This window comes from Mycobacterium sp. MS1601, assembly GCF_001984215.1.
GTDB lineage: Bacteria > Actinomycetota > Actinomycetes > Mycobacteriales > Mycobacteriaceae > Mycobacterium.
In genome coordinates, this window is sequence record NZ_CP019420.1 from 2,499,716 (window position 1) to 2,557,119 (window position 57,404).

53 protein-coding genes, 4 pseudogenes and 1 riboswitch (2 of these 58 running past the window's edge) are annotated in these 57,404 nt (G+C 64.8%); of the genes and pseudogenes, 23 read left to right on the top strand and 34 right to left on the bottom strand.

Features of this window, described 5'->3' with window-relative positions; all coding sequences use genetic code 11:
* The 12 genes from BVC93_RS12215 to BVC93_RS12270 form a co-directional block, all read right to left on the bottom strand.
* Positions 1-1,327: the 5' portion of an ABC transporter substrate-binding protein/permease gene (locus BVC93_RS12215; RefSeq protein WP_442929081.1), read on the bottom strand. The gene continues 428 nt to the left of window position 1, outside the view; the window shows 1,327 of its 1,755 coding nt (coding positions 1-1,327); its start codon is at positions 1,325-1,327; its stop codon lies beyond the left edge, outside the window.
* A 73-nt stretch (positions 1,328-1,400) separates the two neighbouring features.
* Entirely contained in the window at positions 1,401-2,072 is a 672-nt protein-coding gene (locus BVC93_RS12220) for a GntR family transcriptional regulator (protein ID WP_083740986.1), read from the bottom strand.
* A gap of 212 nt (positions 2,073-2,284) precedes the next feature.
* Positions 2,285-3,076 (bottom strand): LLM class F420-dependent oxidoreductase, encoded by a 792-nt coding sequence (locus BVC93_RS12225; protein ID WP_083737504.1) that lies wholly within the window; start codon positions 3,074-3,076, stop codon positions 2,285-2,287.
* A gap of 68 nt (positions 3,077-3,144) precedes the next feature.
* Positions 3,145-5,226, bottom strand: coding sequence for a PhoX family protein (locus BVC93_RS12230; protein ID WP_083737506.1), 2,082 nt, complete (start codon positions 5,224-5,226; stop codon positions 3,145-3,147).
* 109 nt (positions 5,227-5,335) lie between these two features.
* A complete protein-coding gene (locus tag BVC93_RS12235; protein WP_083737508.1) occupies positions 5,336-6,190 on the bottom strand; it encodes a M28 family metallopeptidase in 855 nt (284 codons plus the stop codon).
* A 60-nt stretch (positions 6,191-6,250) separates the two neighbouring features.
* On the bottom strand, positions 6,251-6,562 hold the full coding sequence (locus BVC93_RS12240; protein ID WP_083737510.1) for a hypothetical protein: 312 nt from the start codon (positions 6,560-6,562) through the stop codon (positions 6,251-6,253).
* A 2-nt stretch (positions 6,563-6,564) separates the two neighbouring features.
* Complete coding sequence (locus BVC93_RS12245) at positions 6,565-7,662, bottom strand: zinc metalloprotease (protein ID WP_083737511.1); 1,098 nt, start codon at positions 7,660-7,662, stop codon at positions 6,565-6,567.
* A gap of 24 nt (positions 7,663-7,686) precedes the next feature.
* Complete coding sequence (locus BVC93_RS12250) at positions 7,687-9,630, bottom strand: DNA/RNA non-specific endonuclease (RefSeq protein WP_083737513.1); 1,944 nt, start codon at positions 9,628-9,630, stop codon at positions 7,687-7,689.
* Between the two features lie 81 nt (positions 9,631-9,711).
* Positions 9,712-10,599: an alpha/beta fold hydrolase gene (locus tag BVC93_RS12255; protein ID WP_442929045.1), complete on the bottom strand. Its 888-nt coding sequence runs from the start codon at positions 10,597-10,599 to the stop codon at positions 9,712-9,714.
* 77 nt (positions 10,600-10,676) lie between these two features.
* Positions 10,677-11,750, bottom strand: coding sequence for an inositol-3-phosphate synthase (locus BVC93_RS12260; protein ID WP_083737517.1), 1,074 nt, complete (start codon positions 11,748-11,750; stop codon positions 10,677-10,679).
* A gap of 39 nt (positions 11,751-11,789) precedes the next feature.
* A complete protein-coding gene (locus BVC93_RS12265; protein ID WP_083737519.1) occupies positions 11,790-12,335 on the bottom strand; it encodes a PadR family transcriptional regulator in 546 nt (181 codons plus the stop codon).
* A 75-nt stretch (positions 12,336-12,410) separates the two neighbouring features.
* Complete coding sequence (locus tag BVC93_RS12270) at positions 12,411-13,364, bottom strand: DUF1707 SHOCT-like domain-containing protein (protein WP_192860282.1); 954 nt, start codon at positions 13,362-13,364, stop codon at positions 12,411-12,413.
* A 141-nt stretch (positions 13,365-13,505) separates the two neighbouring features.
* Between BVC93_RS12270 and BVC93_RS12275 the strand changes: the two genes are divergently transcribed.
* From BVC93_RS12275 to BVC93_RS12305, 7 genes and pseudogenes are all read left to right on the top strand, one after another.
* Positions 13,506-13,928, top strand: coding sequence for a DUF5318 domain-containing protein (locus BVC93_RS12275; protein WP_083740987.1), 423 nt, complete (start codon positions 13,506-13,508; stop codon positions 13,926-13,928).
* Positions 13,921-16,364 (top strand): annotated as a pseudogene (locus BVC93_RS12280) (transglycosylase domain-containing protein). The gene BVC93_RS12275 and the pseudogene BVC93_RS12280 overlap by 8 nt, the downstream one beginning before the upstream one ends.
* Positions 16,361-17,962 (top strand): annotated as a pseudogene (locus BVC93_RS12285) (glycosyltransferase family 87 protein); the annotation flags it as partial. The pseudogenes BVC93_RS12280 and BVC93_RS12285, both read left to right, overlap by 4 nt.
* A riboswitch (cobalamin riboswitch) is annotated at positions 17,936-18,075 on the top strand. It overlaps the preceding pseudogene by 27 nt.
* 27 nt (positions 18,076-18,102) lie before the next feature.
* On the top strand, positions 18,103-19,053 hold the full coding sequence (locus BVC93_RS12290; protein ID WP_236950335.1) for an ABC transporter substrate-binding protein: 951 nt from the start codon (positions 18,103-18,105) through the stop codon (positions 19,051-19,053).
* The gene (locus BVC93_RS12295; RefSeq protein WP_083737521.1) at positions 19,053-19,691 is read left to right on the top strand and encodes a (2Fe-2S)-binding protein; all 639 of its coding nucleotides are present in this window, start codon (positions 19,053-19,055) and stop codon (positions 19,689-19,691) included. Before BVC93_RS12290 ends, BVC93_RS12295 begins: the two co-directional genes overlap by 1 nt.
* Positions 19,688-20,704 carry a FecCD family ABC transporter permease gene (locus BVC93_RS12300; protein ID WP_442929047.1) on the top strand — a complete coding sequence of 339 codons (1,017 nt, stop codon included), beginning with the start codon at positions 19,688-19,690 and terminating at the stop codon, positions 20,702-20,704. Before BVC93_RS12295 ends, BVC93_RS12300 begins: the two co-directional genes overlap by 4 nt.
* Complete coding sequence (locus BVC93_RS12305; RefSeq protein ID WP_083737522.1) at positions 20,701-21,477, top strand: ABC transporter ATP-binding protein; 777 nt, start codon at positions 20,701-20,703, stop codon at positions 21,475-21,477. The genes BVC93_RS12300 and BVC93_RS12305 overlap by 4 nt, the downstream gene beginning before the upstream one ends.
* A 13-nt stretch (positions 21,478-21,490) precedes the next feature.
* On the opposite strand, the gene BVC93_RS12310 is transcribed toward BVC93_RS12305, so the two are convergent.
* Positions 21,491-22,537, bottom strand: coding sequence for a LacI family DNA-binding transcriptional regulator (locus BVC93_RS12310; protein WP_197687539.1), 1,047 nt, complete (start codon positions 22,535-22,537; stop codon positions 21,491-21,493).
* Positions 22,538-22,883: 346 nt separating this feature from the next.
* Between BVC93_RS12310 and BVC93_RS12315 the strand changes: the two genes are divergently transcribed.
* From BVC93_RS12315 to dnaB, 6 genes are all read left to right on the top strand, one after another.
* On the top strand, positions 22,884-24,272 hold the full coding sequence (locus tag BVC93_RS12315) for an aldehyde dehydrogenase family protein (protein WP_236950336.1): 1,389 nt from the start codon (positions 22,884-22,886) through the stop codon (positions 24,270-24,272).
* 124 nt (positions 24,273-24,396) lie between these two features.
* The gene (rpsF, locus tag BVC93_RS12320) at positions 24,397-24,687 is read left to right on the top strand and encodes a 30S ribosomal protein S6 (protein WP_083737526.1); all 291 of its coding nucleotides are present in this window, start codon (positions 24,397-24,399) and stop codon (positions 24,685-24,687) included.
* A 101-nt stretch (positions 24,688-24,788) separates the two neighbouring features.
* Positions 24,789-25,298 (top strand): single-stranded DNA-binding protein, encoded by a 510-nt coding sequence (locus tag BVC93_RS12325; RefSeq protein ID WP_083737528.1) that lies wholly within the window; start codon positions 24,789-24,791, stop codon positions 25,296-25,298.
* A 40-nt stretch (positions 25,299-25,338) separates the two neighbouring features.
* Positions 25,339-25,599: a 30S ribosomal protein S18 gene (rpsR, locus tag BVC93_RS12330; RefSeq protein WP_068919364.1), complete on the top strand. Its 261-nt coding sequence runs from the start codon at positions 25,339-25,341 to the stop codon at positions 25,597-25,599.
* A 12-nt stretch (positions 25,600-25,611) separates the two neighbouring features.
* Positions 25,612-26,070, top strand: coding sequence for a 50S ribosomal protein L9 (gene rplI, locus BVC93_RS12335; protein WP_083737530.1), 459 nt, complete (start codon positions 25,612-25,614; stop codon positions 26,068-26,070).
* A 485-nt stretch (positions 26,071-26,555) separates the two neighbouring features.
* On the top strand, positions 26,556-27,941 hold the full coding sequence (gene dnaB, locus BVC93_RS12340; RefSeq protein ID WP_083737532.1) for a replicative DNA helicase: 1,386 nt from the start codon (positions 26,556-26,558) through the stop codon (positions 27,939-27,941).
* A gap of 307 nt (positions 27,942-28,248) precedes the next feature.
* Here the strand turns inward: dnaB and BVC93_RS12345 are convergent, their stop codons facing one another.
* Entirely contained in the window at positions 28,249-28,821 is a 573-nt protein-coding gene (locus tag BVC93_RS12345; RefSeq protein WP_083740990.1) for a TetR/AcrR family transcriptional regulator, read from the bottom strand.
* Between the two features lie 47 nt (positions 28,822-28,868).
* Between BVC93_RS12345 and BVC93_RS12350 the strand changes: the two genes are divergently transcribed.
* From BVC93_RS12350 to BVC93_RS12365, 4 genes and pseudogenes are all read left to right on the top strand, one after another.
* Positions 28,869-29,855 (top strand): NADP-dependent oxidoreductase, encoded by a 987-nt coding sequence (locus tag BVC93_RS12350; protein ID WP_236950337.1) that lies wholly within the window; start codon positions 28,869-28,871, stop codon positions 29,853-29,855.
* 413 nt (positions 29,856-30,268) lie between these two features.
* On the top strand, positions 30,269-30,910 hold the full coding sequence (locus BVC93_RS12355) for an ABC transporter ATP-binding protein (protein WP_083737533.1): 642 nt from the start codon (positions 30,269-30,271) through the stop codon (positions 30,908-30,910).
* Positions 30,801-31,634: pseudogene (locus BVC93_RS33955) on the top strand (oligopeptide/dipeptide ABC transporter ATP-binding protein). The gene BVC93_RS12355 and the pseudogene BVC93_RS33955 overlap by 110 nt, the downstream one beginning before the upstream one ends.
* A 233-nt stretch (positions 31,635-31,867) precedes the next feature.
* The gene (locus BVC93_RS12365; protein WP_192860284.1) at positions 31,868-32,362 is read left to right on the top strand and encodes an RraA family protein; all 495 of its coding nucleotides are present in this window, start codon (positions 31,868-31,870) and stop codon (positions 32,360-32,362) included.
* A gap of 93 nt (positions 32,363-32,455) precedes the next feature.
* Here the strand turns inward: BVC93_RS12365 and BVC93_RS12370 are convergent, their stop codons facing one another.
* The 12 genes and pseudogenes from BVC93_RS12370 to BVC93_RS12420 form a co-directional block, all read right to left on the bottom strand.
* The gene (locus tag BVC93_RS12370; protein ID WP_083737537.1) at positions 32,456-32,887 is read right to left on the bottom strand and encodes a hypothetical protein; all 432 of its coding nucleotides are present in this window, start codon (positions 32,885-32,887) and stop codon (positions 32,456-32,458) included.
* On the bottom strand, positions 32,884-33,228 hold the full coding sequence (locus BVC93_RS34615) for a GMC family oxidoreductase (RefSeq protein WP_335583133.1): 345 nt from the start codon (positions 33,226-33,228) through the stop codon (positions 32,884-32,886). Before BVC93_RS34615 ends, BVC93_RS12370 begins: the two co-directional genes overlap by 4 nt.
* Complete coding sequence (locus tag BVC93_RS12375; protein WP_335583134.1) at positions 33,225-34,517, bottom strand: GMC family oxidoreductase; 1,293 nt, start codon at positions 34,515-34,517, stop codon at positions 33,225-33,227. The genes BVC93_RS34615 and BVC93_RS12375 overlap by 4 nt, the downstream gene beginning before the upstream one ends.
* Positions 34,514-35,545 (bottom strand): glucose-6-phosphate dehydrogenase (coenzyme-F420), encoded by a 1,032-nt coding sequence (gene fgd, locus BVC93_RS12380; protein WP_083737539.1) that lies wholly within the window; start codon positions 35,543-35,545, stop codon positions 34,514-34,516. Before fgd ends, BVC93_RS12375 begins: the two co-directional genes overlap by 4 nt.
* Positions 35,542-35,949, bottom strand: coding sequence for a cupin domain-containing protein (locus BVC93_RS12385; RefSeq protein WP_083740992.1), 408 nt, complete (start codon positions 35,947-35,949; stop codon positions 35,542-35,544). Before BVC93_RS12385 ends, fgd begins: the two co-directional genes overlap by 4 nt.
* A 1-nt stretch (position 35,950) precedes the next feature.
* Positions 35,951-37,186 (bottom strand): CaiB/BaiF CoA transferase family protein, encoded by a 1,236-nt coding sequence (locus tag BVC93_RS12390; protein WP_083740993.1) that lies wholly within the window; start codon positions 37,184-37,186, stop codon positions 35,951-35,953.
* Positions 37,187-37,204: 18 nt separating this feature from the next.
* Positions 37,205-38,371 (bottom strand): acyl-CoA dehydrogenase family protein, encoded by a 1,167-nt coding sequence (locus BVC93_RS12395; protein WP_083737540.1) that lies wholly within the window; start codon positions 38,369-38,371, stop codon positions 37,205-37,207.
* Positions 38,371-39,108: an HpcH/HpaI aldolase/citrate lyase family protein gene (locus BVC93_RS12400; RefSeq protein ID WP_236950338.1), complete on the bottom strand. Its 738-nt coding sequence runs from the start codon at positions 39,106-39,108 to the stop codon at positions 38,371-38,373. Before BVC93_RS12400 ends, BVC93_RS12395 begins: the two co-directional genes overlap by 1 nt.
* A gap of 65 nt (positions 39,109-39,173) precedes the next feature.
* Positions 39,174-39,656, bottom strand: coding sequence for a MaoC family dehydratase (locus BVC93_RS12405; protein ID WP_083737543.1), 483 nt, complete (start codon positions 39,654-39,656; stop codon positions 39,174-39,176).
* 43 nt (positions 39,657-39,699) lie between these two features.
* Positions 39,700-41,162: pseudogene (locus BVC93_RS34740) on the bottom strand (aldehyde dehydrogenase).
* A 105-nt stretch (positions 41,163-41,267) separates the two neighbouring features.
* Positions 41,268-43,076: an NAD(P)-binding domain-containing protein gene (locus tag BVC93_RS12415; RefSeq protein ID WP_083737545.1), complete on the bottom strand. Its 1,809-nt coding sequence runs from the start codon at positions 43,074-43,076 to the stop codon at positions 41,268-41,270.
* 52 nt (positions 43,077-43,128) lie between these two features.
* A complete protein-coding gene (locus BVC93_RS12420; RefSeq protein ID WP_083737547.1) occupies positions 43,129-44,619 on the bottom strand; it encodes an aldehyde dehydrogenase in 1,491 nt (496 codons plus the stop codon).
* A 329-nt stretch (positions 44,620-44,948) separates the two neighbouring features.
* Here BVC93_RS12420 and BVC93_RS12425 point away from each other — a divergent pair, with 329 nt between their 5' ends.
* Positions 44,949-45,635, top strand: a complete 687-nt coding sequence (locus BVC93_RS12425; RefSeq protein WP_236950340.1) for an IclR family transcriptional regulator — start codon at positions 44,949-44,951, stop codon at positions 45,633-45,635.
* Positions 45,636-45,640: 5 nt separating this feature from the next.
* Here BVC93_RS12425 and BVC93_RS12430 read toward each other — a convergent pair whose 3' ends face one another.
* The 3 genes from BVC93_RS12430 to BVC93_RS12440 form a co-directional block, all read right to left on the bottom strand.
* Positions 45,641-46,543 carry a phosphotriesterase family protein gene (locus tag BVC93_RS12430; protein WP_083740995.1) on the bottom strand — a complete coding sequence of 301 codons (903 nt, stop codon included), beginning with the start codon at positions 46,541-46,543 and terminating at the stop codon, positions 45,641-45,643.
* 77 nt (positions 46,544-46,620) lie between these two features.
* On the bottom strand, positions 46,621-47,505 hold the full coding sequence (locus BVC93_RS12435; protein WP_083737549.1) for an LLM class F420-dependent oxidoreductase: 885 nt from the start codon (positions 47,503-47,505) through the stop codon (positions 46,621-46,623).
* Between the two features lie 18 nt (positions 47,506-47,523).
* A complete protein-coding gene (locus tag BVC93_RS12440) occupies positions 47,524-48,903 on the bottom strand; it encodes an MFS transporter (RefSeq protein WP_083737551.1) in 1,380 nt (459 codons plus the stop codon).
* Between the two features lie 421 nt (positions 48,904-49,324).
* Between BVC93_RS12440 and BVC93_RS12445 the strand changes: the two genes are divergently transcribed.
* The 4 genes from BVC93_RS12445 to BVC93_RS12460 are packed head-to-tail and all read left to right on the top strand — an operon-like array spanning position 49,325 to position 51,363.
* Complete coding sequence (locus BVC93_RS12445; RefSeq protein ID WP_083737553.1) at positions 49,325-49,744, top strand: nuclear transport factor 2 family protein; 420 nt, start codon at positions 49,325-49,327, stop codon at positions 49,742-49,744.
* A 35-nt stretch (positions 49,745-49,779) separates the two neighbouring features.
* Positions 49,780-50,622 carry a helix-turn-helix domain-containing protein gene (locus BVC93_RS12450; RefSeq protein ID WP_083737555.1) on the top strand — a complete coding sequence of 281 codons (843 nt, stop codon included), beginning with the start codon at positions 49,780-49,782 and terminating at the stop codon, positions 50,620-50,622.
* A gap of 46 nt (positions 50,623-50,668) precedes the next feature.
* The gene (locus BVC93_RS33970; RefSeq protein WP_442929048.1) at positions 50,669-51,124 is read left to right on the top strand and encodes a DsbA family protein; all 456 of its coding nucleotides are present in this window, start codon (positions 50,669-50,671) and stop codon (positions 51,122-51,124) included.
* A 41-nt stretch (positions 51,125-51,165) separates the two neighbouring features.
* Positions 51,166-51,363, top strand: a complete 198-nt coding sequence (locus BVC93_RS12460) for a DUF3887 domain-containing protein (protein ID WP_236950435.1) — start codon at positions 51,166-51,168, stop codon at positions 51,361-51,363.
* A 607-nt stretch (positions 51,364-51,970) separates the two neighbouring features.
* Here BVC93_RS12460 and BVC93_RS12470 read toward each other — a convergent pair.
* The 5 genes from BVC93_RS12470 to BVC93_RS12490 are packed head-to-tail and all read right to left on the bottom strand — an operon-like array spanning position 51,971 to position 56,828.
* The gene (locus BVC93_RS12470) at positions 51,971-53,017 is read right to left on the bottom strand and encodes an alpha/beta hydrolase (protein ID WP_083737563.1); all 1,047 of its coding nucleotides are present in this window, start codon (positions 53,015-53,017) and stop codon (positions 51,971-51,973) included.
* Positions 53,018-53,075: 58 nt separating this feature from the next.
* Positions 53,076-54,053: a quinone oxidoreductase family protein gene (locus BVC93_RS12475; RefSeq protein ID WP_083737565.1), complete on the bottom strand. Its 978-nt coding sequence runs from the start codon at positions 54,051-54,053 to the stop codon at positions 53,076-53,078.
* Positions 54,053-54,967: a fumarylacetoacetate hydrolase family protein gene (locus BVC93_RS12480; RefSeq protein WP_197687542.1), complete on the bottom strand. Its 915-nt coding sequence runs from the start codon at positions 54,965-54,967 to the stop codon at positions 54,053-54,055. Before BVC93_RS12480 ends, BVC93_RS12475 begins: the two co-directional genes overlap by 1 nt.
* A gap of 51 nt (positions 54,968-55,018) precedes the next feature.
* Positions 55,019-56,056, bottom strand: coding sequence for an SMP-30/gluconolactonase/LRE family protein (locus BVC93_RS12485; protein ID WP_083737569.1), 1,038 nt, complete (start codon positions 56,054-56,056; stop codon positions 55,019-55,021).
* Positions 56,049-56,828 carry an SDR family NAD(P)-dependent oxidoreductase gene (locus BVC93_RS12490; protein ID WP_083737571.1) on the bottom strand — a complete coding sequence of 260 codons (780 nt, stop codon included), beginning with the start codon at positions 56,826-56,828 and terminating at the stop codon, positions 56,049-56,051. The genes BVC93_RS12485 and BVC93_RS12490 overlap by 8 nt, the downstream gene beginning before the upstream one ends.
* Before the next feature lie 106 nt (positions 56,829-56,934).
* Between BVC93_RS12490 and BVC93_RS12495 the strand changes: the two genes are divergently transcribed.
* Positions 56,935-57,404, top strand: partial view of a TetR/AcrR family transcriptional regulator gene (locus tag BVC93_RS12495; RefSeq protein WP_083737573.1) — the 5' portion only. It continues 127 nt past the right edge of the window; the window shows 470 of its 597 coding nt (coding positions 1-470); the start codon lies at positions 56,935-56,937; its stop codon lies off the right edge, out of view.

The window sequence follows — 57,404 nt, forward strand, 5'->3', positions numbered from 1 at the left end:
TCAACCCCAGCGCGGCGATGCCCAGGGGATAGGGGTTGTTTCCGGTGAGCCCGCCCACCACCGGGCCGAAGCCGAGGCCGATCAGCAAGATGATCACCACCTCGGGCAACCCTCGGAAGATGTCGGTGTAAACCCTTGCGGGCCAGCGTAACCACCGCGACCGTGAGATGCCTGCGACGGCCAGCAGCAGGCCCAGCGCCAAGCCGATCAACGCGGCGCTGACGGTCAGGATCAGTGTGTTGGGCAGCCCGGTCTTGATCAGGTCGGGGATCGCCTGACGGTAGAGGTCCCAGGAGAAGAACGCCTCGCCCAGCTGGGCCAGCGTCGATTTCGGGGCCACCGCCGGGGCCTCGCCGGTGGGAGCATTGCCTGCGGCGATCTCGGCGAAGTCCGGAAGCTGCGGCAGCACAGCGGCTTTGGAGCCGGGCTTCCAACCCGGCGGCAGTGCGCGTGGCACCCAGTCGGAATAGAGCCGCGCCCAGGTACCGTCGTCGATCACCGCGTCCAGACCCGAATTCAGTGCGTCGATCAGCGGCTGGTTGTCCTTGGCCACCGCATAGGCGACGAAGTTGTCGAGGCTGAAGGTGTTCTCGATGATCTCGGCCGGGTCCCCGGGCCGCACCGTACCGACAGCCTGTTGTGACGGGGCCACCCAGGCGTCGATCTGACCGGTCCGCAGGCTGGCGTAGACGGTGTTGTAGTCCGGGAACTTCACCGGGTCCAGGCCCAGGGTGTCGACGACGTAGGCCTCCTGGACGGTGCCCTGGACCACGCCGACGCGTTGTCCCGCCGCCAGATCGGAGAACCCGGCGATGGCCGACCCCGTGGGCACCACCAGAGAGAAGTAACCGAAGTCGTAACCGTTGGTGAAGCCGACGGTCTGGCGGCGGGCATCGGTGGTGGTGATCGACGACGAGCCGACGTCGAAGCGTCGGGTGGCCACCTGGGCCAGCAGACCGGAGAAGTCGGTGCCCACGAACTCGATCTGCAGACCCAGCTTGTCGGCGACAGCGCGCAGCAGTTCGTTGTCGAAGCCGGTGAACACTCCCGCGGCGTTGATGCAGATGCTGGGTGGGGCGTCGGACAGGGTGCCGACTGTCAGGATGCCGGGTCGGGTGAGACCCAGCGCGGCGGGGTCGACGGTGTCCAGCGGCACCACCGACGCGGTGGTGTACTTGTCCGCCTCGGGTCCGGTACTGGCTGCCGCCAGGTTGTTGGGCAACGCGCTGGCGCTGGTGACGCCGGCGGGTGCGCACTGATCAGCCGCTGACGCCGGCGATGCCGACGTCAGCCCCGAGATCAGCAGGACGGTGACGGTGATGGCCAAGAGGCGGCCAGCGAAGAACCTCACCGTGAGCAACCTACTGCTCGAGACCCCCGTGAACGGGGGTTCGGCTCATTCAGACTGCAAGTGCGGCCGCGATTCCCAGCACCCCGCGGCGGCGCAGCTCGTCGAGCATCACCCTGGCCAGCAGATTCGCCCGCTCGACGTTGACGGCCTTGGCGGCTTCGATGTCGTGGTGGCGGATGGCCTCGGTCTCGTGCTCGTAGAGCGCGAGCATTTCCGCGCCCGCTCCGACGTAGGCACCCCAGAAGTCACGTGGGACGAAGGCTTGCGACGCGCGGATGTTGGCCAACAGACGTGGACCCGCGTACTCGTCGTAGATCGTCCTGCGGTACTCCCAGGAGGCCTCGTTGAAGGCCAGGCTCGCGCACGAGTTGCGCAGTACCGGCATCAGCGAATCCAGTCGCGCGATCACCCGGCACTCGGGATCGGCCGCAGCTCGGGCCGAGGCGATCCCGCTCAGCATGCCGTAGATCTCGTGATACTCCATGACCACTGCTTCGTCGAACCGCTCCACGAACGCTCCCCGGTGGTACCGGGTACTGAGAATCCCGTCGTGCTCGAGCTGGACCACGGCCTCCTGGATGGGCACACGGCTCAACCCCAGCACATGGGCGATCTCGTTGCGATCGATCCGATCCCCAGATCGCAGCCTCCCCGTCAGGATCAGATTGACCACGTGGGCCACCACCAGATCCTTTTCTTTGACACCGTATTTCTTTGGCATCTGCACCTCCCCGCGCCCCGCAGCCCGGTCGAGCACTTGTGAATTCTGCCGTTGTTTCGACAGCTGTGCTCGTTGATGTACCGGATCTACAACGCCAAGACTAAACGTCTTGAATCCGTCGAGGCACGTCAGCGTGCAAATGGGATTGATTTTCACAGGAAACCGGCACGAAAATGTCTGCCTCTGCCATGTGTGAATCGAGTGTGAATGCCCTACGCGGTACGCCGATCACGCCACGTGACCAGTGCTTCGGCCGCGCTGAGGTCGTAGTCGGGTCCGTTGACGCCGATGGTCAACAATGTCACGCCCAGGGCGGCCAGCGCGTCGGCTTCGGCGAGCATGTCATCGACATTTCGTTCCGGCACGCCAGAGGAGCGCTCGATGGCCGCCGGCGCCCTGCCCACCGCGGCGCAGTGGGCGTCGAGCACCTCCGCCTTGCCCGGGTACGTCGCGCGATCGGTGAAGCCGTGCCAGATGTCGGCGTACTCCGCGACCAGTCGCAGGGTCTTCTTCTCCCCCTGGCCGCCGATCAGGATCGGGATGTCTCGTACCGGGGCCGGGTTGAGCTTGCTCAGCCGCGACCGGATCCGGGGCAGCGCCGCGGCCAGATCGTTGAGCCGGCTGCCCGCGGTGCCGAAGTCGTAGCCGTACTCCTCGTAGTCCTTGTCCTTCCAGCCCGATCCGATGCCCAGGATCAGCCGGCCGCCGCTGATGTTGTCGACGGTGCGGGCCATGTCCGCGAGCAGGTCCGGATTGCGGTAGGAGTTGCAGCTGACCAGAGCGCCGAACTCGATCTTCGAGGTCTGTTCGGCCCAGGCGGCCAGCATGGTCCAGCATTCGTAGTGCGCGCCGTCGGGATCACCGTAGAGCGGGTAGAAGTGGTCCCAGTTGAAGGCGATGTCGACGCCCATGTCCTCGCAGCGGCGCACGGCGTCGCGGATCAGGCCGTAGTCGGGGGAGTGCTGGGGCTGAAGTTGGACACCGATGCGGATGGGGAGGGTCATGCTCCCCAACGTAGTGATTTCGGCGTGTTTTCCGCCGCTCAGCGGCAGAGAACACGCCGAAATCCCGACTACACGCCGATGTTGCCGCCGTCGCGCCACACGGCGACCACCGAGGGCCGCGCGGTGCCGTTGCCGCCCTCGGGCCAGCGCGACAGGGGGTCGTCGATGCTGTTGTCGTCGTTCTCGCCGGGGTGCTGCACACACACCGTCACGATGTCGTCCTTCACGATGGGGCCGCAGGTCTCGGCGCCCACCGGCACGGTCAGGAATTGTTTGGTCTCACCGCGGTTGGGGCCGTCCAGCGCGACGGCGAACAGCCCGTCGTTGGAGTCCAGCGCGTTGCCGTCGGTGGAGATCCACAGGTTGCCGTGGCTGTCGAAAGCCAGGTTGTCCGGGCAGGAGATCGGGCTGACCTTCGTCTTGTCGAAGCCGCCGAAGTACGTGTCGGCAGCGGCCGGGTCGCCGCACACCAGCAGCAGGTCCCAGGTGAAGTCGGTGCCGGCGTGGTTGTCGGTGAGCTCGAGTACCTGACCGTTCTTGTTGTCGTTGCGTGGGTTGGCGGCGTCGGGGCCGGGTTTGCCCTCGGCGCCGCGGTTGGAGTTGTTGGTCAGCGCGACGTAGACCTTGCCGGAGACGGGATTGGCCTCGAAGTCCTCGGGGCGGTCCATCTTGGTGGCGCCCACCTTGTCTGCGGCGAACCGGGTGAACACCGCGACCTCCTGCGGGCTGATTCCGTCGACCAGCGATTCGGCCTGACCGCCTGCCCCGGAGCGCAACAGCGGGATCCAGATGCCGGTGCCGGCGAACGATCCGGACGACGGCAGCGTGCCGGATCCGTCGATCTCTGCGGCCGGGATGTCGCTGGTGAGCTGCGCGACGTAGAGGGTGCCCTCGTCGAGGATGGTCATGTTGGCCGCCATGGCTTCAGGTGAGGTGCCCGGCTGGATCTTCTTGGACGACACGAACTTGTACATGTAGTCGAAGCGCTCGTCGTCGCCGGAGTAGGCGACGACGGTGCCGTCGTCGGTGACGAAGATGTTGGCGGCCTCGTGCTTGAACCGGCCCAGCGCGGAGTGCTTGACGGGGGTGGACTCGGGGTCCCAGGGGTTGAGTTCGACGACGTAGCCGAACCGGTTGACCTCATTGGGGCTGGAGGTGACGTCCCAGCGGGGGTCGAAGGTCTCCCACTTGCGTTCAGTGGCTTCGAGTTTCACACCGTAGCGGTCCAGCCGGTCGGCGTCGACGGGGTTGGGCGCCGGGGCGCCTTCGGCTGCGCCGAAGTAGCTGTTGAAGTTCTCTTCGCCGGAAAGCACTGTACCCCAGGGGGTTACACCGCCACTGCAGTTGTTGACGGTGCCCAGCACGGTGCGGCCGGTGGGGTCGGCGGCGGTCTTGACGAAATCGGTACCCGCGGCTGGGCCGGTCAGCGTGAAGGGGCTGTCGGCGGTGATGCGGCGGTTGTAGCGACCCATCACCGGCTTGAGGCCGTCGGGGGTTTTCTCCACCTCCACCACGGTGAGTCCGTGCGCGGCAACGCCGATCTCGAACTGCTCCCGAGTGGGGGCGTCGGCGTTGTAGCCGGGGTGCATGAACTGCTCGGTGGTGTACTCGTGGTTGACCACCAGCAGGTAGCGCCCGGGGGAGCCCTCGATGGGCAGCAGCCCGGCGAAGTCGTTGTTGAAGCCGAACTGACCCCGCTGGGCGGCGGGCGTCTGGTTGGCCACGTCGAAGGCGGGGGTACCGGGCAGCACCGGGTCGCCCCAGCTGATCACCACGGCCTGGCGATATCCGTCCGGTATCACCACGGCGTCTTCGCTGTTGGGTGCCACCGCGGCGAAGTCCATACCGGGCAGTGGCTTGAGTTCCTCCGGGACCACGCTGGTGGATGAAGTTGCAGCCGTGGGTGATTCATCGCTGGAACAGGCGGCCAACAGGGATCCACCGCCAACGGCCAGTACCGCGACGCCGCTGGCCTGCAGCACCGAGCGCCGAGACATCGCCTGGCGCACCACATCGCCGAAGTAGGCGTTGTCGGTCTTGTTGGGTGCGGGGTGGGCGCACTGGTCGCCGCACTTGTAGCGGCAGGTGATGCGCTGCCGGGACGACTGCCCGTTGTGGTTCACGAACAGGTTCAACGGCACGATCGCCATGGCTGAGGGTCCTTCCGCGGAGAGACCGACCTGGGCTGTGGTCGGAACACCGCGGAAAGTTACGGGAGCGGATCTAGCAGACGGCAATCAGAAGGTTAACAATCGGTGTTCAGTCGAGAAGTCCAACCAGTGCGGCCAGGTTCATCCGCAGAATCTGCCCGGTGAGCTGGGGGTCCAGCCGGTCGAGGGTATCTGCGGCGGTGTGCACCGCCGTGTTGGCGGAGTCTTCGGCTTCGATGGTCAGTACCGCCGGGATGCCGGCTTCGATGAACGGGACGTGGTCGCTGGCGAACGGGTTCAAAGACGTGAACACCTCGAGCTCGGTCCACGTGGCGCCGGCCTGCGCCAGTCGCTGCACCAAGTCCAGCGACACTGCTGCGCCTTCGATCAGGACCCCGGCGTCAACGCCGTTGCGTCTTGCGATCATGTCCATGTTCAGGACGGCGCGGATGCGGTCCCTGTCGCCGGCACTCAGCGCCGCCACATGGGCGCGGCTGCCGAGCAGACCCTGTTCTTCCCCGCCGAACAGGATGATCTGCAGGTCGTGGCGCCAGCTGCGTGAGGCCAGCACCGTCGCCAGCTCCAGGGCGCCCGCCGACCCGCTGGCGTTGTCGTCGGCGCCGGGGGCCGGTGCAGCCGCGCCATCCACGTGGTTGACCGAGTCCAGATGTGCGCACACCACAACAAGCCCGGGATTGTCTGCGGTGCCGGGTTGTCCGCCGACGATGTTGTGGGACAGTCCGGCACCGACGGTGATCGGGGTGATCGACACGTTGTATCCCGCCGTCCGCAGGTGCTCTCCGGCGAACTCGAGCGCCTCGGCGTAACCCGCGGACAGCGAGTGTCGTGTTGTCGCAGTGGTGATGGCGTTCAACAACTGTTGACAGCGCGCCGGGGACAACAGGTCCAGCAGTGCCTCGGTGCCGGGGTCACGCATCCGGGGTCCGGCGGCGGAGCGGGCCACCCTGGCCGCCTCCGGTCGGGGCCCCGCGCCGGCACGTCCACTCCTGGGTGATCGGAGCGCTCATGGTGTCTCCTCGTGGATCCGGAGTTCCAACTTGTCGGGTTGGTAGGACACGACGTCGAGGACCCGGTGGCGGTCACCGACGGTGACCTCCAACTTCTCGAGGTCGGGGGTGCCGCTCCAGAAACCGTGGCGACCCTGTGGCACGTCGGCCGCCCCCGGTCCCCAGTCGATGAAGCCCCCGTCGGGGCCGAACTCCACGCCGCCGCGACCGCGGGCCGGCGGAAAGGTGTAGGACTCCGGGCGGTACACCGTGATGCCGTCGTGGTCCTCCTCGAAGGAGTGTCGCCAACGACCTTGTGGCGCAGTCATTGTCAGGGGTGTCCGATCGATTCCCAGCCGGTCTGTGACGGTTCCCAGGCGGTTCCGTCGAACCACTTGTGATAGGTCACGCCGTCGGCGCCCTGCAAGATCACGTCGATACGCGAACCCGATGACACGACCGAGGGTTCGTGGCCGTTGGTGTGCACCGGCACGTGGCCATTGCCCTCGGCGAACCGGGCGGGCTGCCAGACCGACCGACGGGCCACATCCAGGCAGGCACGCATTCGGTCCACCTGGCCGTGGGTGAACATCACCATCACGTCGTCGTCGACGTAATCCATGTAATTCACGAACATGTCGCCGTGCGGTCCGTTGTTACAGGTGACGTGTGGGAAGACCGGCTTACCGGTGTTCCCGCCCGCCTGATTCGGGGTGTCGTCCACCTCGTCGGTGCCTCCGCAGCCGGATCCGTCATCACCCCAGATGTGAAAGAGGTTGAGCCAGTGGCCGATTTCGTGCGTCAGGGTGCGCCCGAGGTCGAACGGATCGGTGGCGGTGCCGACGGTGCCGAACGCGGTGTAGGTGACCACCACACCGTCGGTGGCAGGGCTGCCGCCCGGGAACTGGGCATAGCCCAACAGACCGCCCCCCAGCTTGGCCACCCAGATGTTGAGGTAGCGGTCGGCCGGCCAGGCGTCGATACCGCCGGTTGCGGTGGCCTTCACCGCGTCATCGGTGCCGAACGACGCCACCCGGGTTCGGGTGCGGGTGATGCCGTCGGTGGGGTGTCCCTCTGGATCTACTGTGGCCAAGGCGAATTCGATTCCCGCGTCGGCCACCGCCGCGGCGAACGGTGCGGGCACGTCGGTGATGTCGGCGTTGGCGGCACGGAAATCCTGGTTCAGCACCTCGATCTGAGTGTGGATCTGTTCGTCGGAGATGTTCTGCTCGGCGCGGTTGAACACGACGTGCACCACGACAGGGATCGTCACCGTCCCGGTGAGGCGCTGCCCCATTGCCTCCAATTGGATCGTCGCGTTCTCCAGCTCCGCACGCGCGGTGCGGTAGCTTTCGGATTCGGTGAGCAGTCGACGGTGGACCTCCATTGCCCCGCAGTTGCGGGTGGTGGGTGCGTCATTGATGGCCATGATGAATTCCTTTGTCGTCCAGGGTCAGAGAATGATGTCGGCATGCCGCAGCAGTTCGCGGGGCAGCGCGGTGGCTTCGAGGCGTTCCAGCGGATCGCCGGCGATGTAGGTGTCCAGGTTCAGGCCGGTGAGATCGGCGATCCGGCGCACCGGAACCTGAAAGGTGCGGTAGGCCCCGAATGAGAAGGCCTCGGCGCCGGTGACCTCGTCGAGCAGCGCGGTCTGGCTCAACAGGTAGGCCGTCACCGACAGTTGCCCGTCCTTCTTCACCATGGCCGCGACCTTCCAGTACTGCCTGGGCAGAGCCACGCCGCGGTATTCCGGGTCGTCGGCGCCCAGCACCGGTCCGGTCAGCACGCTCACGGCCAGACGCTGGTTGTCGGTGTTGTCGAGGAGGTAGTCCTCGAGCCCGAGCCACAGGGTGCCGCCGGCATTGAAGTCGTGGTGCTGTGGTGTGCAGTTGGTGAAGTGGAAGGTGTCGGCCACCGCGGCCTTGGCGTTCGGTCCCCACGCCGGGTCCAGGCGGCGCACCAGATGTCCGCGGTCCAAGGGGTTGTCGGCGTACACCGCTTCGCCGGTCTGCTCACCGGCGGGTAGCCGTGGGTCCAGGACCCAGCGGTCGCGGTCACGGGTGATCCTGTCGATCGGTCCTTTGATGTTGACCGCGGTGTAGGCGGCCAGCCGGCGGGTGGTGTTCATCAGGACGCTGAAGTGGTGGTACTTCAGCTCTGGTGAGAGTGCCACCTCGGTGTTCGGCGGTGGCAGCGGCAGGGTGGGGCCGAGAAACCGCGGATCGTATCCGCCGCGGTTGGAGTAGTCGGTGTCCACCCGCAGTGCTTCGATGGCCGGCTCGAGGTCGGGCTCCGGGGTGCCGACGGCTCGCACAATGGTGCTGTCGTAACGGATTTCGATCGTCACCGGCGACCTCGGTGCCGGGGTGGACTCCTGACCCGTCCTCGGCGCGGTCACCGCGGACGGTCGGACCGGTTCGGGCCTGGTGTGTACCGGCAGATCCTCGTCGACGATGGCACGGAAGTCCGGCGGCAGCGCGGCGTCGGTGAGGTGGTTCAGGATGCGGCTGATCCGCACGCCTTCGTTGAGAAACTTGTACTGCGGGTTGGTGGGGGTGGGCACGCTGGCGTGGTGCAGCGCGATCACTTCCCACTGGTTGTTGAACACCGGCGAGCCGGACGAACCGGGTTCGGTGTCTGCTTCGTAGTGCAGATGGCGTTCGGGGATGTCGATCGTCTTGTTCTCCCGCACCACCACCTGTTTGCGCTCACCCCGCGGGTGCTGGACGATGGTCACGGGTTCACCGATGGCCACGGTGCCCTGGGCGGCGGTCAGCGGGTTGAATCCGAACTGCGCCAGTTGTTCCGCAGTGCCGTCCACCGCCACCAGCGCGAAGTCGAGCTCGTGGTCGGCGATGAAGAAGATGCCGGGGGCGAACTGCAGTGGAACCGTTTGCACCAGGGCTCCACCTGGCCCGTCCTGGTAGTTGAATTCCACGAAGCTGCGCTGGGCGGTGATCGCGTCGGGCAGCACATGGTGGTTGGTCAGCATCAGCCGGGGTGACACCATCGAACCTGTGCCGTAACCCGTTGTACCGTCCGAGCTTCGGATGTTGATCCGCCCCACCGCACGCGCGGCGGCCACGCCGTCGTCGAGGTAGCGCACACTCAGGAAGTCGGCGGTCCCGACAATCCGCTCGAGCTGTCCTTCGGTGACGACCTCGGCTGCCGCTGCTTCGGATTGCCTGCGGTAGTTCGCCATCCGCTCACGTCGGCGTTGCATGCGCAGCGGGTCGTTGGCGCGGGCGATGCCGTCGGGAGCGTCGAGGGCCTGTTCGTTGGCGGTACGTTCGGCCTCTCGTTGCCGCATGCGCTCGGCCGCGGCCAGCTCTTGTTCACGTCGGCGCCGATCGAAGTCGGTCTCTGGACGTGTCACAGCGTCGTCGATGACAGTCATGGTGATCCCCCGTTGTCGAACCGTGTGTTCCTCCCACGGTCGAATGTCGCACGCGGAACAGGGGATGGGATGCGTAGTGCGCTACGCGAGTACCTCGCGCAGGATCTCGATGAGCCGCAGAGGCTGGTCGCTCTGCACCGAGTGTCCGGAGTCCTCGACGACGATGGTGCGCTGGAAGCCGGGCGCCTCGGCGGCGAACTGGGCGGCGTCGTCGTCGTTGACGAAGTGGGAGTTGGCTCCACGCACCAGCGTTGTCGGCATGCGGATGGCGGCCACGTCGTCCCAGAGGCCCTCGAACCCGTCACCCTTGCGGAAGGAGTCGTAACGCCACGTCCAGGTGCCGTCATCGAGTTGTTTGGAGTTGTGGAAGACGCCCCGCCGCAACGAATCCCGGTCGCGGTGCGGCGCGGCGGCCACGGTGACCTCGAGCATGGCGCCGAAGCTGGGGAAGGTGCGTTCACCCTGGACCAACGCGACGGTGCCCTTCTGCGCGTCGGTCATCTCGGTGTGCCGCTGCGGCGCCGACGGGGTGACGTCGACCAGCAACAGCTGTGGCACCAGATCGGGGGCGGTGGCGGCGATGCGCAAAGCGGTCAGCCCACCCAGTGACATGCCGACGAGCAACACGGGGGAGGGTGCGTGGGCCCGGAGCACCGGGATGATGGAGGCGGCAGCCAGTTTCGGACCGTAGTCACCGTCCTGGCGCCACGCGGAGCGGCCATGGCCCGGCAGGTCGACGGCCAGTGCGGGTTCGCCGAGGCCGACGATCACGGTGTCCCAGGTGTGGGCGTTCTGCCCACCGCCGTGCAGGAACACCACCCGTGGCGGTGCGGACCCGAATTTCAGGAAGCTGATGGCACCGGAGTCGATGCGCTGTACCGGGGGCACTTCTGCCACCCCGGCCTGAGCGGCGTTCTCGGGCAGTAGGGCGAACTCGTCGAGACCGGGCAATTCGTCATCTGAGACCACGTCTCGCACCCTAAGCGATCTGTGGAGCCTGACCGACGCGCACCGCGCCGCTCAGACTCCACAGATCGTGGAAGAACCTAGCCCTGGATGTAGTTCTCGAGCTGCGTGCGGGCCACGTCGTCGGCCAGCTGCTTCGGCGGGCTCTTCATCAGGTAGGCCGAGGCCGCCTCGACGGGGCCACCGATACCGCGGTCCTTGGCGATCTTGGCGGCGCGCACCGCGTCGATGATGACGCCGGCGGAGTTGGGGGAGTCCCAGACCTCGAGCTTGTACTCGAGGTTCAGCGGCACGTCACCGAAGGCGCGGCCTTCGAGGCGGACGTAGGCCCACTTGCGGTCATCGAGCCAGCCGACGTGATCGGACGGGCCGATGTGCACGTCCTTGGTGTTGAACTCGCGCTGCAGGTTGGAGGTAACGGCCTGGGTCTTGGAGATCTTCTTCGATTCCAGGCGCGAGCGCTCCAGCATGTTGAGGAAGTCCATGTTGCCGCCGACGTTGAGCTGCATGGTGCGGTCCAGCTGCACGCCGCGGTCTTCGAACAGCTTGGCCATCACACGGTGGGTGATGGTGGCGCCCACCTGGCTCTTGATGTCGTCGCCGACGATCGGGACACCGGCGTCTTCGAACTTCTTGGCCCACACCGGATCCGAGGCGATGAACACGGGCAGCGCGTTGACGAAGGCCACGCCGGCGTCGATGGCGCACTGGGCGTAGAACTTGTCGGCCTCTTCCGAGCCCACCGGCAGGTAGGACACCAGGACGTCCACCTTGGCGTCCTTGAGGGCCTTGACCACGTCGACGGTTTCGGCGTCGGACACCTCGATGGTCTCGGCGTAGTACTTGCCGATACCGTCCAGGGTGGGGCCGCGCTGCACGATGACGTCGGTGGGCGGCACGTCCGCGATCTTGATGGTGTTGTTCTCGGAGGCGAAGATGGCCTCGGACAGGTCGAAGCCGACCTTCTTGGCGTCCACGTCGAAGGCGGCGACGAACTTCACGTCCCGGACGTGGTAGCGGCCGAACTTGACGTGCATCAGGCCGGGGACGGTGGAGTTCTCGTCGGCGTCCTTGTAGTACTGCACACCCTGCACCAGTGAGGACGCGCAGTTTCCGACGCCGACGATCGCGACCCGGATGTCCTGGTCAGTCATGGACGTATCCCTTCATCAGATAACTGCTTCTTGACGTTGTTACGGCTGATCGGTTCGGCCGTTGGCGACGCGCTCGGCGGCGATGAGCTCGTTGAGCCACTTCACTTCGCGCTCGCTGGACTCCAGCCCGAGTTGGTGGAGCTGGCGGGTGTACCGATCCAACGAACTGCTGGCCCGCGCGACGGCTTCACGCAGCCCTTCGCGGCGTTCCTCCACCTGACGGCGGCGGCCCTCGAGGATTCGCATCCTGGCCTCGGCCGGGGTGCGGTTGAAGAAGGCCAGGTGCACACCGAAGCCGTCGTCGGTGTAGTTCTGCGGACCCGTATCGGCCACCAGCTCGTTGAACCGCTGCCGCCCGGCCTCGGAGAGCTGGTAGACGCGACGAGCCCGCCGCACCTTGGTGGTTCCCTCCGGAGCCGCATCCTCGACGATGAGCCCGTCGGTCTGCATCCGGCGCAGGGCCGGATACAGCGAACCGTAGGAGAAGGCGCGGAATGCGCCCAGGAGTCCGGTCAGCCGCTTGCGGAGTTCATAGCCATGCATGGGCGATTCGAGCAGGAGACCGAGAATCGCGAGTTCCAACACTCCAATCACCTCCCTGGTTGTCCGTTACGGCGGTTCGACACCTCGCGCAATAGTATCGCGCCGATATATACGCCGCTACATCAGTCCGACATCCGGGCAACAACAAGAGGACGCCCGGGCGGACCGAGCGAAGCAGATCAGGCCGGAAACGAGAGGGCCTGGGTTACCCGCTGGGGTACGAGACCCGTTTGATCTGCCCGTCGCCGCCCAGTTCGAGGTAGCCGCTGTTCCCGAACTCGGGGAGACGTAGATGCTGATCTCGATGGCCTCCGGCGGTGCGGTCATGTCGTCGCTGGGGCCGACGGTCATGTAGACGGTCTCCACCTCGGCCGGATCGATTCCCAGCGTCTCGGGAGCGCCGCGCAGGATGCCGACGAAGGTGGGGATGTCGAACGCCGCCAGATCCACCAGCCGGGCATCGTTGCTCATGCTGGTCTCGGTGGGGTCGTCGAATCCGCCCCGATAGGAGTAGCTCAGAGCGCGCCGCGGCTCTGCGGGGTCGGCCCGATCCAGCGAGGCGTAGTCGGAGTAGATCGTCAGGTCGTAGCCCATGGTGTCGCCGAACTTCTGCCGCATCTGCTCGAACAGTCCCGTCAGCCCGCCGAGCGAGTGCAGCTGTCGCGGCGGGGTCAGCACGGTCGCCGGGATGCCGTCGTCCTTGGCGCCCGGATCGGATTCGAAGCTCAGCGGTGAACTGGTGTTGCCGTACAACCCCCAGCCGATACCGATCCCGAGCACCACCAGAACGGCCGCCACCGCGGCGCGCAATCCCCAGCCGACGCCCGGCCCGGCGTCCGTCGCCGACGGCTTCTTCAGGTCGGGCAGTTTGACGGGCGCGTTCTCGATCTGCAGATCGGCGACCAGCGCCTGCAGTTCCCCCAGTGTGGACGCGGTGGTGGCGGAGGCCACTCGCTGCCGGTGCTCTTCCATCGAGAGCTGACCGTCGGCCAGCGCACTGTCGAGCACCGTGCAGGTGTCGTTGCGGTTGGTGTCTTTGGCCCGTGTACCTGCTGTTTGACGCGTTGCCACGCGATAGAGGGTATGGGATTTCCCCGCGGTCGAAGTGACGGGCATCATGCGTGCCGTTGGTGCTGGCCAGATGCCCGGTTTGGTACGCACCCCCGGCCCGTCCCGCCTCGACGGCTGCAGGGCCGACGTACTCTTGTGATCGTGCGATTGCAGCGACAGGTGGTGGATTACGCGCTTCGGCGGCGATCCCTGCTGGCCGAGGTGTATTCCGGCCGCACGGGCGTCTCCGAGGTTTGTGATGCCAACCCCTACCTGTTGCGCGCCGCGAAGTTTCACGGAAAGACCAGTTCGGTGATGTGTCCGATCTGCCGCAAGGAACAGCTGACGCTGGTCTCCTGGGTGTTTGGTGATCACCTGGGTCCGGTGTCAGGCTCGGCACGCACCGCCGAGGAATTGGTCCTGTTGGCGACCAAGCACGAGGAGTTCTCCGTACACGTGGTGGAGGTATGCCGGACTTGCAGCTGGAACCATCTGGTCAAGTCATATGTGCTGGGCGCGCCACGGTCTCCGAAGGCGCCACGTACCCGGACGGCGCGCAAGGGCGCGCGAACGGCCAGTGAGTAGTCCGGGGCGGCACGAGAGGTCGGCTTCTGATGTCCAGCGTGGGTCAGGGGCCGGTGGTGCGCACGCCAGATCAGAACACGAGACCCGTCGCCTTCCCTCGCAGCCTCAGCATCGCCCGGACCAGCGACCGACATCGGTCATCCCGCCGGTGCGGGACACTCCCGATCCGCGCCTGCGCGACCCGATCGATGTAGTCAAAGCGGCACTCGACGGCACCCCGCCCCCACCCAGACCCCCGCACGGCGGTGGCGGACCGCCCGGTGGTGGCGAGCCGCCGAAGAAACCCTCCCAGATCAACTGGAAATGGGTCCGGCGTGGTGCCGCGATGTGCGCGGCCGTGCTGATCTTGTTGCCGATCATCACGTTCGGTATGGCCTACTTCATCGTCGAGGTACCCAAGCCGGGCGACATCCGCACGGCCCAGGTGTCGACGATCCTGGCCAGCGACGGTTCTGAGCTGGCCAGGATCATTCCCCCGGAAGGCAACCGGGTGGACGTCAACATCGACCAGATTCCGGTGTCGGTGCGCGATGCCGTGATGGCCGCGGAAGACCGCGACTTCTACTCCAATCCGGGTTTCTCGTTCACCGGGTTCCTGCGAGCCGCCAAGAACAACCTCACCGGCGGGGATCTGCAGGGCGCCTCCACCATCACCCAGCAGTACGTCAAGAACGCACTGGTCGGTGACGCCCGTTCAGGTATCGGCGGTGTCATCCGCAAGGCCAAGGAGCTGGTCATCTCCACCAAGATGTCCAGTGAGTGGTCCAAAGACCAGGTGATGCAGTCGTATCTGAACATCATCTACTTCGGTCGCGGCGCCTATGGTGTGGCGGCCGCGGCGCAGGCGTACTTCGCCAAACCCGTCGAACAACTCAGCGTGGCCGAGGGCGCCCTGCTGGCGGCGCTGATCCAGCGCCCGTCCGCCCTGGATCCCGCGGTGGATCTCGAGGGTGCGACGGACCGCTGGAACTGGGTGCTCGACGGCATGGTCGAGATCGGTGCGTTGTCGCCGCAGGATCGCGACGCGCAGGTCTTTCCGCCGACCATCCCACCGGATCAGGCGCAGACCGCCAATCAGACCACCGGGCCCAACGGCCTGATCGAACGGCAGGTCATCGCCGAGTTGCTGACGTTGTTCGACATCAACGAACAGCAGCTCAACACCGAGGGCCTGCAGATCACCACCACCATTGATCCCAAGGCGCAGAGCGCGGCCGAAGCGGCGGTCACCGAAACGCTGGAAGGTCAGGATCCCGACATGCGGTCGGCGGTGGTGTCCATCGATCCGAAGACGGGCGCGATCAAGGCCTACTACGGTGGCGCCGACGCCAACGGATTCGACTTCGCCCAGGCCGGCCTGCCCACCGGCTCGTCGTTCAAGGTGTTCGCCCTCGTTGCTGCTCTCGAGCAGGGCAAAGGTTTGGGCTATCAGGTCGACTCGTCGCCGCTCACGGTCAACGGCATCCAGATCAGCAATGTCGAGGGCAGCAACTGCGGCACCTGCAACATCGCCGAAGCACTCAAGCGTTCGCTGAACACCAGTTTCTACCGGTTGATGCTGGAGCTCGACAACGGCCCGGCCGACGTCGCCGACGCTGCGCACCGTGCCGGTATCGCCGAGAGCTTCCCCGGGGTGGAACACACGCTCAGTGAGGACGGCCAGGGCGGCCCGCCGAACAACGGTGTGGTGTTGGGGCAGTATCAATCCCGGGTTCTCGACATGGCCTCGGCGTACGCCACGCTGGCTGACTCCGGCGTTTACCATCGCCCACATTTTGTGCAGAAGGTGGTCAACGCCCAGGGCCAGGTGCTGTTCGACGCGGCCAACCAGGACACCGAGGGTGAGCAGCGCATCGACAAGGCGGTCGCCGACAACGTCACTGCCGCCATGCAGCCCATTGCCGGATATGCCAACGGGCACAATCTGGCCGGGGCCGGAAGTCGGCGGCCAAGACGGGCACCAACCAGCTCGGCGACACCGGCGACAACCGTGACGCGTGGATGGTCGGGTACACCCCGTCGCTGTCGACGGCGGTCTGGGTGGGCACCACCGAGGGCACCAAACCCCTGGAGAATCAATGGGGCTCGCCGGTCTACGGTTCGGGGCTGCCGTCGGACATCTGGAAAGCGACCATGGACGGCGCGCTCGACGGCACCGACAACGAGGACTTCCCCAAGCCGACGGAGATCGGCGGCTACGCCGGTGTGCCTGCTGCCCCGCCGCCACGGCCCACCGAGACCGCACCGCCGACGCCCCCGCCCGGCACGGTGATCCAGCCGAGTCTCGAGATCGCTCCCGGGATCACCATTCCGCTGGGGCCGCCGACGACGGTGCCCGCACCGGCACCGGGTGCGCCTCCTGTGCCCGGAGCTCCGGTTCCGCCGCCGGGTGATCCGCTTGCGCCTGTTCCGCCGCCGGGTCCGCCTGCTCCGTGACGGAAGAAGTCTCGCCGCAGCGGCTGGCCTCGGACACCCGCAGCGCTGATGATCGTGATCTTCCGAGCCGCAACGACAAGATGGTGTCGGCCATGTCCGATGTGGTCGGTGGCCCGGTGGGACGCCACGCGTTGATCGGCAGGCAGCGGTTCTTCACGCCGCTGCGGGTCATCTTCGTGATCGCCGTGATGTTCCTGGCGCTGGGGTGGGCCACAAAATCGCCCTGCCTGCAGACCATTGGCACCGGGTCGGCTGATCAGCGGGTGGCCAACTGGGAGAACCAGCGGGCCTACTACAGCTTGTGCTATTCCGACACCGTGCCGCTGTACACCGCGGAGTTGTTGAGCCAGGGCAAGTTCCCGTACAAGTCGAGCTGGTTGGAAACCGACGAGAACGGCCAGCCCCGCACCCAGTACGACGGCACCGCAGCTGTTCGCTACATGGAGTATCCGGTGATCACCGGTGTCTACCAGTACGTGGCGATGGCATTGGCCAAGACGTATTCGGCGCTCACGCGGGCGGTGTCGTGGCCGGTGCTCTCGGGCGTCGCCGAAGTGGTGATGTTCTTCAACATCGCGGCGTTCGGGCTGGCGCTGGCGTGGCTGACGACGGTGTGGGCCACCGCGATGCTGGCCGGGCGGCGCATCTGGGACGCGGCGCTGGTGGCCGGTTCACCCCTGCTGATCTTCCAGATCTTCACCAACTTCGATGCACTGGCAACGGCTTTCGCGATGGGTGGGTTGCTGGCCTGGGCACGCCGAAAACCGGTGTTGGCCGGTGTCCTGATCGGCCTCGGGGTGGCGGCCAAGCTCTATCCGGTGCTGCTGCTGTTGCCCATCGTGGCGCTGGCGTTGAGGTCGAATCGGCTGGCGGAGGCGGGAAAGACGGTGGCGGCGGCGCTGGCCGCGTGGCTGGTGGTCAACCTGCCGATCATGGTGCTGTTCCCGGCCGGGTGGGCAGAGTTCTTCCGACTCAACAGCCGCCGCGGTGAGGACATGGACTCGTTGTACAACGTGTTCGGAAGCTTCACCGGCTGGCCGGGTTTCGACGCCGATCTCGGGTTCTGGGAGCCGCCGGCGATTCTCAACACCGTCACGGCACTGTTGTTCGGATTGTGTTGCGCCGCCATCGTCTACATTGCCCTGACGGCGCCACAGCGGCCGAGGTTGGCACAGTTGGCTCTCCTGGTGGTGGCGGCTTTCCTGCTGACCAACAAGGTGTGGAGTCCGCAGTTCTCGCTGTGGCTGGTGCCATTGGCGGTCTTGGCGTTGCCGCACCGTCGGCTCCTGCTGGCCTGGATGACCATCGACGCGCTGGTGTGGGTGCCGCGGATGCTGTACCTCTTCGGTGAGCAGAACAAAGGGCTGCCCGAGCAGGCCCTCACCACCACCGTGCTGTTGCGGGACCTCGCGGTTGTCGGGCTCTGCGTCCTGGTGATCCGGCAGATCTACCGCCCCGCCGAGGACCTGGTGCGCTGGGGTGGGCGCATCGACGACCCGTCAGGTGGGTTGTTCGATCGCGCCCCCGATGCCCCACCGTCCTGGTTGCCGTCGTGGCTGCGGCCCAGATCGGTTACTGTCAGCACTGCCGGTCAACCCGCCGGCTCCGATGGGCAAGCAGGAAGCCGGTGTGAATCCGGCGCGGTCCCGCCACGGTGACCGGGTAGAACCCGGGAGTCCGATACTGCCCCCGCCGGACGCCCTGCTCTGGGACGAGGACATCCCGGATGGAGTCAATCGTGTCTGCACGCACCTGCCTGACCTTTCTCGCCGCCGCCGCACTGCTTGTCGGGTGTGGCTCCCAAACCCCTGATACGGCAACAACTTCCGCGATCGACAACTGCGGGGTGCAGGTTACCGTCGACCAACCGCCCACCCGGGCAGTGGGCTACTATCAGCACGCCACCGAAATGATGCTCGCACTCGGGCTGCAGGATTCGATGGTCGGCACGGTCTATCCGGACAATCCACCGTTGCCGCAGTACACCGCGGCCTATGAGGCGATCCCGGAGATCTCGGACAAGGACGCGTCTTTCGAGCAGGTGATCGCGGTCGATCCCGATTTTGTGTACGGCGGTTACAACAGCGCATTCGACGAGGCCCAGGGCCGCTCCCGGCAAGCGTTCGCCGATGCCGGTGTCACCACCTATCTCAACCCGGAGTACTGCGCCACGTCACCGATCACCATGGCGGACGTGTACGCCGAGGTCGACCGGATCGCCGGTATCTTCGGTGTCGCAGACCGTGCCGCGAGCCTCACCGACGAGATGAAGAACAGTGTGGCCGAAGCTTCCGGCGCCGTACAGGACGTCACGCCGCTGCGGGCGTTCGTCTACGACAGCGGTGAGGGCACCGCGTTCACCGCGGGCGGCCAGGGCATCGGCAATCAGATCATCGAATTGGCCGGGGCCAGCAATGTTTTCGCCGACGTGCAGGACACCTTTGCCGACGTGTCCTGGGAGCAGGTGATCGACCGCAGCCCGGAGGTCATCATCATCTACGACTACTTCGGTACCCCGTCGGTGGAGGAGAAGAAGGCCTTTCTCAAGAGCAGGCCCGAGCTGGCCGATGTCCCCGCCATCCGCAATGACAGGTTCGCGGTGCTCACCCTGCAGGACGCGGTGCTCGGCGTCCGCGCACCGTATGCGGTGGGGGAGCTGGCCGCCCAGCTGCACCCCGACAGGTTCTGATGACGCTGGTTGCGGCGTTGTCCAGGGCCGCACGGTACGGCGAGTACTTCGAGACCCAACTCGACAGCGCACCACCACCTTTCGATCTTGGTGCGGCGCTGGAGGCCAGGGCGACCCGGCTGGGTACCACCGAGGCGCGGGTGGCGGCCTCGGCTCTGCAGTACGAGTTCGCCGAACGCCTGTGGGCAGTGTCGTTGGGAGCGTGGGCGTTCGGCCGGGTGGTTCCGGACCTGACCGCACTGAAGTACGGATGCGCCGACGACAGCACCCTGATACTCGGCTTCACCGCGCCGGTGGGCACCAGGGCAGATACTCCCGGTGAGGTGGCAGGGCTGCTGTACCGCAACGTCGTCGACGTGCAGTTGGCACCGTTTCATCAACTTCTGCGGGCGACGGTCAAGATGGCCGACGGACTGCTGTGGGGAAACGCCGCCACCGCGCTGGTGCTGGCAGCGCGCTCGGCCAGTCGCGCCAGGTCGTGCTACGCCGCCACCGCGCTGCTGCTGGAACAGCCACCGTTGGCCGGCCGTCTCACCGGTCCTGTCGCTACCCCGAAGCGCCGCAGCTGCTGTCTGTACTACCGCACCGCCGCCGGGCGCACCTGCAGTGACTGCCCGCTGCCCAAGGTGCCTGCGTGAGAACCCACCCACCGTATCCGCTGGTGATCCTCGTGCTGTTGGTGGTACTCGTGGCCGCCGTGATGCTCGGGTTGGCCGTGGGATCGGTGTCGGTCCCTACCTCGGAGGTGCTCAAAGCGCTCCTGCGGCAGCCAGTTGAGCCACAGCATCAGACCATCGTGATGCAGTCACGAGCTCCCCGGGTGTTGCTGGGGGCGGTGGTGGGCTCCGGACTGGGAGTGGTGGGGATGACACTGCAGGCGCTGGTGCGCAATCCGCTCGCCGACCCGTACCTGTTGGGTGTGTCCTCCGGAGCGTCTGTCGGCGCGGTGGCTGTGATCCTGAGTGGCGTGGCGATTTTCGGCTTCGCCTCGGTGTCGGTGGCGGCCTTCGCCGGCTCACTGGGTGCGCTGGCGGTGGTCTATCTGCTGTCGCGGGCGGGTGGTCAGATCACCACCACCCGTCTGGTGCTCGCAGGGGTGGCGGTGGCTTACGTGCTGTCTGCGGTCACCAGCCTGATGTTGATCATGGCCCGTACCGGCGACCAGGCGCGGCAGGTGCTCACGTGGCTGCTCGGTGGACTGGGCGGGGCCAGCTGGGCATCGTTGTGGCTGCCCATGGGAGTGGTGCTGGCGGGTTTGGCGGTGCTGTTGGCCCAGTCCCGCACGCTCAATGTGCTGCTGGCCGGTGACGAAGCAGCCATCACGATGGGCGTGGACGCCAACAGGTTTCGGGCTCGGATGTTCGTGCTGACCTCACTGGTCACCGGTGTGCTGGTGGCGGTCAGCGGTCCGATCGGATTTGTCGGGCTCATCCTGCCGCACGCCATGCGCCTGGTGGTGGGCAGTGATCACCGACGCGCGCTCCCTGCCACCGCATTGGCCGGCGCGTCGTTCCTGGTGTTGGCGGACGTGGCGGCCCGCACATTGGCCGCGCCCCAGGAGATCCCGGTGGGTGTGCTGACCGCGCTGTGCGGCGGCCCATTTTTCCTGTGGCTGATCCGCCGAGATGCCCGCCGCGCGGTGGCGCCATGAGTGCCGCGCACCTGGAAGCGCGGGCGGTGTCGGTTCGCCTTGGCGGTCGGCTCGTCGTCGACGGTGTGTCGGTCATTGCCGAGCCGGGCGCTGTGGTCGGTATCGTCGGACCCAACGGATGCGGCAAGTCCACCCTGCTGCGAGCGCTGGTGCGTGTCCTGGCGCCGGCGGCGGGGCAGGTGTTGCTCGACGGGGTGGACATCGCCGCTCTGTCGAGCCGCGAGTTCGCGCGCAGTGTGGCGGTGGTATTCCAGGACACGGCAGGTGATTTCGACTTGCGGGCCAACGACGTCGTGGCGATGGGGCGTGCGCCGTTCAAGAGAATGTTCCAGCGCGACGACGCGACCGATGACCGTCTTGTCGAGCAGGCACTCGAACTCGTCGGCGCGCTGCATCTGCGGTGGCAGCCGTTTGCGTTGATGTCCGGTGGCGAACGGCAGCGGGTGCTGATCGCCCGCGCACTGGCGCAGCAGCCGAGGTTGCTGGTGCTCGACGAGCCGACCAACCACCTCGACATCCGGCACCAGTTCGATGCGCTGGCCCTACCGCGGCGCCTCGGCGTCACGGCCGTTGTCGCCTTGCATGACCTGAACCTCGCCGCCCACTACTGCGATGTCATCCACGTGCTGCGGCACGGACAGGTGGTGGCCGCGGGCACTCCCGCGGAAGTGTTGCGAACGGAGCTGTTGGCACAGGTGTACGGCGTCACCGCCACCGTGGGCGCCAACCCGGCGACCGGCCGGCGGCATGTCAGCTTCGATCCGGACCGATGAGACCGACTGTCTGCTAGGCGGATTCGCGGGGGACAATCCGATAGCCCACGTCGACGGCTGGGGTCTCGACGGGTGAGTCCTGCATACGTGCCAGTAGCAGTTGGGCCGCGCGGGTGCCGATCTCTGCGGCATCGACGTGCACGGTGGTCAACGATGGCACCAGGTGGCGGGCCACCTCGAAGTCACCGAAGCCGGTGATCGCCAGTTGATTCGGTACCGAGATACCGCGCCGACGCGCAGCCAGCACCGCAGCGGCGGCGTAGATGTCGGAGGTGAACACCGCCGCCGTGGTCTCGGGATGACGGTCGAGGACCGCGGACAGCAGCTCGCTACCGGTGTCCATCGACATTCTCCGGCCGACGAGGTCCACCACACGCACCGGCTCGTCTGGCAGCAGCGCTTCCACACCCGCGCGGAACCCCTCGAACCGTCGGGTGGTCCGATCGTCGCCCGAGCGCAGCACACCGGCGAAGGTCAGCCTGCGATGCCCCCGCGACACCAGATAGCGGACCATGTCCAGCATGGCGTCGCGGTTGGAGAAGCCAACCAGCGTGTCCAGTGGCTTGGAGGTGCAGTCCCACGTCTCCACCACCGGCGCGCCGTAGTCGCGAAGCAGTCTGATGGTTTCGGTGGTGTGCAGTGTGCCGACGATGAGGAAACCGTCGGGCCGTCGGGACACCGCTCCGCGGACCAGCTCCTCCTCACGCGCTGTGTCGTAATCGCTGCTCTCGACAGTTGTTTGATAACCCGCCTGGGTCAGCAGAGATGCCGAGGCGGTGAGGGTGTCGGCAAAGATGGACGCCGACATCACGGGAACGATCGCGGAGACGGTGCGGCTGCGATTCGAGGCGAGATGGCTGGCAGCCAGGTTTGGAACGTAACCGGTGTCGATGATCGCCTGCTGGACGCGGCGGCGGGTCCGCTCGGAAACCCTTTCTGGACTGCTCAATACGCGTGAGACCGTCTGGGCGGAGACCCCTGCGGTGCGCCCGACGTCCTGCATGGTGACCCGTCTGGTCGACGACGCGCTCCTGCGCCGACGCTGGCCCGCCCCGGACACCCAGGCCCCCTTCGGTCGTTGTGGTCGCATCTCAGGGTACCGAGCGGTACCAGGTTTGCGGTGTGCGCTCACTCACCGTCCGAGTCTCTCCGGGTGCGTGCCACAGAAAGGTCTTGGACGCCTCGGGCGTCACTGTGATCGTCAGCAGCAGAACCGGTTTGGCGTGGCGAACGTGATCATGGATGTGCGGCGCCCGCGGTCGTCGGTGCCGACGCTTGGCTGTGGGGGAGTCGTCGCCGCACCATGCACATGTCGTGGCCGTCGGCACACGTTTGCGATTGTGCGACTGGCGATGCTAGCGCTAACATCTGCAAGCGGGGTGAGCCGCCTGAGGAGACGGAAGACAGTGGCTGGGACCAACGGCGAACTCGATGCGACGCTGCACGCAGCTGCTGACGCGGCCCCCGTCGCCCGCCGGGCCAGCGCTCAGATTCGGGCAGCCTGGCTCAATGCGGTTGCCGACGGTCTGGACGCCAATGCCGACTACCTGGTGGCCATGGCAGGCCACGAGACCCGGCTGCCGGCTTCGCGGCTGCGAACTGAGCTGGGCCGCACCGCCTTTCAGGCCAGGCTGTTTGCCAAGCGGCTACTGGCCCGTCAGCTGTTCGATGTCCGGATCGACACCGCGGACCCATCCTGGCCCATCGGGCCCCGGCCGGATCTGCGCCGCGGCCACGTGGCGATCGGACCGGTGCTGGTCTTTGCGGCCGGCCATTTTCCCTTTGCTCTGTCGGTGGCGGGCAGCGACACCGTCAGCGCGCTTGCCGCGGGCTGTCCCGTCGTGGTCAAGGCGCACCATGGCCACCCCGATCTGTCCCGGGCAACGGCCCGGGTGGTTGCTGAGAAGCTTGCCGAGGTGGGCGCTCCCGCCGGCTTGTTCGGATTGATCGAGGGTCGTCGTGACGGTGCGGCAGCAGTCCAGGACCGCCGGATCAAGGCCGCCACGTTCACAGGGTCCAGAGCCGGCGGGCGGCTGTTGTTCGACCTGGCGATGTCGCGCCCGGACCCGATCCCGTTCTACGGCCAGCTGGGCAGCACCAACCCGGTCCTGGTGACCCAAGCCGGGTGGCGCGAGCGGGCCGAGGAGATCGCCTCCGAATTCGTCGCCGCGTTCACGGTGGACTCCGGGCGTTTTCGCACGCATCCCGGGGTGGTGTTGGTACCCGATCTCGCCGAGTTCCTCGCGCGTCTGACCATCCCCGAGATGGGTCCGTTGATGGGCCGGGGAGTCGCCGACGGGTTCACCGCCACCGCCGATGCGGCCGCACACCATCCGGGTGTGGAGCTGGCGATGATCGGACCGGCGGCCAAGAGCGCCCCGGGCGCCCGCGTGCTGGCCACCACCGCGGGGCAGGTGTTGGCCGACCCCGCCATCGTGACCACCGAATTCTTCGGTCCCGGTTCACTGTTGGTCGGCTACAGCGACCAGACCGAGGCCTATCGGGTGTTGGAATTGTTCGAAGGCACCTGGGCGGCCAGTGTCCAGGGTGGTGCGCACATCGACGCCCAGGCGGCCGAAGCGCTCGATCTGCTTACCGAGCGGGCCGGACGGGTGATCTGGAACCAGTGGCCCACCGAGGTGAGTGTCACCGACGCCCAACAGCACGGGGGACCGTGGCCCGCCACCACCGTCTCCACCGTCACCTCCGTGGGAACCGCGGCCGCGCTGCGGTTCGTGCGCCCGATCGCGTTCCAGAACATGCCGGCCGCGGGGCTGCCCGCGGAGCTGCGGTGATGTACCTCGACGATTTCAGTTCACCAGGGGTTTTCCTGTAACCTGACCCGGTTGCCGACGCAGGCGACCCTCCTGCCACGGATACGCCGTGGCCGCAACGACCATAGGAGGTGATGGGTTTCTAATGCGTCCATACGAAATCATGGTCATCCTTGACCCCACACTCGACGAGCGCACTGTCGCCCCGTCGCTGGAGACGTTCTTGAACGTCGTCCGCAATGACGGTGGATCGGTGGAGAAGGTGGATATCTGGGGCAGGCGCCGCCTGGCCTACGAGATCGCCAAGCACGCCGAAGGCATTTATGCCGTCGTCGACGTGAAGGCAGAGCCCGCCACGGTGTCCGAGCTCGACCGTCAGCTGAGTCTGAACGAGTCGGTGCTGCGCACCAAGGTGATGCGTACCGACAAGCACTGAGCATAGGGAAGGTGTTCGTCACAGGGCTGCCGTAGGTTGACCTGCGACCGCGTTTTGCGAACACCGATCCTGCTTGGATCCAAGGGACCTGGAGGACACCAGTGGCTGGTGACACCAACATCACCGTCGTCGGCAACCTGACTGCCGACCCGGAACTGCGCTTCACCCCGTCCGGCGCCGCCGTCGCGAACTTCACGGTGGCATCCACCCCTCGCCAGTTCGATCGTCAGAGCGGTGAGTGGAAGGACGGCGAGGCACTGTTCCTGCGCTGCAACATCTGGCGGGAAGCCGCCGAGAATGTGGCCGAGAGCCTGACCCGGGGGTCGCGTGTCATCGTGACCGGCCGGCTCAAGCAACGGTCTTTCGAAACCCGTGAGGGTGAGAAGCGCACCGTGGTCGAGGTCGAGGTCGAAGAGATCGGGCCCTCGCTGCGCTACGCCACGGCCAAGGTCAACAAGGCCAGCCGTTCCGGTGGTGGTGGCGGTGGCTTCGGTGGTGGTGGCGGCGGGAACTCCCGTCCGGCAGCATCCGCCGCCCCGGCCGAGGACCCGTGGGGCAGTGCCCCCGCGTCGGGTTCGTTCGGCGGGGCCGACGACGAGCCTCCCTTCTGAGTCCCGTACTCACAAAGTTTGAACCTGAAAGAGAATCTCCATGGCTAAGTCCAGCAACAAGAGGCGGCCGGCGCCTGAGAAGCCGGTCAAGACCCGCAAGTGCGTGTTCTGCTCCAAGAAGGGCGGGGCGAACATCGACTACAAGGACACCAACCTGCTCCGTACCTACATCAGCGAGCGCGGCAAGATCCGTGCCCGTCGGGTCACCGGCAACTGTGTCCAGCATCAGCGCGACGTCGCGGTGGCCGTCAAGAACGCCCGTGAGGTGGCTCTGCTGCCTTTCGGTTCGGCGACGCGGTAAGGGAGCGCAGCAATGAAACTCATTCTCACCGCTGAGGTGGACCACCTCGGGGCCGCCGGCGACGCCGTTGAGGTCAAGGACGGCTACGGCCGTAACTACCTGCTGCCGCGCGGGCTGGCCATCGTGGCCACCCGGGGCGCGCAGCGTCAGGCCGACGACATCCGTCGGGCCCGCGACACCAAGGCTGTCCGCGATCTGGACCACGCCAAGGAGCTCAAGACCGCTATCGAGGGGCTGGGCCCGGTGGTGCTGACCGTCAAGACGGCTGGCGATTCCGGCAAGCTGTTCGGCTCGGTCACCCCGGCCGACATCGTGTCCGCCATCAAGAAGGCAGGCGGCCCCAGCCTGGAGAAGCGGACGGTGCACCTGCCCAAGGCGCACATCAAGTCCACGGGTGCACACAGCGTCGAGGTGCGGCTGCACAGCGACGTGACGGCCACCGCGTCGCTCGACGTGGTTGCCGCCAGCTGACCCGCTTGAAGTAACTGCAGCGTTAATACGCCCCGGTGGGAGCTATGCCAGCTCTTACCGGGGCGTAGCTGTCTGTACTGGCGAACTGATCTGGCGGCGGAGATCTCAGCGAACATAACCCGGTGTTAACCTCCGGCTCAAGCACGGGCAATACAACACGCCCGAAGCGGCAACCGAGCCCGACACGCCGAGCAGATTTCCATCCACAGCGCACAGGTATGTCTATGGTGCGTTTATCTGCGGCAACCGGCCAAAACTCGATGTTCTTCCACAAGTTCTCCCCAACCGCTCAACACCGCCGTCCACGGCTATCCACACATCGTCCACAGGTTCATCAACAGATGCTGTTGGACCCCACCCCAGCAACCGTCTACCGTCATGCGGGCGCGACCCGGTATCGGCGATCTGTCGGGGGGTGACCTAGCGTCGTCACCATGGAGTCGAACGCGAGTTCGAGAACGTCTGGGAGGAGGCGGGAGCGCGGCATGGCCGTTGTGGACGATCTCGGGCACCCCGAACACGAGGCAGCCCCACCCAGCGAGGATTTTGGTCGTCAACCTCCGCAGGACATGGCGGCCGAGCAGTCCGTGCTCGGCGGCATGCTGCTGAGCAAGGACGCCATTGCCGACGTGCTCGAGCGGCTGCGGCCCAATGACTTCTACCGCCCCGCCCACCAGAACGTCTACGACGCGATCATCGATCTGTACGGCCGTGGTGAGCCCGCCGACCCGGTCACCGTCGCGGCTGAGCTGGACCGCCGCGGACTGCTCAAGCGCATCGGCGGCGCCCCCTATATCCACACCTTGATCTCGACCGTGCCCACGGCTGCCAATGCCGGCTACTACGCCGAGATCGTCGCGGAGAAGGCGCTGCTGCGCCGCCTGGTGGAGGCGGGCACCAGGGTGGTGCAGTACGGCTACGCCGGCGCAGAGGGCGCCGATGTGGCCGACCTCGTAGACCGCGCCCAAGCGGAGATCTACGAGGTCACCGAGCGACGTCAGTCCGAGGACTTCTCGGCGCTGGAAGACCTGCTACAGCCCACCATGGACGAGATCGACGCCATCGCCTCCAACGGCGGCCTCTCGCGTGGTGTGCCCACCGGCTTCACCGAACTGGACGAGGTCACCAACGGCCTGCATGCCGGGCAGATGATCATCGTGGCGGCACGGCCCGGTGTGGGGAAATCAACAATCGGTCTCGATTTCATGCGGTCCTGTTCCATCAAGCACCGCATGGCGTCGGTCATCTTCTCGCTGGAGATGAGCAAGTCCGAGATTGTCATGCGCCTGCTCTCGGCCGAGGCCAAGATCAAGCTCGGCGACATGCGTTCCGGCCGGATGACCGACGACGACTGGACACGGTTGGCGCGGCGCATGTCGGAGATCTCCGAGGCGCCGCTCTACATCGATGACTCGCCCAACCTCACCATGATGGAGATCCGCGCGAAAGCCCGTCGGCTGCACCAGAAAGCGGACCTCCGGCTGATCGTGGTCGACTACATGCAGCTGATGACCTCAGGCAAGAAGGCCGAGTCACGTCAGCAGGAAGTATCGGAGTTCTCGCGTAACTTGAAGCTGATGGCAAAGGAACTCGAGGTTCCGGTGGTTGCCATCAGCCAGCTGAACCGTGGTCCCGAGCAGCGCACCGACAAGCGACCGCAGGTGTCTGATCTTCGCGAATCCGGTTCACTGGAACAGGATGCGGACATGGTCATCCTGCTGCACCGGCCGGATGCCATCGATCGTGACGATCCACGCGGTGGTGAGGCCGACGTGATCCTGGGCAAGCACCGTAACGGTCCCACCAAGACGATTACCGTTGCGCACCAACTGCATTTCTCGCGGTTCACCAACATGGCGCAGGGCGGCTGACTGCTGCTTGTGGCTTCTCAAGTTTGATGTCCAATTCTCAAGTGAAATGTCCAGACGATGTCCAGTTGGACATGGAAGTGAGAATTTCGCCCGGCTGGACGTCCGGAGCGTGCTGTCGCCACAACCGGGATAGCGAGATGTGCGACAGGCAATGTGAGACAAGAAACTAGACACCTCAACCTGGGGCTATACGGCAGAACAGAGGATGCGCCCAACACTGTCTCGTTTCGCTAGAAACGAGACAGCAGCGTCGGCTACGGCGTGTGTAGTGACGTGGTGGATCGGCGGCTGCTCGGGCTGGGACAACTTAGCGGACTGACGGAGCTGGCAGTGTGACCGCCTCACGCAGTTCGGCGGCGGCCTGGGCCATGTGCTGGGCGAGGGTGGTGTCCGGCGCGGCTAGCCAGCGGGGCACGGCCCGCCGGTGGATCGCGAACACCACGTCGATGATGAAGCGTGCCTTGCCGGGCTCGACGCCACGGCGCTCGAGCGCCGGTGCCAGCGCGTCGGCGATTTCGGCGAGCTTGATCAGATCGCGCTCGGCCAGTGCCGGGTTGGCAGCGATCACTCTTCCTCGGCGCAGCAAGAACTCACGTGAAGGAAAGATCTCCTCAGCGGTTCCCAAAGAAGTCAGTAGCGCCTCGAGCGGGGTGAGACTCGGATCGGCCGCTTCGACTTGTGCGACGAGGTGAGCCTCTAATTCACTGCCGGCAAAAAGCACTTCCCGCTTGTCGGAGAAGTAGCGGTAGAACGATCGCTCCTTCAAGCCGGCGGCGCCCGCGATCTGCGCGACCGAGGTGCGCTCGAACCCCTGTGCCTCGAACAGCTCGAGCGCCGCGCGCTCAAGCCGGCCCTGAGGGTCGGATTCCCATCTCGGCATAGCCGACATAGTACGACAACAGAAGCTGTTATCACCTGATACCGTCGATGACGACAGATGCTGTTATCACATTGGAGATCGTCTTGAAGGCTTTGCAGTTCGACCGGTTCGGTCCCCCGAACGTGATCGTCCTCCGCGATGTTCCGCGGCCGGAACCCCCACCGGGACAGATCCGGATCGCGGTGCGGGCGTGTGGCCTGACACCGGCCGACTGGCACATCGTCGACGGTCTTCTTGCCGCCCATCTGCCGCCGCTGCCACGTGGGCTTGGCCTCGAAATTGCGGGCACCGTCGACGCGCTTGGCGAGGGCGTCGACGACGTCCAGATCGGCGACCGCGTGTTCGGCCCGGCCACCTTTGACGGTCCGACGGCCGGCGCGGCCGAGTACGCGCTGATGCCGGCGTGGTCACGCATCCCCGACGGTGTCACCGATGAGCAGGCCGCCGCGCTACCGATGGCGGCTGAGACGGCGTGGCGCGCGCTCGACGAACTCGGAGTCCAGCCGGGTGAGCTGCTGCTCGTCCACGGCGCGGGAACCACCGTCGGTGAGGCTGCGGTGCGCTTAGCGTTGCACCGGGGTGTCCGAGTCACCGCCACCGCCGGGCCCGCTCGTGCCGCTGCGCTGGAAGAGATTGGCGTCCAGGTGACCGCCTACGGCGAGGGCATGGTCGAACGCGTCAGTGCATTGACTGGGGGCCGTGTGGACCGCGCCCTGGACGCGAGTCCGACAGGGGGGCGGATCGACCGCCCCGAACAGCCCAGTCCGGCCGGGGGCTCATTGCCGGCTTTGATCGAATTGACCGGGGATCCCGACAGTGTCCTCACCGTTTCGGACTTCGCTGCCGCGGCCGAACTGGGCGTGCGGATCACCACCGAGATCCGCTACGACCAGATGGACGAGTTCGCCCGGCTCGCCGGCGAAGGGATCCTGGTAGTGCCGGTGGCCCGTACCTACACGCTCGACCAGGTCCAGGAAGCGGCCGAACGCAGCCGATCCCGCAGTTCCGGCGGCAAGCTCATCCTGGTCCCGTGATCATGCACGACAACATCGACTAATCGTCTCTGCGTGTCCGCCCCCGGGTCTATCTCGGAGTCCTGGCCTTCTGCGCCTACCTCGTAGTGTTCTACACGGTCAACGGCGATTACCCGTGATGTACATCAGAGCCCCTGCTATCAAACAGGTTTGAGCTGCAGAGTGACGGCGAGGACATTGCCTGTCGCGTGACGAAATGGCGGGTATGGATCCGTTAGGGAGAGCGACTCACGGCACATTGTCACTTCGCGTCCTGTGGCAGTGGGCATGATTGTGAGAATTCGTGCGGTGGACACCGTGTGAGAACGCCCTCATCGCCCGAGGTCAAGGCACCTTGAAAGGACACGAAGTTTGAGAAGCCGCAACGACGGCGGCTCTCACGGAAACAGGGGCGCGAGAGCGCAATTGAATTGATGGACCGGGTAGGCATCCCGGATTCACGGCGCCGCGCCGATGACCATCCCCATCAGTTTTCCGGTGGTCTTCGTCAGCGGTTGATGATTGCTGCGGCGGTGGCGCTGCGTCCCCGAGTGCTGATCGCTGACGAACCGACGACCGCCTTGGACGTCACCATTCAGGCTCAGATCATGCGGCTTCTGCATGATCTGCAATCCGAGTTTGGCATTGCAATCGTCCTGATCACCCATGACTTAGCGGTCGTGGCCGAACACGCCAAGTGCGTGTCGGTCATGTACGCCGGGACCGTGGTCGAGGAAGGTTCTGTGCAGCAAATCTTCCAGCTACCCGCGCACCCTTACACCCAGGCGCTGTTGCGATCGATGCTGGACGCGATTCCCGTCGGGTGTGTATTCCACCAGCGTTGCCCAATGGCTCAGCAAATATGCCGCGAAGTTCGTCCAGAGCCGCGTCCGAGTAGCACGGGTCATCTCACGTCGTGTCACTTCTGGAGCTGGTGTCGTGACCGACAACATCACGGTCTTGAGGATGCAGTCTGTCACCAAGACATTTCGTGCAGGGGTGCGCGAGCGGCTCACGGCCGTAGACGACGTGAGCCTCGAGGTCCGATCAGGTACGACACTGGGCCTTGTTGGTGAATCTGGTTGCGGCAAATCCACTCTGGCACGCTTGGTGATGCTGCTGGATACCCCGATCGCGGCTCGATCCTGATCAACGGTGAGTCACCTGCCGGTCAAAGGGGTCGGGACCTGCAGGAGATTCGTCGTCACGTTCAGATGGTTTTCCAGGACCCGTTTGCGTCACTGAACCTCCGGATGACCGTGGAATCCATAGTCGCGGAGCCGCTCACCGGTCTTGCTGGGCGGGGCACGTCACGTCACGAGCGCGAAGCGCGGGTGTCGTCGCTGTTGGAGCTGGTCGGACTGCGAAGTGGTGATGCCTGCCGCTATCCCTCCGAGCTCTCCGGCGGTCAGCGTCAGCGAGTCGGGATTGCCAGGGCGTTGGCCATGGACGCCTCGCTGCTGATTCTGGACGAACCGGTGTCTGCTCTCGACCTCTCAGTCCAGGTACCTGGGCAGGATAGTTGAGCACGGGAATGCCGCGGACGTTTTTGATGCACCCGAGCACCCGTACACCGCGGCACTGCTGTCAGCAGCACCCACACTAGAAGTTCTTGACGGGGTGGAATGTGCCGAGATCGTCCTGACCGGCGACGTGCCCTCGCCTATCAATCCACCATCAGGCTGCAGCTGCTGGAAAGCGCAGAGCAAATGCGCAGACGACCGGCCGTCTTTGACGGCGCACTCAGCTCCCATCAACCACCGCGCTGCGTGCCACTTACCCGTTGCAACACACCAGTAGTGCGTCACCCGGTATCAACAGCGCCCCATCTATGGAAGGTTTGACAGTGAAAGCGCAATGTCGGCTCAAGCGCCACGACAGGTCCTCAGCGGAGCTCGTTGTGCGCAGCCTCAGCAAGTTTCCGAGCTCTGTGCTTGCTGATGCACTCGGTCGGGAGCGGGGACTGGTACCAGTGGGGCTGCGCGCCATCCCTAGCGGTTTCGCGGGGACGATGGTCGGAAAATGCGCTGACGGTGAGCGTATTGACCGGGGATAATTTGATGCTGCAGAGGGCGATTGACTTCGCCCAACCCGGCGGCATCATCGTATGCGACTGCGGCGATCAAACCGAACGCGCGGTCGCCGGGGAGCTGATCTTCCGCTATGCGGCATCGCGCGGTGTACGGGGACTCGTTATCGACGGGGCGGTCCGAGACCTCGACTTCCTGCGAACTTTCGAGTTCCTGTTGTACGCCCGAGAAGTGAGCCCGCTCGGCCCCACCAAGACCGGTTCCGGAACCATAGGAATGCCAATAATCCTTGGCGGTGCCGCAATTCACTCGGGTGATGCCATTGTCGGCGATGCTGACGGTCTCGTGGTCATACCGCACAGCAGAATCAGCGAGGCGCTGTCGAATGGCGAAGCCGTCATGCAACGTGAAAACGCTTTGGTCGCACACATCGACGCTGGGACCCTTTCTCGGCAGTGGATCGAGGACCTAGTAGAGGTAATAGACATCGACGTGTGATTGGAATACAGAGTCCGACTCGTTGTCGGGCTGGTGGGGGTGGTCCGCCTGAGCGTGCGCCGGGCAATACCAGCGTCTAACCGTCGGTCATCTTCAGCCCGAGGCATGCCGGTAGATCTCGCCGCGCTCAACCACTTTCTCGAGCAGATCAAAGTACTCCGCGGTGTCGTCGGTGAGAGGGTGGGGCACCTGACCGGGGTATCCGATGAGCCGACGCACGTCGGGGTTCAGAAGGTAGGCCCCGGCGGTGGCTGTGGTCAACGCATCAAAAAGTTGTCCGTGTGCTGAGTTGAGCTTCTCGAGGCTGTCCCGCGGTGCAGTCGTGCCTGCCCTGGCGATCGCTTCACGCAGCGGGCCGATCAGGTCCGGGCGGGCGTGCAGGGCGACGTCGAGCCAGACGGTGGGGACCTCGGCCTCCGACGCTGACGGCATCCCTTGTGCGCGGGGGATGAGTTCATCAGCGAGGGCGGCGAACACGTGTCGTTCGTCGACGGTCAAGTAAGCGAGGTGAACCGATTCGGTCATGCGGAGATCTCCTGAGCGGAACGTGTTTTGACAAGGTGTTCGACGGAGCGCAGTGCGATGGCCATGATCGTCGCCGTGGGGTTTCCACCCGAGGACGTCACAAAGACGCTGCCGTCGATGATGTACAGGTTGGGCACGTCGTGGGACTGCCCGAATTCGTTGACGACAGAGGTCGCCGGATCAGTACCCATTCGCGCGGTGCCCATGAGGTGCCAGCCGCAGTCGCGCAACAGTTTTGACGAGGTGGTCGACAGGGCGCCGGCGGCAATGTGCGCCTCTTGGGCTCGCGCGATGTGGAAGTCGATCAGCCGTTCGGTGTTTTCCGAGTTGCGGTAGATCACTCGGGGGCAGGGATGCCATCGGAGTCAGTGAGGGTGGTGTCCAGCAGCACCTCGTTGGACTCGTCGGGTAGGTCTTCGGCGATGATTCCCCACTCGAACGTATGGCCTAGGGAAGACTTGAGATTGACGTGGAAGTTCGTGCCCCACGCAGTGTCCACGGGCGCGCCGCTATAGCCGGCGCGCATTCCCAGGGGGCCGCCGCCAGGCATACAGTTCCACTTGCCGCCCCGAACGAACCCTCGGGAAGGGTCGGATTCGTAGAATTGCATTGACTGGATAGACGACCCGGCGGGCCCGAGCCAACTCTCGAGATTGTCTTCGTAGGTGCCGCTGACGGCGGCGTAGGGATGCATCATCAACCTCTTGCCTACGAGGCCGGAGGAGTTCGCGAGGCCGTCGGGGAACTCTGCGGAGGTCGATAGCTGCAGTAGTCTCGCTGTTCCGATGGCGTTGGCAGCGAGGATCACCACGGACGCTTTTTGCTGGTGCTCCACGCCGTCGCGGTCGGTGTATATCGCTCCGGTGGCCATCCCTTTGCTGTCGGTGGTGATCCGACTGACTCGCGCGCCGGTGACGAGGCGTGCTCCAGCCGCCAGGGCCAGTGGCCAATGCGTGAGATCTGTGGATCCTTTCGCGCCCTGCGGGCAGCCGGAGAAGCATGTCCCGTAGCGGACGCAGGCGGGCCGGTGTTGATATTCGCGGGAGGGGATGGCTTGGGGCCCGGGCCACCAGTGCCAGCCGAGTTTGTCCATTCCCTTTGCTGCTTTGAGCCCGATTTTGCCGATGGGAAGCGGAGGCAGGGGATAGGCCGCACCGGAGGGGAAGGCTGGATCGTCGGCCAGCCCGGACACACCAATTTGCCGGTCCAGACGTTCGTAGTAAGGCTGTAGGTCGGCGTAGGTGAACGGCCAGTCGTCGGCCACGCCGTCGAGGGTCTTGACCCGGAAATCTGAGGGAGCGAACCGAACCCAGTGCGCGGCGTAGAGAACGGTGCTGCCGCCGACTCCGTTGTACATCAGAGGGTTCACCGCCGACTCACTGCCGTTGACCGGATAGTCCGACGGCTGGGCTCGCACGTTCGGATTGGCGTGCCAATCCTTTTGTTTGACCAGCTCCCATTCGGGCTTGTCACCGGCAAAGGCTGACGGTGACGTCCAATCGCCCTGTTCGAGGCACACGACGGTAAAGCCCTGTTCGGCGAACTCCTTTGCCGCCACCGAGCCGGATGCGCCCGCACCGATGACCAGGACGTCGGCAATATCAGGGAGGGAGACCTTCGCTGCGTTCATGGTGATGCACTTCCTGCCTGCTGGGGTTGAAGCTCGCGCAGCGGCCCCGCGAGGTCCTCTTCGAAGAACCTCAGGAATCGGCGCTGGTCGTGAGCGGGGGAATGAAAGACGAGATGGTTGAAACCGGCGCGCAGGTAGGGCTCGATCTGGGCGAGCGCGTCGTCGGGAGTGGACGCGACGATCCACCGCTTGGCCACCTGATGGATCGGCAGTGCGTCAGCGGCCGCTTCCATCTCGATCGGATCAGTGATGCTGTGCTTCTGTTCGGGGGTCAAGGACAGTGGTGCCCAGAAGCGGGTGTCTTCGAGCGCGCGGGAGGGTTCGCGATCGTAGGACAGTTTGATCTCGATCATCCGGTCGATGATGGCGGAGTCACGCGATGCCTCCTGGGCGCCTCTGTCGACGGCTGGGAGCAACTTGTCGGTGTAGAGATCCATGCCTTTGCCGGAGGTGCACATGAAGCCGTCGCCGGCGTGGCCGGCGTATTTTGCGACGACCGGGCCGCCGGCGGCGATGAAAACCGGAATTCCCTGGTCGGGGATGTCGTATAGCGCCGCGCCCTGCGTCGTGTAGTACTCGCCGGCGAAATCAACCCGCCCACCGCTCCACAGCACCCGCATCAGTGCCACCGCCTCACGCAGACGGGCGAAGCGCTCCGGAAATGATGGCCACATTGTGGCTGCTCCGGTGGCGATTTCGTTGAGGGCCTCGCCGGTGCCGAGGCCAATCATGACCCGACCCGGATACAGGCATCCCATGGTGGCAAACGCTTGTGCGATCACCGCGGGGTTGTAGCGAAATGACGGGGTCAGCACCGAAGTCCCCAGTTTGATGGTGGTGGTGCGCTCGCCCGTGGCGGCCATCCAGGCGAGGGAGAACGGAGCGTGACCGCCCTGGTGCCGCCACGGCTGGAAGTGGTCGGACACCATTGCGGAGTCCATCCCGCGCCGTTCCGCGCACACAGTCAACTCGACGAGCTCGCGCGGGTTGAACTGCTCTGCGGAGGCCTTGTACCCGAGCTGGATCATGACGGCCCCGGTTCGGTGCGGGGCCCGTACTCGGAATCTGGCACTTCGTGGAGCCACTGCGGGCGGCCGAGGGAGATCGCGGTATGCGTCATGACTGTGCCGCGCGTTGCTCCGTGCCAGTGCGGTTCAGCTGGCGGGGTCCACACGACGTCCCCTGCGCGGATCGTTTCCACTGCGCCGTCCGCGTTGCCGACCCACCCGGATCCTGACGTCACGATGAGAATCTGCCCCTCGGCGTGGCTGTGCCAGAAAGTGCGCGCCCCTGGCGCAAAGGTGACTGAGGCGACCTGATGTCCCTGCTCGGTGATGGGCAGGATCAAGTCGACCCACACGGTTCCGGTGAAGGTGTCCAGCGGCTGAGCCGAAAGATATTGGTTCGCAGCACGTCCGCGGATGATGTCCATGTCACGCACCTCCCTGGACTGCGTCGGCCAGCCGAACCGGGTCAATGCCGTGCTGTTGAGCTACACCGGATTCGATCAGGGCGTCCACGTCGTCCGGGCTGTACCCGACTGCACTCAGGACAGTGCTGGTATCGGCGCCGAGGGGGCGCGGCGGGGTGCGCACAGAGCCGGGGGTTTCCGTGAGCTTGATGGGTATTCCGGTCCCACGGTATCCGTCGAGTTCGACCACCATGTCGCGGTGCAGCACCTGGGGGTCATTCAACGCCTCTGCCACGTTGTGCAGCGACGTTGCCGGAATGCCGTGGCTCAGCAGCTCTTTGGTCAGCGGGCCACGGCGGAACTCGGCAATGCGGGATGCCAGGAGGCCGCGCAGTTCTGGCAGATTGGCGAGTCGGTCGGCGTTGGTAGCGAATTGGGGGTCGGCGCGCAGACCGAGAAGCTCGAGGAGAGCACTGAATTGTCGGTCGTTGCCCACCCCGATGAACACGGGGCCGTCCTGGGCATGGAAGACGTCGTACGGGGCAATCGTGGGATGAGCAGAACCGGTTCGTCGGGGAATCTCTCCATCGGTCAGAAAGGAGGCGGAATGCGGATGGAGCAGCGAGATCGCGGTGTCGAGCAGGGTGCAGTCGATCATCTGTCCGGTACCGGTTCGTTGCCGGGCGTGCAGCGCGAGCAGAATCCCCGAAAACGCATAGCTACCGGTCACCATGTCCACGACCGGGACGGCGATCCGCATCGGGGTACCGTCAGGTTCGCCGTTCATCGACATCAGCCCGCTGTAGGCCTGCAGGACGGCGTCGTAACCCGGCATGGAACCCATGGGCCCGTCGATGCCAAAGCCCGTCACTCTGCAGTGGATCAGCGCAGGGAAAGTGTTCCTGAGGTGGTGGTCGGTGAAACCCCATTTGGCCAGCGTTCCCGGTTTGAAATTCTCCACCAGCACATCAGCGTTGTGCAGCAGCTTCGTTAGGATCTCCTGCCCCGCGCGTGTGCGCAGATCGAGACTGATGTTGGACTTGTTGCGATTCAACGCCGAGAAGTAGGCGCTCATGTCTTCGGTCACGAAAGGCGGCCCCCACGAGCGGGTGTCGTCGCCGGCGGGTGGCTCCACCTTCACCACCTCTGCGCCGTGATCGGCAAGCAGCTGGGTACAGAGCGGTCCGGCGAGTACCCGCGAAAGGTCCACAACCTTCAGGCCTGCGAGACTGCCTCGATGTTGTCCGGTGATGGTCATCGTGTCCTCCACAGGCGGTCAGTAGGATTTGGGCAGGCCGAGGACGTGGGTGGAGACGTAATTCATCACCATCTCCTGACTCACCGGCGCCAGCCGGAGGATGCGTGCCTCTCGGAAGTACCGCTCCACGTGGTACTCCCGGGCGTACCCCATTCCTCCAAGGGTCTGCACAGCTTGGTCCGCGGCTTTGAAACCGGCGTCAGCGCAGAGCCATTTGGCCATGTTGGCTTCGCGGCCACAGCTGTGTCCCTGGTCGTATCGCCAGGCCGCGTTGCGAGCCATCAACTCGGCGGCGTCCAACCGGGTCACGGCTTCGGCCAAGGGGAAGGCAATACCCTGGTTCTGGCCGATGGGTCGGTCGAACACGATGCGCTCGTTGGCATAAGTGACGGCGTGTTCCAGTGCGGCGCGCCCGAGTCCCAGGGCCTCATGGGCGAGCAGGATCCGCTCGGGGTTCAACCCATCCAGCAGGTAGGTGAATCCCTGCCCTTCCTCGCCGATCAGTGCCCTGTCGGGGACGAACAGATCCTCGAGTAGCACCTCGTAGGAGGCCACCGCATTGCGGCCCATCTTCGGGATCGCACTGAGGTGAACGTGTTCGGTGTCGATGTCGACGAGGAACAACGACATACCATCGGTGGGTCGCGCGGACTCCTCACGCTTCCGGGTGCGGGCGATCAGGATCATCTTCTGGGAGTCCCCCGCTTTGGTGATCCACACCTTTCGACCGTTGATCAGGTAACCGCCGTCTACCCGTTCGGCAAACGTCGTGATCCGGGTGGTGTCGGTGCCCGCGCCGGGTTCGGTGACTCCGAAGCACACGTGCAGAGAACCCTCCGCCGCCGCAGGCAACACCTCCTCGCGCAGTGCTTCACTACCGTGCTTCACGATGGTGTTGAGGCCGAAGATCGTGAGATGCATGGTGCTGCAGCCATTCATCCCGGCTCCGGATGCCGCTACTTCCTCCAACAGAAGCGCTGCTTCGAGGATGCCGAGTCCACCCCCACCGTATTGTTCCGGAAGCGCGATACCCAACCAGCCACCCGCGGCGAAGGCGTTGTAGAAGTCCCAGGGAAACGTGCCGTCCTGATCCATCTTGGCCCAGTACTCGTCGGAGAAACTGCGCGCGAGTTCGCGCGCACCCGCACGCAGATCCTTCTGGTCTGCTGTCAGCTCGAAGTGCATCAACCGTTCCTTCTCATCATGTTTCTGGCGTGGGCGAGCAGGGGCGCGTCGATCATCTGATCGCCGTGGCGAAAAGCACCGTCCTGAGAAGCGGCGGTCAGGAGATCGGTTGCCCACTGGATCTGAGAGGCGTTCGGGCGAAAGGCCGCTCGGATCACGGGAACGTGATCCGGATGGATACAGGCCTTGGCGCCGAAGCCCAGGTCGGCCGCTTCGATCGATTCACGCTGCAGTCCGGTCAGATCCGAGATGTCGATGTGCACGGCATCGATGGCGAGCTTTCGGTGTGCGGTGGCCGCCAGCAGAATCGCGGATCGCGCTGTTTCGATGGTCGGGTGGTACCGGCCCTCTGCGTTGCGGCTGGATCGACCTCCGGTGTCGGCGATCAGGTCTTCGCCGCCCCACATCAGCGCGACGCAGTTCGGTCGGGCGGCCATGTCGGCGGCGGTGAGAACACCAGATGCCGTCTCGCACAGCGCCACTACTTCGAAGTCTTTCAACAGGTCGAGGTCGCGGGCTCCGTTTGCCTTCGGCAACATGAGGCGGCGGACGCCGGCGCGTTGCATGGCGGCAACGTCTTCGGCGAACCATGCCGTGCCGACGGCGTTGATGCGTACGATGCTCTTTTCCGGTGCGCCGGCAGCAGATCGGGCGACGGCGGCTCGGGCAGACGCCTTGTCGGCCGCAGGCACCGCGTCCTCGAGATCGAAGATCGCCGCATCCGATCGTGCAAGCACCTTGTGATGCAGATCGTGTCGATGTCCGGGGCAGAACAGCAGCGCTGGTCCGCAGTGCGTCGGGGTCACAGACGGTCACCGACCTGTTGGCGCCTCATCATCGCAGAACGCAGCGCAACTGCAACCACGTCGCCCCGTTGATTGTGCCCGGTGTGCTCGAACACGACGATGCCCGCGTCCGGGCGGGAACCTGACGGGCGCTTGCTCACCACCACCGTTGACGCATACAGGGTGTCGCCGCCGAAAACCGGTTTCGGGAAACGTATCTCACTGAAACCGAGGTTGGCGATCGTGGTGCCCTGGGTGAGCTGACCGACAGTGAGCCCGATCAGCGTCGACAGGGTCAGCATGCTGTTGACCAGTCGTTCACCGAACTCCGTGGCCGCTGACGCTTCAGCGTCCAGGTGCAGGCTCTGCGGGTTCATCGTGAGGGTGGAGAACAGGGTGTTGTCGGACTCACCCAGGGTCCGGCCGGGCGCATGCCGGTATGTTGCGTCGATCTGCAACTCTTCGTAGAAGAGTCCGCGCTGTTCGATGGTGACGGGCATCGGTGCTTTGTCCTTTGGCTGTGTACTTTTCGGTCCCGGCGGCTCAGCGCGGTACCAGGATCCCCTTGGTCTCGACATATTCGTCGATTGCTTCGATGCCACGCTCGACGCCAATCCCGGATTCACGGAAGCCGGCAATGGGGGAGGCGCAGTCGAGACGGTGATTGTTGACCCCTAGGCCGCCGGCCCGCAATCGGCTGGCCACCCGGTAGCCGGTGTCGAGGTCGGTCGTCCAGACGCTGCCTGCCAAGCCGAATCTCGAATCATTGGCGATGCGAATGGCGTCCTCGACGTCGGTGTAGGGGGTGATGCTGCAGGCTGGGCCGAAGATCTCTTCTTGAGCGATGGTCATCGCGTTGTCGACGTCGCGGAACACCGTCTTCTCCACATACCATCCGGTACCGAACTGGACGGGCTGACCACCGCCGAGGGCCACGTTCGCGCCTTCACGCACGCCCTGCCGGTAGTGGGCCAGGACGCGATCGCGCTGGCTGGCCGTCGCCAGGGGACCCACCACGACCGCGGGGTCATTCGGGTCACCGAAGGGCACTCGCTCCATGGCACTGACCACCGCGTCGACCACCTCGTTGTATCGCGATCGGGAAGCCAGAATCCGGCTGGGAGCTACACAGCACTGCCCGGCCGCGAACAGAAGCCACACCAGCAGCTCGTCGACGGCCGACTCGACGTCGGCGTCGTCAAGAAGGATCGCGGCGGATTTGCCCCGAGCTCCAGGGTCACCGGCCGAAGCAACGCTGCGCACATGCCGGCTATCCGGCGACCGACCTCGGTGCTGCCGGTGAATGCCACTTTGTCGACCTGCGGATGGGTCACCAGCCGCTGCCCAGCCTCGGCGCCGCCGGTGATGATATTGACAACTCCCGGTGGCACCCCGGCGGCCTCGACCGCCTCGGCGAATGCGGAGAAGCTCAGCGACGCCTCCGGCGAGGGCTTGATGACCATCGTGCAGCCCGAAAGCAGCGCTGGTCCCACCTTCATCATCAGCGTGAAGTACGGCCCGTTCCACGGGACGATAGCCGCCACGACGCCGATCGGGTCTTTCCGAACCACCACCTCGAGAGCGCTGTTGGCGGCGTCGTAAGTTGGTCGTCGTTGCTCGAAATCAAAGCTGTCAGCCAGCGTCGCGTAGTAGCGCAACAGATCGACGCCACCGGGTACCTGAGCTTGGCGAGACACCGTGATCGGGCAGCCCATTTCGGCGGTGAGGGTGGAAGCGACTGCTTCGCTGCGCTTCTCGAACTCCTCGGCAAGACGGATCATGACCGCGGCCCTGTCCTGCGGTGTCAGGCGGGGCCAGTCTCCATGATCGAAGGCCTGTCGAGCGGCGGCGACCGCACGGTCGACATCCGCGCTGTCGGCATCCGGGATGGCGGCGAATGGCTGCTCTGTCACCGGGCTGATCACGGGTATGGTCTGGCTACCCGACGGGGCCACTCGATCGCCCCCGATGTAGAACGTTGTGAGATCGCCGTGGGTGAGTGTCATGTTGTGGAACTCCTTGGGTTCGGTGGGCAGACCGGTTCGCGCCGTGTGCAATCGCGGTGGGCACGGAGGGCGGGAGAGTGCAGGCGCCGAGTCGTCTCGGTATGCTCAGTTATCGGACTCGGTAAAGGCCCGCGGCTCCGGCGGCGGCGCCGGATCCAGCAGCCCGACCTCGCAGGCTTTGATCTGCAGCGCCAGGAATTTGGAGAAGATCCGGTTCTGCACCAGGCTGCCAGTGTGGAACCACAGGCCCTCCTGCGCGGTGCGTTTCCAGACGTTGCGAATCTCGCCGCGCTCGTCGTAGCCCCAGATAGGTCCGATGGCGTCGGCGATGTCCTCCCCGAGTCGTCGCCGAACCAGTTCTTGCTGGTTCTTGTACCCGGTGGCCAGCACCATGAGGTCAGCAGGGACGTGAGTTCCGTCCTTGAGTTGCAGACCAGCGCGGTCCACCGTGTCGATGTCGTCGTACTGCAGCAGCTTGATGCTGCCGTTGATCAGCAGCTCGGAGCACCCGACGTTGATGTAGTAGCCGCCACCACGTCGCATGTACTTCATCTGGAATCCGGTGCCGTCGGCGCCATTGTCGGTGCGGAAACCGATGGCGTTCAGACTGTCGGTGAGTTCCTGATCATCAGCGGCCATCTCCTGGGTGAGCGTCTTGTAGGTCTGCACCACCTCGGAATGCGTCATGGAGAGGAAGATCTGATCGAGGTCGTCGGTCGGAAGCGGCTCGGTGTACAGCGAATACACCTTCTGCGCGGTCGGTTCCACGGCGACGACCGTGGTGGAGCTGCGCTGGACCATCGTCACGTGCGCGCCATAGCTGTGTAGGTCCTGGGCGACGTCGTGGCCACTGTTTCCGGTCCCGAAGACCACAACATTGCGGTCCTTGTACTGCGGTCCGGCCGAATAGTGGGCGGTATGCAGCACCTCACCTTCGAAGGTCTCCATCCCCGGAATCCTCGGAATGTTCGGGATGCCGCTGATGCCGGTGGCAATCACCAAGTGGCGGGGATGCAGCACGCGTTCACCTAACTCATCACGACGCACCCGCGCATTCCATCGGCGAGCCTCGGTGTCGTACTCCGCACTCAGCAGCTCGGTGCCGGTCCAGAAGTTGAGTTCCATGCTGTCGGCGTAGAACTCGAACCAGTTCGCGAGTTTGTCTTTCGGAATGTAGGTCGGCCACGTATCCGGAAAGGGAAGGTAGGGCAGGTGATTGATCCACACCTGATTGTGCAGTGTCAGCGAGTGGTACCGCTTGCGCCAGTTATCGCCGATACGCTCCATCTTGTCGACGATCAAAGTGTCGACCCCGAGCTGTTTCAGGCGCGCCGCCACGGCGAGGCCGGCCTGCCCGCCACCGACAACGAGAACCGCAGGATCGCGGTCCTCGTACTTCGCGGACGCAATTCGCTGATCCAGCCAGTTGTCGCCGCCGAAGTTGCGGGAGTACTCCTTGCCGTGTGGACGGCGCACGCCACTGGTCTCCTCAAATCCGGTGAGCTCGACCAGCGACGTCATCACGGTGGTGGCGACGAACTGTCCGCGGGCGTTAGGGGAGATCCGCAGCACACCCTTTCCGCGTCCGACGCGGGTTGCGAAGTCGAAGAACGCTTCGATGGCATCCACACCGGCGCGCTGGACCCACCGCGGCGCGGGGGACTCCGACAGCACGAACTGAGATGGCTCCATCGTGTCGAGGGTGTCCTCGAACGCAAGACGAATCTGCCTGCGCCCGACGAACGTATGGAGATGCCATGTCAGACTGAGGATGTCGCGCCATGAGCCGTCGTCGGCGAACAGCCCAGCTGCCCGGGCTGCGTCGCGCTTGCCCGCGGCGTCTGCGAACGCGTTGAGCCACTCTCCGGCGGCGTCGCGCGTCGAGGTCTGAAGGTGTTCTTGCGTGAGGGTCATGAGCAGATGTCCTTTATCGCGTGGTGCGTGGGTGTTCAGAGACCGCACATGGTCAGGGCAGATACGCCGAGCTCGCGTAGATCGACTGGTACTCGAAGTACGCTTCAAGACCTTCTGGCCCGCGCTCGCGGCCGATCCCGCTGTTCTTCATCCCACCGAAGGGGGCGTTCGGGTCGACGGAATAGTAATTGACACCTACCGTTCCGCTTCGAATACGTTGCGCAACAGCCATTCCACGTTCTTCGTCGCATGTCCACACCGAGCCCGCCAACCCGTAGTCGCTGTCGTTGGCGATGGCGACTGCCTCGTCGTCACCGTCATAGGGGATGACGACGAGTACCGGGCCGAACACTTCTTCACGCGCGATCGGATCGGCATTGTCGACATCGGCGAACAACGTCGGCTCGACGAACCATCCCCGGGGTTCTCCCGCCGGCCGTCCGCCACCCACCACCAGACGTGCCGATGATTCCTTCGCCCGTCCGATGAAGCCCAACACCCGTTCGCGGTGTTGACCGCTGACCAGAGGCCCGCACGTCACCTCGGGGTCCAGGGGATTGCCGACCACCAGCCCACTGAGAAATTCGGCGACAGCGTCGACCACCTCCGCGTAGCGCGATCGGGGCGCCAGAATGCGGGTTTGCGAGGTGCACGTCTGACCGTTGTTGCGCAGGGTGGCGTTGCCTATGTTCGCTGAAAACAGCTCGATGTCAACGTCATCGAGCACAACCGCGGCGGACTTGCCGCCCAGTTCCAGAGTGCATCTGCGGATCAACTGACCGCACGTGGCGCCGATCGAGCGTCCGGTCGCAGTGGATCCGGTGAAGGCCACCTTGTCGACACCAGGATGTGCGACCAGCGACGCCGAGACTTCTCTGTCGGCGACGACGATGTTGAGGACGCCATCGGGCAGCCCCGCAGCCACCGCCGCTTCGCCGAACACGTACAGATCCAGTGCGGTTTCTGGAGCCGGCTTGAGCACGACGGTGCAGCCCGCGGCCAATGCGGGCGCCACTTTGTCCATGGCCAGAGACTGCGGGTAGTTCCACGGTGCGATAGCCGCGACCACACCGACGGGTTGCCGACGCACCAGTGTCGCTCCCTGCGCGCTGCGGCGCACCTCGTCAAAGGATTTCGTGCGAATCATGTTCGCGTAGTAGCGCATTGTGTTCACAGGCAAGGCGATGTTGGCCACCGACGACAAGCCCGACGGCATGCCGTTCTCCTGGCTCACCAAGCGGCTGGTGTCGGACCCGCGGGCTTCGAGGGCATCGGCGAAACGCTCGAGAACGTCGGCACGCTCGGCAGCTGTGGTACGGCCCCACGGTCCGCGGTCGAGTGCCGCGCGGGCCGCACGAACGGCGGCGTCGATGTCAGCTTCGTCGGCCAGTGCTGCGGTACCCAGTGTCTCCTCGGTAGCCGCCTCGAGGCTGCGCCACACCTGACCGCCGTGCGGTGGAACCCAACCACCATTGATGAAGAAGTGTCGGCGGTCGATGTGCTCGCTGGAGGCAATCGCAGGCGGACTTTTGGGAACAGTCATGTCGTCCTTAACGAGTTGGCGGGAGTTCTGAGCGGCCAGAAAAGCCGAACTCCGCGAAGCGATTGGTCGCTGGGGGCGATCCGCGCGCGGACCGCGGATGTGAGGTGCACCACGGAAACGCGTCTACTGAAATCTATCCCACACACAATGTGATGGTCAAGGTTTAGCGCTACTTGATGTTCTCACCAGGCAAATTGTCGCCTCTAGCGTTCTAGGGCGTTCGTATATACAAACATGCATTTCGTCGATACGATGTGGAACGGGTTCATACAGGAATGGAGAGTGAGATGGCGGATACTCCAGCCAGAGAACACCGCACAGCCAGTCGCGTGACGACGATCCTGGAAATCGTTGCGGCCAGCCCAGCCGGTGTGCGACTCAGTGAGCTCGCCGTGCAGCTGGATGCCCCCAAGCCATCGGTCTTCGGGCTGGCAAAAGGACTGGTGGCCACGGGTTACCTACTTGAAGATGAGGGCACCTACCGCCTGGGACCGGCTCTGGATACGCTCATCGCGCCCTCCCGTCCCGATCTCACCGAACTGACCCGCCCCGTGCTCCAGTCGCTGCGACATCAGTTCAACGAGACCGTCATGCTCGGCACACGAGTCGGTGCATCGTTGGTGTACGTGGCGACCGCCGAGTCGGACCAGCCGATCAAATACACCGCCCCATTGCGACACCGCAGGCCGCTGTACCCACCAAGCGCCGGCAAAGTGCTGCTCGCCTTCTGGTCGGAACATCGCCGAGACGCCTACCTACAGTCGCTTTTCACTGATGCCGACGCCCTGGCGAATGCCCGACACGATCTCGACACCGTTCGTCGAGACGGGGTGTCCTTCAACCGTGGCGAGACGCTTCCAGATGTCAGCGCCGTGGCACGGCCGCTGAGGGTAGGCGACCGGGTGGTCGCTGCAATTGCGGTAGCCGGACCGACATCTCGAGTCACGCCGCAGTTTGATGCTATCGCTGCGGCCCTGGTTGATGCCACCGCCGCCGCGCAGCGACGGATCAGCTGAGTCGTTCAGCTGCCGAGGATGGCGCAGGGGTTGTCCACGAGCATCTGGTGGATCTGCTTGTCCGTCACGCCCAGTTCGCCCAACGCCGGCAGTACGTGGTCGTGCAGGTGGGTGAAGTTCCAGTTGGGAAGCAGCTCAAGCTTTTTCACGTCATCGAAGTTGTGGGTGAAACACGACGCATCATGCGAGAGCACCATCTTCTCGGCGTAACCCTGCCGGCACAGTTCCGACACGGTGCGCACGCGTTCTTCGAACGGCAGCAACAGATCGAGGCCAAAGCGATCCATCCCGATGTAGGAGCCTGCATCCATCAGCGCTTTGAGGTAGTCGAGATCGGTACTGTCGCCGCAGTGGCCAATTACAACCCTGGACAGGTCGACGCCCTCTTCGAGGAATATTGCCTGCTGCTCGAGACCCCTGCGCGTCGCAGCATCTGTGTGTGTCGAGATCGGAACCCCGGTCTCCACATGCGCCGCAGCGACCGCCCGCAGGATCCGCTCGACACCCGGCGTCACACCGGGCTTGTCGGTGGCACACTTGAGAATGCCCGCCTTGATCGCGGTGCCCGCGATCCCCTCGGTGATGTCGCGTAGGAAGAACTCGGTCAACAGTTCCGGCCCGCCCATGAGACGACCGGGCCCCCTGAACTTGAAAAACATCGGAACGTCGTAGTAGGCGTAAAGACCTGTCGCCACAACGATATTGACGTCCACCAGCTCGGCCACCCGTGCCACGAGCGGAATGTACCTGCCGAGGCCGAGCACTGTCAGGTCGACGATGGTCTGAACACCCCGCGCGGCGGCATCATTGATCTTCTGCACCGCGCCGGCGATCTGCTGCTGCTCGTCCCAATCACCGGGATAGTTGCTGTCGATCTCACGATCCAGCACGAAGATGTGTTCGTGCATGAGTGTCTGACCGAGATCCGTCGCCGCAGCCGGACCACGGGCGGTCGACACATGCGCGGCTTGCTTGTGGGAAGCGCTCACGACGCCAACTCGACAATGTAACGCTCGCCGAAAACGTGGATGGCGCCGGCCAGATCGCCCCGGTCGAAGAGCGTGACCGGTACGCTCACCCGGTCGACGCCCACTTCCTGCAGCTCAGCGAGCACTTCAAAGTTTTGTAGCCTGGCGGGGTCTTTGGTCCACCGCGTGGTCACCTCCAACGCTGCCGGGTCTCGCCCAGCTGCCTCCGCTGCTTCCCGGGCTCGCTTGATCAGGAAAAGCAACCGATCCCGGTCCTCGTAACCGCCGGGAAAGAAGCCGTCCCCGATACGGCCGGCACGGGCCGCCGCGGCCTCGGTGAAGCCGCCGATGTGAATGGGTATCGATGCGTTGACCGGTGTCGGACTGCAGATGACCTCGGTGAAGTTGTTGTAGGTGCCCGTGAACGTGGCGGGTCGGCCGCTCCACAGGGCTCGCATGGCCGACACGTGTTCGGTGAGCCTTTTGCCCCGGGTCGTGAAATCCTGTTGCAGCGCGTCGAACTCCTCGCGCAGCCAGCCTGCGCCGACACCCAGGAGCAATCGGCCACCGGTCAGCCTGTCGAGGGTGGCGGTTTCCTTGGCCGTGACCATGGGGTGCCGCTGCGGGAGCACCAAGACCGCGGTGCCGAGCTTGATCCGGTTGGTGTGCGCACCTACCCAAGTCAGCCAGATCAGCGGGTCGGCCAGGGGATGATCGACGGGAAACGGGAATCGGCCGTCGGGGGTTTCAGGGTAGAGGGGCTCATACAGCGTGGGAATGACTGCGTGATCCACCGTCCAGATGGAATCGAAGCCAGCGTCCTCCGCCGCGCGAGCCAGCTCCAACGCCGACTCCGGGGAGGCAAAGCGACCTGTGTTTCCGTGTGTGAGAGCAAATTTCATCTTCTCGACTTTTCCTTCTTATGACCGTTGGTTGCTGGCAGAGCTGTCGTCGGCTCGGTCTGGGACGAGCCGCAACGCAGATTCCGCCACGGCTGGGCGTGTCTCGCCGAGGCGCCACACCGAGAAGAGCGTGATCAAGCTGGCGGCCGACATGTAGATCGCGATGCTGGTCGAGCTGAACCGCGATATCAACGCGGTCGCGATCACGGGTGCGAAAGCCCCGCCCAGGATCGAACCGATCTGCATGCCGAGTGAGAGTCCTGAGTAACGAATTTCGGTGGGAAAGATCTCGGAAAAGTATGCCGGTTGCACTCCGTAGACCAGGCTTTGGAAGACTCCCAACCCGATCAGCATGGCCAAGGAGATGAGCCAGAACGATCCCGTGTCCACCATGATCCAGAATGGGAACACCACCACCGCCAGGCCTGCTGCTCCCACCATCATGATCCGCTGGCGACCGAAGCGGTCGGAGATTGCGCCGGCCAAGGGCAAGAACACGATCTGACCGACCGAGCCGATCAAGACAGCACCGATGAGCGTGCCGTGGGGCAGGCCGAGGTGACGCGAATCCGTTCCGTAAGCGATCAGATAGGTGATGAAAATGTAGTAGGCAAGATTGATCCCCAGGTAGGTCCCCGAGGTGAGCGCGATCTCGCGTGGGTAGGTCGTCAACGCCGTCAGGATCGGTGAGCGCTGGCGTTGTACAGGGCCTCCATCTGCGTTGCTCGATTGCAGCTTCTGGAAAGCAGGGGTGTCTTCGAGCTTGAGGTGGATGTAGATGGCGAGCACCACCAGAGCGAGGCTGAACAGAAAGGGCACTCGCCATCCCCAGCTCAGCAGTGCCTCTCGCGACAGCACCGCCGTGACCGAGAGAAAGATGCCGTTGGCCAGCAGGACACCGACCGGTGCGCCGAGCGAGGCGAAGCTTCCGAAGAACCCGCGCCGATGCGGTGGCGCGGCTTCTACTGCCAGGAGAACGACGCCGCCCTGTTGGCCGCCGATCGCTATGCCCTGGGCAAAGCGGAATAGCACAAGCAGAATCGGTGCCGCTACGCCAATAGCCGCGAAGGACGGCAGCAGACCGATGGTGGTTGATGCGACTCCCATCAGCACCAGCGCAGTGACGAGCGTTTTCTTCCTGCCGACCACATCGCCGAAATGTCCGAAGATCACACCGCCGAGAGGTCGCGCCAAGAAGCCGATGCCGAACGTCGCAAACGACAGCAAGGCTGCAGTCACCGGACTCTGCTCAGGAAAGATCACGGCAGGAAACACCAGCGCAGCGGCGAGGCCGTAGATGAAAAAATCGTAGTATTCGATACCGGCTGCTATGCCCGCGACCGAGGCCACCCGGAAAACGTCTCTCTCTGATGCGCCGCCGTTGTCCGTGGAAGCCATGATGCCCTTCTTCGCGTGTGTCGGAACCGCACCCAACGGTGATTCATGCGCGTGTGCCGCGTCATGAACACCGAGTCGGATTGGTGCGGGACAGCGGGGACGTGTCGATCAACCCTCGCCGGCCGGACGACCGTCTTGAGTGATCTGCGCCACTCAGGCGGACTGCCAAGAATGTAATGGGCTTGGAATCTGCCGTCAAGGATGCAAAGACAAAGAGGCGCTGTAGTGCGTATTCATCTAGACGTAGCGCTGTCGTCGTTCCTATATATGAATGGCAATTCTCAATTGTGGTGAGATCGCAAACATGGACAGGGCAGGGGGTGTGCGACACCCAGGGGAAGTGCCACCTCCCCGCCGGGCCGGTGGGCTCACTACGTTCGATCTGGCGGGCGAACGATCTCCAGCCGAACGAGAGGAACCCATGGCGTATTCAGAGACAGAACAACGTAACCGGGCGGCCGTCGAAGAAGCCCTGAACAAAGCGGCGGACGATTTCACGATTTTCTTCACCGAACTCTTCACCGACGACACCGAATGGACTATCGCGGGCCACGGCCCGGTCGCGGGGGTTTACCACGGGCTCCGGGAACTCCACGACATCGCCGAGGCCGCCCTCTTCGACCGCCTGGCCGGGCCGCTGGCCGTCACGTCGCGGGGAATCTGGGCGGACGGGGCCGACGTGATCGCCAGAATCGACAGCACCGGGATGGCCAAGGACGGAAATCCCTATGCCAACAGCTATCTCTACATCCTCACCATGGAGAATCAGAAGGTGATCGCCGGCATCGAGTGGCTTGATCTGTTCGCGTACTACGACATCGTGGATCGAGTCACCGTCTGACACCGAACTGTCCTCAGCCGCTACGCTTGTCGCGTATGACGGCATCAACGGGGCGCCACGTGTCCGACCTCGGCACCTATCTGCGGGCGCGGCGCCACGCCGTCGATCCTGCACAGGTGGGCCTGCCCCGGGGTCGCAGGCAGGTGCAGGGATTGCGACGCGAAGAGGTTGCCACCCTGGCCGCCATCAGCAGCGACTACTACACGCGCCTGGAGCAGGGCCGGGAGACACATCCGTCCGCGCAGCTGTTGGACGCTCTGGCGCGGGTGCTGCATCTCAACACCGACGAACGTCTTCATCTGTTCCGTCTTGCCGGAGCGGACCCGACTGCCCGCGTGGGCCTGGGGGCCACGGACGTCTTGGAGTCCACGCGTGCGCTGCTGCGGCGCTGGGAATCGACTCCGGCGTTCATCTACAACGACGCGCAGGACATCCTTGCCGCCAATGACCTCGGACATGCTCTGCACTGCGGGTTCTCAGCGTCGGAGAATTTCGCGCGGATGATCTTTCTCGACGCCGAAGGTGCGACGTTCTTCGTCGACTGGGAACAGATTGCGCTGGCGACGGCAGCGTCGTTGCGCCACGCGTGGGGCAAGTGTCACTCCAGAGCTGCCGTACAGTTGGTTGTCGATGAGTTGCGCAGTGCCAGTGGCACATTCGAGGCAATGTGGACCATGCACCATGTCGTGGACAAGAGCCACCACACCAAGACACTGCAACACCCTGCTGTCGGCAGATTGACTCTCGACTACCACACTTTTGACCTACCGGCCGCCCGCGACCAGCACCTGTTGGTGTGTGACGCGACCGCGGGGTCGGCCTCGGACGCGGCGCTGCGACACCTCGCCAAGACGGTCTGGGCGGGGCGGCGTTGCTGATGGCGGCGTAGAGCAGGGAGTCTCGCCAAGCCTCTCGGACCAACAATTGGCTGCGCATGCGGCCTTCGAACACCAGGCCGGCGAGCAGACCACCACGATCCGCGCGGTGACCGGCAGCGTGATCACTTCACCGGGCAGCGCTGATCCCGAGGCCGTGGTGTCGATATCCGAGGACTTCCTTTGTCCCGCCTGCAGGACCTTTGAGATGGAGTTCGGCCAAACCATCAACGACCTCATCGACAGTGGCGCGGTAGCCGCTGAGTACACCGTGGTCGCGATTCTGGACCGTCCGACCGATCAGGACTACTCGTCGCGGGCCGGGGTGGCCATGTACTGCGTGGCCGATGAGGACACCACGTCCGACAAGCCGGCGTTTCGTCGCTTCCACGCCGCGTTGTATGCCCAGCAGCCCAGCGAGACGGGCACAACGTTTCCCACCAATGACCAACTCATCGAGATCGCGCGTCAAGCAGGCGCCGACGCCACGGTGCCGCAGGGCTGACCGAGGAGGGGCTCGCCGAGGCCTGGGCCTACCTCGCTGGGATAGCGGGATCCTATGAGAGCCATGGCGATACCGAGGCCGTGCGCGCCGACGACTTCACCATCACCAACACACCTTTGGCGTTCGAGGCCGGCGATTTCGTCGCACGCATCACCTTCCGCGACGATCGAACAATCGCCGGGCTTTACATTCTCAACCCCGAGACTGCCGCCGCCAGCCAAGCGTCACCGGGCGTGTAGTCACGCACAACACGCTCAGCTAACCGATACCGGCCGGCGGGATCGCATCCCGGAGCAGTGCCACATCCCTAGACCGGCGCAGGTAAATGAATCACAACGGCGGATGACTTCCGCCCGCCGGCATCAAAAGGTGAAGCCGCAGGAAGTTCCAGGCATAGAGATCCGCACATGGCTGCAATGCAACAACTTTCAGAGCTGCACGGTGCCCTGCGGAGGAGATGTCGTGACGTTGCATCACAGTGACGAATTGAGGCCTGGTGCGCGGGGATTCGTGAGCTATGGGGTTCGCGGGCCTGTGTTCACGTCAGTGATGGTGTGGACATGAAAGTGAGAATTCTCGGAGTGGACATCACGTGAGAACGCCGCAAACGGTGCAGGTCAGCAGCTCGGTCGTGGGCATAAAACTCGAGAAGCCACACTGGCTTTGCTGCTGTTGCGGCGACGACTGTGGCTTCCCGAGTGTTATGTCCAAATCCCAACTTAAAATGTCCAGACGAAGGTCGGGAAGGTCCCGATCATCGTCGCCGAGAACGGCATTACTACCGACGATGACGCCCAACGGATCGCGTTCACCCGCGAGGCGCTCGACACGATCAGATTCGCCGAGTTAGGTGACTTCGCGCGCCAGCCAGCCGGTGATCAGTGCGATCGTGTCATCCCATTTGGTGACCACGCAGTGCGTTTCGCCGTCGGCCATCACTACCAGGGTGTCGCGGCGTCCGGAGAAGACAAGACTGTCTTCGATCGGTACCAGTGCGTCGGCGGTGCCGTTGATGACGAGCATCTTGCAGTTGTCGTCTTTGTCGAGCAGTGGCCGCAGGGAGTGGGGTCCGACCTGGTGGGCCAGCTCCTGCGGTGTGGGTTCGCGATCGAAGCCGAAGAGATTTCCGATGATGCCGATGGCGCCTTCTGCCCAGGTCTTGCCTGGCGCGAAGGCTGCCTCGACGGGGCCCCCGCAGTTGACCGCGGCGTCCACAAGTCCGGACAGCCCCGAGTAGGCTGCGAAGTACCCGCCCATCGACAGTCCGAAGTGCACCACCCGTCCGTTGCCGAGTGACCGGCAGAAGCTGACCAGCCCATCGATGACCTCCCGACTCTCGGGGGTCATCGCGATCTCGGACTCGCCGGTACCGGGAATGTCGAAGGCCACGATACGGGCCTTGGTTCCCTGCGCGAATCCCATGAACATGTGGTGGATGTCGATCTTGTGGCCGTCCGCTCCGCCGCTGGCGAGAATGACCGGCGTATCGGCCGGCAGGTCCGGGGCCGAGAAGATGTGCACTGCAACAGGAGTAGTCGAACCCTGATAGGGGATGTCGAGCACACGGCGTTCGAAATCCACCGGGAACGAGGGTGCCGCAAGCACGTACTGGTGGATCTGGTGCTGTAGCGCGGTGCGTCGGGCATCGTCGGCGAGCACGGGGAATTTGGCGTATCCGTAGGCCAAAGCTGCCAGGGTCGGGTTTCCGTCGTCGGCATACCGCGCGCCCAGTTTCGACCATTCGGTGACCCAGCCACCGGGCCCGTCCGACCACATATCCGAAACCGACTCGCGCACCGACTCGACATCTGCGGCAGGCAACCCGAAATTCACCATCTGTGCGTACCGGGCGGGCCAGATGACCTCCGGTGACAGTGACCACTTGTACGTCATGTGCTGCTCTCTTCCTGTTGATAATCACATGGCCGTATGCGGCCAGAGACTTTGCTGCTCAGTTGATTTCGAGTGCGATCTTCCCGTAGGCGAGGCCGCTCTCCAGCCGCTCGTGGGCGGCGGCGGCCTCCGTCAGGGCGAAGGTCGAATCCATGGGGGGAGCGCCGAGTAGTCCCTCGGTGACGAGACGAAACAAGCTCCGAAAGTCGGTGGGACTGCCGATTGTCGTACCGAGTAACGAATACTGGCCGAAGAAGAAGGTTCGCGCAGCCAGCGTCGACTGTTCGGACTGCGAGGCGCCGAGCACCACCAGTCGTCCGCCGGGGCGAAGTGTCTGCAGCGACTGCGCCCACGTACCGATGCCGTCGAGCACCACGTCGTAGCCGTCGCGCGACGGGCTCATCTCCCGTGCCTGATCAATCCAGTCCTCGTCGGTGTAGCGCACCCCGTCGACTGCGCCGTGCGACTGCGCAGCCGCGATCTTTTCTCGGCTGGAGGAGGTGACGAAGGGTAGCGCGCCGATCGCTTTCGCCAGCGCCGTGGCGCCGGGTCCGATGCCGCCGCCGGCGCCGAGAATCAGCACGGATTCGCCTGCCACCAGCTGAGCACGCGTCACCAGTGCCCGAAAGACGGTGCCGCCGACCAGGGCCAGGGCTGCTGCCTCCACCCACGAGAAGCCGGCGGGCCTAGGTGCAAGGCACTCGTCTGGTACCGACACATACTGGGCGTAGGTACCAGGGCGGGCGTCTCCTAGAAGCTCCCAGCCGGGTGCGGGTGCCGCCTCCCGCGAGCCCCAGAACAGCGCGGGCAGAACAACGACCTGCTCTCCGGCGAGAGTGGTACCGGCGCCATCGGCGCCGGGCACGTGCGGTAGCGGTGAGCCGTAGAGCCCACGGCGCACCAGAGTGTCGTGCCAGTTCAGTGCGGCGGCGTGGAGGCGCACGGTGGTCCAGCCCGGCCGGCTCTGGGGAAACGGCGCCGCTGCGGGACGCAGGACGTCTGCGGCACCGAAACTCTTGATCACGACGGCTTCCATCAGCGCCCGTCTGCTCGACCTGTGGTGCGGCTGAGGGGGATGAGCTCCTGCGCGGCAGTCACTGTCGCTGTGATGGAACCGAGTTCGGCAATCGTCAATTCGACGACATCGTTTTCGACCAGATACGGATACCGCTCGGCCCCGTGCACCCGCGACAGTTCGATGATGCACCCCGTCCCGACCGTCCCGGCCCCGATGACATCGCCTGGCACCAGGGTGGTTCCGCGGGAGGCATAGGCGATCAGATCCGCGAACGACCAATACAGCGACGACCAGTTACCACTGCTGTAGGGCACCCCGTTCACACTCGCGGTCATCGCCAGGTCGAACCCTCGCTCGGTCGCGTACGGCGCGAGTTCGTCCTTGGACACCAGATACGGTCCCAGGCTGGTAGCGGTGTCCTTGCCTTTCGCGGGTCCGATCTGGAAGCTCATCTCGGCTTCCTGGACATCACGGGCGCTCCAATCCGACAGGATGGTGTAACCGGCGATGTGGTCCTGCGCCTCGGCGGGGCTGATATTGCTTCCGGGACGACCGATCACCGCGGCGACCTCGAGCTCGTAGTCGAAAGCCGTGCTGCCGGGGGCCATTCGGACGTCTTCGGTGGGACCCTGGATGGCGGCAGGGTTGCTGAAGTAGAAGACCGGTTGCTGGTAGTACAGCGGGTGTGTCGGCACACCGAGCGCTGCCATCGACGTCACGTAGTGGTTCTCGAAGGCCATGAAGTCCCGCACCGACGGTGGGCGCGGGATCGGCGCCAACAGTTCAGCGTCGCCGAGTTCGGCCACGTGGAACGGCTCGCGTATCGCGCGTTGTGCGGCGGCGGCCTGACCGGCGTCGCCGTCGGCGATGACGTCGATGAGTGTTTCCGGCGGCGGGAGCGCGTACAGCGCTCCATCTCGGAGCAGACCCACCAGAGGTGTTGTGATGTTTGATGTCTGAAAAGTTGCCCAGCGCATGATCGTCTACCTGTCTGTCATCTCGGACCAGTGCACCAGTGGGAGCCCAGCAACGGGAGAGCGGAAGTGGGGAAGGCGCGTCTGCCGCAGGCTGCCGACGTAGACGTCTTCGAGGTCTCGACCGCCGAAAGTGATCGATGCGCACCACGTCGCCACCGGTCCGCCCATCGAGAGCAGCAGATCCATGTCGACAGTGCCCGCGCGGAAGCGGAGATCGAAGCTGTGTATCTCCTCCGGGGTCGAGTCCTCGAAGAGAATGCGGACGTCACGCTCGGGCGTGATCGCGAAGATCCCGTCGGTGAAAATATAGGTGCCCCAGAGGTTCCCGAATTGGTCGAACGCGATGCCGTCGATGAATCGTCCGTGGTCAGCGGGTCCGTAGATCTCGCGATCGGAGAGGGTACCGTCCTCGTGGACACGGAACCTCAGAATGTTGCGCCCACAGGTCTGGACGACGTAGATGTACTCCTCGGCTGCGTCGAGCTTGCATTCGTTGGCGAAGCGGAGGCCGTCCGCGACGACGCGCAGGCCCCCCTGGGTGTAGAGCAGGAGCTGTCCGTCTTCGACGTCAGGTGTCATCTGGCGGCGCCAGTCGTGCGCTTTGGTGGACACCGTGACCCACACGCGGTCGCGACTGTCCCGGCAGACGAAGTTAACCTTTCCGATCGGTAAGTCGTCGAGCGTCTCGGCGATGGGCGTGGTCCTGCCGTCGCGCGTCATGTGTTCCAGCCGATCGGTGCCGAAGTTGGAGATTAGGAAATTGCCGTCGCGATCGAAGGCGAGACCGTTGGGTAGTGTGCCGTCGACCAGCCGAGCTCCGGCATCTCGGTTCGCGGCATCGGCAGGCCCGGCGGGGGTTTGCGCGATCAGCTCTTGGGTGCCGTCCACCGCTATCCGCATGACACCTCCTCGGGCATCTGCCGACCACAGCGTGCCGTCGGGTTCGGCGAGCACGCACTCGGGCCGATGGAGATCGTCGCCGACGTAATCGAAGTCGGCCGGGGTTATCGAGAAGCCATCTAGGGGGTTGGGCAGACTAGCCAAAGTAGTACCCTCCGTTGATATCTAGATGCGTTCCGGTGACGTAGGCGGCCTGTTCCGACGCCAGCACGGTGACCATCGCGGCGACTTCCTCGCGTTGACCGAGCCGTCGCATCGCCGCTTGACCAGCCACCTTGTCGGTGCTGCTGGTGTCGTGATTGTTCAGCAGCATCGGGGATTCGATCATCCCCGGATTGACGCAGTTGATGGTGATTCCGGACGGGCCGGCGGTGAGTGCCATGGACCGTGCCATCCCACCGAGTGCAGCCTTGGATGCTGCGTAATCGGCGCCCGCCCCGAAGCCACCCATCTGTCCGGAAACCGAGCTGATCAGGATTACCCGACCCCAGTGCTTCTTCGCCATGATCGGAATCGCTGCCTGAGCAGCAAGAAAGGACCCGCGGAGGTTCACGTTCAAGGTGTGATTCCAGTCGTCCGGGGAGATCTCGCTGGCGGCCGATCCTGCCTCGGCGGTGAACACACCGCCACGCGCCGTGCCGAAAACCCCTCCGGCACAAACCAAAATGTCGATTCCGCCGAAGTGCTCCACGGTACGAGCCACCGCGCGGGCGGGTCCTTCCGGGTCGGCCAGGTCGGCGACCACGGACCTGAACCGACGGGGATCGCGGGCTTCCAGGCGTTCGAGGCCATCCTTGGAGATGTCGGTGCCGACCACCAAGCAACCCTCGACGGCGAGCGCCACAGCGCAGGCCTCGCCGATACCACTGGAGGCACCCGTGACAAGTGCGACGCGATCAGTGATGCCCAAGTCCATGCGGGCCTCCTCTACGATGATTATTAACGCAAGATGACTTGCGTTTGTAACCGTACAGAGGGTTCGAACGGCCCGCAAGCGGCAAAATGAACGGAGCTATCCTCGGGTGGTGGCGGAATCCAATGTTCGACGCCGGGTGAATGGCCGCTCAGCACGAGTGCGTCAGTCCGTAATCGAGTCCACGCTCGAGCTCATTCGGGAAGGCGGGATCGATCAGCTCACTGTCGCGCAGGTGGCGTCGCGGTCCGGTGTGCACGAAACGTCGATCTATCGCCGTTGGGGAAGTCGCGAAAAGCTCCTTGTCGAAGCCATTCTCGACCTGAGTGAATCAGATCTGCCGGTTCCCGACTCCGGCTCGTTCCGCGAGGATCTGACTATCCTGGCGACGGAGTTGTGTCGTTATCTGTCAACCCCTCTGGGGCTGGCAGTCGCGCAGTTGCTCTCGTGGCCTGTGAAAGATCCCGCGGTGGCAGAGATGCAAGGTGGGGTGTGGCGCGAACGTACCGCCGCGGCTGCCGTGGTTGTGAAACGGGCTATCGATCGCGGAGAAATACCTGAGAACACAGATCCCGGATT

Excerpts from the sequence above, each read along its gene's own strand:
- BVC93_RS12220 (WP_083740986.1), bottom strand. The coding sequence starts at position 2,072 with ATGCCAAAGAAATACGGTGTCAAAGAAAAGGATCTGGTGGTGGCCCAC.
- BVC93_RS12225 (WP_083737504.1), bottom strand. The coding sequence starts at position 3,076 with ATGACCCTCCCCATCCGCATCGGTGTCCAACTTCAGCCCCAGCACTCC.
- BVC93_RS12230 (WP_083737506.1), bottom strand. The coding sequence starts at position 5,226 with ATGGCGATCGTGCCGTTGAACCTGTTCGTGAACCACAACGGGCAGTCG.
- BVC93_RS12240 (WP_083737510.1), bottom strand. The coding sequence starts at position 6,562 with ATGACTGCGCCACAAGGTCGTTGGCGACACTCCTTCGAGGAGGACCAC.
- BVC93_RS12245 (WP_083737511.1), bottom strand. The coding sequence starts at position 7,662 with ATGGCCATCAATGACGCACCCACCACCCGCAACTGCGGGGCAATGGAG.
- BVC93_RS12250 (WP_083737513.1), bottom strand. The coding sequence starts at position 9,630 with ATGACTGTCATCGACGACGCTGTGACACGTCCAGAGACCGACTTCGAT.
- BVC93_RS12260 (WP_083737517.1), bottom strand. The coding sequence starts at position 11,750 with ATGACTGACCAGGACATCCGGGTCGCGATCGTCGGCGTCGGAAACTGC.
- BVC93_RS12295 (WP_083737521.1), top strand. The coding sequence starts at position 19,053 with ATGACGCTGGTTGCGGCGTTGTCCAGGGCCGCACGGTACGGCGAGTAC.
- BVC93_RS12305 (WP_083737522.1), top strand. The coding sequence starts at position 20,701 with ATGAGTGCCGCGCACCTGGAAGCGCGGGCGGTGTCGGTTCGCCTTGGC.
- rpsF (WP_083737526.1), top strand. The coding sequence starts at position 24,397 with ATGCGTCCATACGAAATCATGGTCATCCTTGACCCCACACTCGACGAG.
- rpsR (WP_068919364.1), top strand. The coding sequence starts at position 25,339 with ATGGCTAAGTCCAGCAACAAGAGGCGGCCGGCGCCTGAGAAGCCGGTC.
- rplI (WP_083737530.1), top strand. The coding sequence starts at position 25,612 with ATGAAACTCATTCTCACCGCTGAGGTGGACCACCTCGGGGCCGCCGGC.
- dnaB (WP_083737532.1), top strand. The coding sequence starts at position 26,556 with ATGGCCGTTGTGGACGATCTCGGGCACCCCGAACACGAGGCAGCCCCA.
- BVC93_RS12345 (WP_083740990.1), bottom strand. The coding sequence starts at position 28,821 with ATGCCGAGATGGGAATCCGACCCTCAGGGCCGGCTTGAGCGCGCGGCG.
- BVC93_RS12350 (WP_236950337.1), top strand. The coding sequence starts at position 28,869 with ATGACGACAGATGCTGTTATCACATTGGAGATCGTCTTGAAGGCTTTG.
- BVC93_RS12355 (WP_083737533.1), top strand. The coding sequence starts at position 30,269 with ATGGACCGGGTAGGCATCCCGGATTCACGGCGCCGCGCCGATGACCAT.
- BVC93_RS12370 (WP_083737537.1), bottom strand. The coding sequence starts at position 32,887 with ATGACCGAATCGGTTCACCTCGCTTACTTGACCGTCGACGAACGACAC.
- BVC93_RS12375 (WP_335583134.1), bottom strand. The coding sequence starts at position 34,517 with ATGAACGCAGCGAAGGTCTCCCTCCCTGATATTGCCGACGTCCTGGTC.
- fgd (WP_083737539.1), bottom strand. The coding sequence starts at position 35,545 with ATGATCCAGCTCGGGTACAAGGCCTCCGCAGAGCAGTTCAACCCGCGC.
- BVC93_RS12385 (WP_083740992.1), bottom strand. The coding sequence starts at position 35,949 with ATGGACATCATCCGCGGACGTGCTGCGAACCAATATCTTTCGGCTCAG.
- BVC93_RS12390 (WP_083740993.1), bottom strand. The coding sequence starts at position 37,186 with ATGACCATCACCGGACAACATCGAGGCAGTCTCGCAGGCCTGAAGGTT.
- BVC93_RS12395 (WP_083737540.1), bottom strand. The coding sequence starts at position 38,371 with ATGCACTTCGAGCTGACAGCAGACCAGAAGGATCTGCGTGCGGGTGCG.
- BVC93_RS12405 (WP_083737543.1), bottom strand. The coding sequence starts at position 39,656 with ATGCCCGTCACCATCGAACAGCGCGGACTCTTCTACGAAGAGTTGCAG.
- BVC93_RS12415 (WP_083737545.1), bottom strand. The coding sequence starts at position 43,076 with ATGACCCTCACGCAAGAACACCTTCAGACCTCGACGCGCGACGCCGCC.
- BVC93_RS12420 (WP_083737547.1), bottom strand. The coding sequence starts at position 44,619 with ATGACTGTTCCCAAAAGTCCGCCTGCGATTGCCTCCAGCGAGCACATC.
- BVC93_RS12430 (WP_083740995.1), bottom strand. The coding sequence starts at position 46,543 with ATGCACGAACACATCTTCGTGCTGGATCGTGAGATCGACAGCAACTAT.
- BVC93_RS12435 (WP_083737549.1), bottom strand. The coding sequence starts at position 47,505 with ATGAAATTTGCTCTCACACACGGAAACACAGGTCGCTTTGCCTCCCCG.
- BVC93_RS12440 (WP_083737551.1), bottom strand. The coding sequence starts at position 48,903 with ATGGCTTCCACGGACAACGGCGGCGCATCAGAGAGAGACGTTTTCCGG.
- BVC93_RS12445 (WP_083737553.1), top strand. The coding sequence starts at position 49,325 with ATGGCGTATTCAGAGACAGAACAACGTAACCGGGCGGCCGTCGAAGAA.
- BVC93_RS12450 (WP_083737555.1), top strand. The coding sequence starts at position 49,780 with ATGACGGCATCAACGGGGCGCCACGTGTCCGACCTCGGCACCTATCTG.
- BVC93_RS12470 (WP_083737563.1), bottom strand. The coding sequence starts at position 53,017 with ATGACGTACAAGTGGTCACTGTCACCGGAGGTCATCTGGCCCGCCCGG.
- BVC93_RS12475 (WP_083737565.1), bottom strand. The coding sequence starts at position 54,053 with ATGGAAGCCGTCGTGATCAAGAGTTTCGGTGCCGCAGACGTCCTGCGT.
- BVC93_RS12490 (WP_083737571.1), bottom strand. The coding sequence starts at position 56,828 with ATGGACTTGGGCATCACTGATCGCGTCGCACTTGTCACGGGTGCCTCC.